We start from the raw sequence: 57671 nt of genomic DNA on the forward strand, positions 1-57671 counted from the left end.
CTGGTGTGTCATGCGCCTGGCGTGCTGCGTCATGTGAAAGATGCACAAGGTAATCCGCTGGTACAGGGCAAAAAAGTCACCGGTTTCACCAACAGCGAAGAAGCAGCGGTTGAGCTGACCGACGTAGTGCCTTTCCTGGTGGAAGATGAACTGAAAGCACTGGGTGGTGTGTATTCGAAAGGCGCTGACTGGGGTTCTTACGTAGTGCAGGATGGTCTGCTGATCACCGGGCAGAATCCGGGTTCTTCCGCAGAAGCGGCAGAATTGTTAGTTCAGCAACTGAGCAAATAATCGAAACAAGTAAACATGGCCGGAAGGGCAATCTTCCGGCCTTTTTTATTGTGCAAAATCAGGATCAGGCAATCGTCACTTTCGTATCCAGGTACACATCCTGAACGGCATTAATCAAGCCCACGCCTTCTTTCATTGATTTCTTGAAGGCTTTACGCCCCAGAATCAGTCCCATCCCGCCAGCGCGTTTATTGATGACCGCTGTACGCACGGATTCCTGAATATCATTTTCACCTGCGGCACCGCCGGAATTAATCAATCCGGCCCGCCCCATGTAACAGTTCGCCAGCTGATAACGCACCAGATCAATCGGGTGATCGGTCGTCAGTTTGGAATAGACGCGTTCATCGGTATAACCGAATTTAACCGCTTTGTAGCCACCATTATTTTCTGCCATTTTCTGTTTCACAATGTCTGCGCCGATGGTCGCTGCAAGGTGGTTTGCCTGGCCGGTTAAGTCGGCGCTGGAATGGTAATCTTTGCCGTCTTTCACAAACGCCGGATTACGCAAATATGCCCACAACACGGTCACCATGCCCAGTTCATGCGCCCGCTCGAAAGCGGCTGAAATTTCTTCTATCTGGCGACGTGACTCTTCTGAGCCAAAATAAATGGTCGCGCCCACAGCCTGCGCACCGAGATTAAACGCCTGTTCCACACTGGCATACAGTGTCTGGTCATATTGTGTCGGATAACTCAGGGTTTCGTTGTGATTGAGTTTGACCAGGAACGGAATTTTATGGGCGTAGCGGCGTGAAACGGAAGCCAGTACGCCGTAAGTTGACGCTACGCAGTTACAGCCTGCCTCGATCGCCAGTTCAACAATATTTTTAGGATCGAAATACAACGGGTTCGCGGCAAACGAGGCGCCCGCAGAGTGTTCAACACCCTGATCGACCGGCAGAATCGACAGATAACCGGTACCGGCTAACCGTCCGGTGTTATACAAATTTTGCATCGCAGCCAGTACGCGCGGCGAACGGTTATTGTCGATCATCACACGGTCAACAAAATCGGCTCCCGGCAGGTATAGCTGGTCTGAGGTGATGGTGGAACATTGATGCTGAAGAAGTGAATCGGCTTCTTTGCCTAACAACTTAGTGATATCAGTCATAATGGACTCCGTTTCTGCTCTGTGCGGGGCACAAAGCGGTGAATGATATTTTCTTACCCCACTAGGTATAGACGGATTACGCCGGGTTTGTGTGACTCATGCTGCGGTTATGTCTCTGTTTGACGTCAGCCACGCGCAGACACTCACTGTAAAAAAAAACCGGAACAGCATTGTGCGGTTCCGGTTTTTGATATTAGTTGTTGGCTTTCAGTGTATTGAGTAATCGCTCCAGACTTTCCCGCCGCTGCGCAGGGATTTCCCCGCCCGCCGCGTAACCGGCGTTGCGCATGATGCTTTCCTGCAAACCGACCAGCCAGTCGTAAATGTAAAACGCCGTGGAATTGGTCGGCGTGGCAGAAAGTTTTGTCAGGCGGCGGGATGACTTCCAGCTTGCAACGCTTTTCTTCGGCTTGGCAAAAATCTTATTGCCCTTATTGATACGGCTTTCCGGGCGTCCGGCTTCTGCTTGCTTCTCAAAGCCCAGCCAGGCAACAAAATCACCGAGCACCGTCAGGGCACGTGAAACCTGACGATCCGCATGATGCTCATGTTCACGCGTCCCCGCAGATAACGTACCACTGAGTGAACGTACCAGCGCATCGCCCATGTTCAGACGGAAACTGGCGGTGATCAACTCTTCCATCAGCAACTCGACTGTTGGCTTAGCCACGCCAAGCAGGGCGATCAGCGGTTCGTTTTCCGGCAGGCTGCGCAGATGGTTAATCCAGTAACGCTGTACCTGGCGCGCAAACGCCGTGCCGTCGTCCGGTTTTTCCTGCCAGACCTGCACGTCCTGCTGCTCAGCGAATAAATCGATATCAATACCAATACCAAAACTTTCCACGCCAGATTCATCCTGCTCGCCCGTTTCGGCCTGCTTACCGGCATGTTCGTGATAAATACGGTGCAGTTCGTCGCGGCCGGGCAGCAGTTTTTCCAGCAGCTCGCCGTGAACACCCGTGCGGGTTTGCAGCGCTTTAATGACGGTCTGCACCGTACGTTGCTTTTGTGCCGGATCGGCTTTGTCGCCCGCCTGATACCAGCGTCCGAGCAGGTTATCCGCCAGTTCACGACGCAGCTCGTCACGTATTTCGCTCAGACGGTTCAGCCTGATTTCCGGACGAATTTCAGCCGCCAGATAATCTGCCATACGTTGCAGACCGCGATCATCCATCGCCAGCAGCGCGCCCCAGGCATCACCCGGATTGCCCACATGACGCTGAACGGCCTCGTCGAAATGTGCCGATCCGCTCATGCGGCGATCGAACGGCGTGAATACCCACACCAGTCCCGGTTTGCGGCGGTCACGCACCTGCGTGTTTTCGCCGTGCATTTCTTTGACCCAGTATTCCAGCGTGCGGCCCACGGCAACCACGTCATCACGCACGTCAGCCGCCGTGCAAACCATCAGCATGTTCATTTCATGCCGGTCGGTATAGCGCTCCGGCAGATAAGAAATTTTTGCGCGGAACAGATCGGAATGTTCATCCTCACCGCTTTCATCAGTCAGCGCGCCATAACCCGGCAGATCCAGTAAATCGATCTGTTCGAACAGGACTTCGCGTGGTGGGGAAAGCAGGGGTATTTGCACTTCAGAGGCAAGCATGGTCAGCTCAGCCAGTGACAACGTCACAGATGGCGCGCTTTCATCTCCCCATTGCGGGCAAACCGGGATCTGAATATCCCAGCCGGGCGACTGACTGAAAATACCGTCTGCCGGTTGCATGGCGTCATCAACCAGAATGCTCAACGGTGCCAGCAGGCTTTCTGCACCGCTGAGGTGTTGCAGCGTGTGGGCATAGTGGCGATACGCTGCAGTCAGCGCAGGGTCGTTGCCCCATAACAGAGAGAACAGACGTGCGCGATCGTCGATGTTCAGATAAGGCGCGAGCTTCACCGCCACTGGCCAGTAATGTGCATTCAGATGACGGAAACGGCGGGGATCGAGGCGAATCATGGAATCCCATAATCCCATAATCTGTTCGCTGGTAAAGCCGTCTACCGGCTCCGGCTGACGGTGCATCATCAGTTTACTGAGGTGCTCGGTGATTTGCTGTGTGTCCGCCACGGGGTAATGACTGTCCGGCTGGAAAGCGCGGATAACGATGCGGGCAAGATCGGCTTCATTGAGCAGCAGCACACGAACCGGAAATGCGCGATCCCTGACGTCTGCCTGACGGGTAAAACGGGTGGCGAAACGCGCCACACGGTTACCGGGGTTAATCTGGGTCAGATAATCGAGCGTGATACCCCCGAGACGAGTCTCCAGTCGCCCGTAGTTACCGGCCGCCAGCGAACAAATCAGGTACGATTTCCCGGCCTGAGAATGCCCGTAAAAACCCAGTGCTGGCGGCAGTTCACAGGCCTGTGCCAGGCGCTGTGCTTTCTCGCGACAGCGTGTTAACTGCAAATTCAGCCGGTCGGCTTCCAGATCAAGACGCGGAGCTTCAGCGCGTGTGGCGTCGACCCAGCCCAGCGCCTCGCCGATGGTGTCAGATACCGCCGCAAACTGACGCTGCAAAACATTGGTGGTCAGACCGGCGTTTGTTTCTGTCGTGCTTGTTGTCATGAGACGAATACGCTCCCACTGTCGATCCAGTAATGGCTCTCGCCCAGTGTATTTAGCCGCAGGCGCAGGTGATGAGGAGGCACTTTGGTGCCGTTATCCAGCACCGCGCTGGCAATATCAAAAAATTCCGGCGTCGGATGATCTTCCCCTTTTTTCACCGCCAGTTTCACCCGCAGCACACTGTCACCCGCCACTTTACGCGCCAGTTCAGGTTCCGCGATGGACAGGGTATACAGCGGCGAGGCTGGCCAGCGGTCATTTTCCAGCTGGCGGAAGCCCAGACAAATGGCACCGCGAATGCGGAAACTGGCCGCACTATCGAGTTTGTAATCATGGGCATCAAGATCGATATCACCGTAACAAACGTTATCTTCAGTCAGCACCTGATTGCCGTCGAGCATACCGAGATAGCGCACGGTCGAATACGGCTGGAAATCACCGGCTTTGAAATAGAAGCCCGGCAGACGTAAATCCAGCGCCAGCAGACACAGCATTGCGCCGACGGCTGCTGTGGATTTCGGGTTGTCGATGCGCCCGAGTTTGTTAAACGGATACCAGCCGCTGGTGTGATAACCATCGAGTGACAGCATACGGTTGATCGGCAGCGGTTGCAGATGGCGGAACAACGCCTGAATGCCGGGGAAACGCGAAGGGCGACCGGTCAGCAGCAACACATCGCAGTCATGCAACGACACCACTTCACACAGCGAACGCAGGTTCTGCGTAATGCTCATTCGGTTGGATAAAAACTCACTGTGCAGTTTGCTGAGTTTCAGTACCAGCGGTACCTGAAGAAGATCAAATACCGCCGAACCGGCAGGCAGAACGCGCTGGATTTCGGTATGCAGATAATCCAGCACTTTCAGCGTCGGTGTCTGTTCCAGCAATTCACCGAATGGCGCATCAATTTCTGCGTGGGTATCCAGCGGATCAAAGCGTTCGTAAACTTCCAGCACTGACCGCGCCAGCGGGATAAAAATTTGCAGCGTACTTTGCTGACGCAAGGTGGCATGCCCGTCCATGCGTCCCTCGCTACCAAACAGGCGCGTCATCAGGCTGTCCGGGTTAGCCAGTCCGGCTTTCTTCAGCGCCGCATGTAACGCAGGCAAAATATAGAGCTGAATGACATCCAGCAGAATATCGTCGCCCGCCACTTTAAAGCCTTCGCGGAACAGTAAACGCGGGGTGATTTTGACATTATTCCCCATCCCGTCATCGAGCCAGTATTGCGTGATGGCCAGATCGGTCGTCCCGCCGCCGATGTCAATCGAGGCGATACGGAGGGTTTTGCCCACCGGTTCATCGCCGGCCAGTTCGCGGTCAGGACGCGCCATGCTGGCAAAAAACTCGCCGGTATGACCGCCAAAATTCACCTGCGTTTCGTTGTAGAGATACACCATTTGGCCGCAGGTTGCTTCGTCCCATTCCATCTGCACATCCGGCACCGGCACGCTGCTTTTGGCTTTGTCGTTCTGGTTTTTAAACGCGTCGTCAGAGGGATGCCAGCCCATGGATTTCCACACCAGCCCGATGGCTTCCTGCATACGGCGGCGGAAAATTTCACGCTCCGGTTTCGGCATCGCCGAGGGCAGGGTCAGAATAATATTGCGTAACTGGCGCGGTGCGGAAGATCGCAGCATACGGGTGCGCTGCGCCGGGCTGTTAATTTGCATCAGCGCCTGCGCCAGCAGTTCCGACAGCATCAGCGTCATCACCGAGCTGCGGCTGTAATGGGCGGAGAACACCGGCAGGCGATCTTCCGCAGGCAGATCAGACAGCGGCTGACCGTCGTCATTGATCAGAAATGTCAGCGGCATGGCTGCAGCGACCGGCTCGGTAATCGCACCGTGACCGCCCTGGCTGAAACGCCAGCCCGGCGTATAACTGTCTTCATCCCATAAATAACGGCGCGGGCTGGAAATCCCGGTCGATCCTTCCGTTCCTTCGCGCAACAGTGCCAGACGACTGGCTTCCCGACCGGCGCGTAAAATTGACGGCCAGATAAAGGCGTCATCACGGCCGCTTTCGACGGAGAAGTTCGGTTTACCAAAGCGAGCCTGGGCGAACTCCACCCGGCTCTCGAACAGTTCGTTATAGAGAAAATGCGGCTGAGAGAGGTCGCGCAGTTGCAGTTCGCAGGTTTGCTTCAGGCCATCGGTTTCGCCTGCATGGTCTTCCACCAGAATGCCGCAGGTGTGCGAGTTACCCACATCCAGAATCAGATCGACGTTAATCGCCGGTTCCTGCAACGTCGCGCCATTAATTTTCAGTTCAGGGATACCAAGCTGGCTGCCGAGCATTTCCAGCAGATTCAGATAATGTGCCTGATATTCGAATTCACGCAGGGCGACTTTAATATTGCGCGCTTCACGTTCCTCGCGGATAGCGGACTGCTCGGTGAACACTTCACGTAACCAGCCGTCCACCCAGGTCTGATCGAGGAAATCGGGCAGTTCTTCGTTATGCCATGCCAGCGCAAAGCTGATGCCGTTTTTGACGTCATCCGGTGTCGGTGCGAGCTGGGTTTGTTCGTCATCGCCTTCCACTACGCGGGTATCAAAGGCAATCACGACGCGGTGCGTGCTGCCATCCGCTTCCGGGGTATCCAGTTCACGGATTTGCACCCGCGCCCAGTTGTCGGGACCGGCCATAAAGGTGCGCGGCGGATTAAAGCGCAGGAACGGCAACGGCAGCCAGATCTGATCGAGCAGTTTCAGCGATTGTTCCAGCGGGAAACTGAATTCAGGACGCACCACTTCCGGCGCACCGCCATCCACTCCCGGTAAAAAGTGACGACCATTTTGCGGGTTATAGTCGAGGCGCAATAACGGGCCGTTGGCGCTCTTGCGCACAAATTTGGCAGGCAGTCCGTCATCCCACACCGGCTTCAGCGCGAAGTCGAGGAACTGGATGCCGCTGTCGCGGATCAGGGTAATCTTTTGTTTAAAATCTGTAAGGGTTGCCAGCATGCTGTTATTTACCTTCACGCTTAATGGTCATTGGGTAAACCGTGTCGCCGGTATAACGCCCCTGACACACGGCAGCGCCAGTCGCGCCCTGAGTACAACTGATTTCCGGCATCTGATAACGGGAGCCGTCGCTGCATTTCGCCCGGTAACGGCTGTTAATCACCAGATTTCCTGATTGCATCAGACCGGCATTTGCCACCGTGCGGCAGGTCACGCCCGCGCCGTAGGTAATTTTTACCGTACCCTGACCCTGTTTAAACTGATAACGCAACACCGGCGGTTTACCGGTAACCGGATCTTTGATATCCACCACCACATTCCAGTTACCGTTGAGAAATTTGGTCGAGCCGATTTTTACCGCATCAGGTGGCATCACTAAGGCATTTTTGCTGACAGGCACAGCCGGTACAGCAGCGACCGGTGTTTTTTCCACTTCCGCGACGGGCTCCGGAGAAGGCACCACCACGGCGGCCGGTGCGACCGGTAACGGTGTCGGTTCCGGCGTCTTCACTTCGGGGGATTTCACTTCTTCAGCCACCAGTGGCGGGGCAATCACCGCCGGTTCCGTTGTCGCAGCAGGTTTCGGCGCTTCGGTCTTCGCGGTTTCAACTTTTGGCGCAGGCGTACGGGAATATAACCAGCTTGCGGCAGAACCGGCGACGACCAGCGCCGCGACCGGCAGTGCCAAGATCAGCGGAGATTTTTTACGGCGCGGGGTCGCAACCGCTTCCGGTGCCGTAATTTCCTGTTCAGCCGCGCGGGCTTCAATGGTTTTAATTACCCGCACAGGTTCCGGCTTTTCAATGACCGGTTCCGGCGCTTTGATTTTTTCTGCTACCAGCGACAGCGCTGGCAGGGGTTCATCGGCGGTCAGCGTATTGCGCAGCGCCGCAAAAGGATCAGGATTACTGACGCTGTCGAGGCTCAGGAAGCCCCAGAAGGTCAGTACAGGCTGCCCTCCGACCAGATACACATGGTTTTGATCCGGAAAACGGAAGGCTTTTTCCAGTAACGAGCCAAAAAACTGAGTGGCGGGTTTCTCAGAAGATTTTGCCGCTTTGCTGATTTGCGACACGGTGTCGAGACAGTTCTCGAGCTGGCGCAAAGCCGATGCGCGCGCGGCATCTGTGGCAGCGGCCCAGGAAACGACTTTACCTTCACGGGGGGAATACCAGTCGAGGCGGTCACCGGCCTCATTAAGCTGCGGGATCGCCAGACAGTCGGCAATCACCGGTTGTTTACGCAGACGTAAGGTTTCGCGTAATTGCAGGGCTGATGCGTAAACCGGTAGCCCGTTTTCGCCCAGTGCAAGGATGTCATTGAGACTGCCACTGCGTAAAAATGATTTTGCCACGCCTGAATAGCCTTTATGTGTTTTGCTCCGCGCCAGCGCGCAGGCAGAAAAGGTTCATGATGCTGCCACTTTAGGCGATTTAAGCGAAATCAAACGGGTGAATAAGCGATAAAAAGGGTGGCTGTTTGTGGCGTGGAGCGCGAGGCAAAAGAGGGGAAACCCGTACGGGGGCAAAACGCACTGTCAGCCCCCATGTGGTCGTCAGAAAATTACAGGTGGAAGTTATCGTACAGATGGCGTTCTATCGCCATCAGTTTGTTACGGTCATAATGACCAAAAAACAGCGGCCCGCCAATGGCGTTGATCGCAGCGCCACTGGCTGTGATCGCCGCCGATTTAAAATCACCGGCTTTTATCGCCCCCGCAGTATCACGTGCAAATACCCGCGCTTCTGAAAGTGAAGCCGATGTTTCGTAAAGGCGTCCGTTTGTCACCGCAGTAATATTGCGTGAGATGCTTTGGTACGCCTGCTCCGAAATACCGACATTGGCCTCGCGCAGCATTCTGTTAACGCAATACACCGCCTGCGCGTAAATCGAGAACTTGGTGGTTCTGATTATTTGTTGCTCAAGCTGCCCTCTGCGAAAGAGTCCCTGACCATTATCACCGTATGGCATTATCATTCCTTTTGACTTTCAGTTAAAAACAAACCTCTCCGCGCGGCGGAAAATAGCCTTTCAGCCGCGACGCATAATAATAGAAAGCGATTTATTCCGACCCCTTAAAATCAGAAAAAAGTGATATGACGCAAGGATAAAACGGCAGGGTAACACGCTGTAAGATAATGACATTCACACTGTGAATGTCATTAGATTTAGAAAGGAACTTAATTAATAATCCACCCTGTTTCAGGCAGTTTTTCAGTGCTGAAATAAGGTATCAAGCACGGAAGTAAGATGCTGACGGGCATCGGCCGACAACGACTGAAGCGGTAACGGCAGACAAGGGACCGATACCAGGCCAAGAATTTCCGCTGCGGCGGCCACAACACGCAGGCTGCCGTGCTGGCGGAACAGTTCCCATAACGGTTCAAGCTGTGCCGATAAAGCCTGCGCAGTTTGAGTATCCCCGTTTTGGGCCGCACGCGTAATGGCTACCGGAATTTCCGGGAACAATCCGGCAATGACGGAGTACCAGACATCGCCGCCTTGCGTCAGCACCGTGGCGGCCGCCAGATCGCCCGCCGCGCCAAGTGTCACATGAGAAGGGACAAGTCGACGGAGTTGGTCAAGCCGTTTACGCGTGACGAGCGGATCCGCTGAAAGTCCGGGAATTTTGATACTGCCCACATGCGGCAATTGCGCGATACGTCCGTAAAGCTCATCGGTGAAATCGAAATGCGTGGTGGCCGGATTGTCGTAAACACACAACGGCACGGAAAGATGTCGGCTGACGGTTTCATACAGCGTAAACACTTCATCTTGCGTCAGTTTCTGATACGACACCGGTGCCAGCAACACGGCGCTGACGCCTGCCCGCTGGGCATCTTCTGCAAGATGCAATACATCGGAAGTCCGCACCGAGCCGATACTGACCATCACCGGAATACCATTGGCGTGTTCTACTGCCAGCCGCGCAACGCGGTCGCGTTCACTGTGCTTCAGATAGGCATAACTGCCCGTCGAGCCGAGCGCACCAATGGAGTCCACACCCGCACTGACCAGCCGTTCCATCAGCCTGACAAAAGATTTCTCATCAATACCTTTTTCAGTCAGCGGCGTAAGAGGAAAAGCACTTAATCCTGTGAACATCGGGTTCTCCCGTAAGGGTTAATTAACACGACTCATCATAGAGCAGCGATTCACTTTTTGCCCGAAACGGAGGAACCGGCATCCGGTTTCAGGCGCAACATATCCAGCCAGCCGATCAACGTCAGCACAGCAATAACCACGAAGGAGATTTTGAAACTCATGCCGGGCACAGACGCCCAGTCCAGCGCATCAACCAGTTGTTCACCAAGACGGGTACCGAGCGCGCCGACGGTAATCCCAAGCCCGACAGACAGTTGCAACACCGTGCTGAACAGAGTATTGGCATCGGCCATTTGTTTCGCAGGCACGTCGGAAAACGCCAGCGTGCTGATGCCGGTGAACTGCATCGAACGGCTCAGGCCGCCGAGAAAAAGCAATACCATCACCAGCCAGTCAGGCGAGTCAGGCGTCAGAAACGCGCAGAACAACAGCGAGAAAACGCTCAGCAGACCGTTAACCACCAGCACCGGGCGAAAACCGAAACGACGGATCAGCGGCGTAGTGGCCGGTTTCATCGCCAGATTACCGGCAAATACCGCCAGCACCAGCAAGCCGGCATGGAAGGGATCCATGCCAAATCCGACCTGCAACATCAGCGGCAGCAGGAACGGCACGGCGCTGATGGTCACGCGAAACAGAGAACCGCCTCCCATACTGATACGAAACGTCGGAATGACTATCGCCCCGAGATGAACCATCGGTTCGGGGTCGCGGTAAAGATGCCGGATAGCCAGCACCGAAAGCACCACTCCCGTCACCAGCAACAGTATGGCGGCGGTCCATAAAATGTGGTCCTGACTGATCAGCTCCAGACCGGTCACCAGCGAAAGCATCGCCAGACCGGTCAGTACAAACCCCGGTTTGTCGAAATGCTTCGGCTCCGCGGAAGGTTCCTGCGGAAACAGACGCCATGCCAGCATCATCGCGATAATCCCGAGCGGCACATTGATATAGAAAATCCAGTGCCACGAGGCGTAATGGGTGATAAACCCGCCGAGCGGTGGCCCGAGGATTGGCGCGACCAGCGCAGGCCAGGTCAGGGTGGCAATAGCTTTAATCAGCTGCGGCTTCGGCGTCGTTTTCAACACCGTCAGACGCCCGACCGGCACCATCAACGCGCCGCCGATCCCCTGAATAATACGCAGAATGATAAATTCACTGACGCTGGAGGCCATTGCACAAAACAGTGAGGCCAGCGTGAAAACGCCGAGCGCAAACGTGAACACGTTGCGGGCACCAAAACGCTCCGCCGCCCAGCCGCTGGCGGGGATCAATACCGCCAGCGTGAGCATATAGGCGCTCATCCCGGCATTCAGATCAACAGCAGATACCCCGAAAGAAATCGCCATTTGCGGCAGTGCGGTGGCTATCACCGTACCGTCGATAAACTCCATGAAGAAAGCAGCGGCAACCAATAAAGCAATAACGGAGATCCCGGTATTAACTGCGGAATCTCCCTGCGGATGTTCTGACGCATCCGGTTTACTGTGGCTCATTGTGTTCTGTCCCGGAAAAACCCACTCGCTACACGCTGCAGCAAAAGATAGATGATAAGTATTAAACCTATCACACACCTTTATACGGGTTATAGATCAAATGAAGATCAAAAAGAGCGATTTTTACGCTTAGTCGGCCGACGTGAAAAAATCATCCTGCAACTGACAAGCGAAATCACTGACATCTTCCTGCAGACACAGCGCAACATCAGCAGCAAAACCGCGTCGGGTGAGTTCGCGTGCTGAGCCGCAATCTGCAAGTTCTGCAAGCGTCAGGTTTTGATAAACCGCCTGCGCCGCGCGGGCTTCTGCTGACAACTGACGATTGCGCAGCCGTGAAATCAATCCCCCCGCAGCGACCAGATCTTCAAGCCCCGGGCGAAGACTATTGTCCGGCCATTTTTCACCGGCGGGGATCACCAGAATGCGTGGATACTTTTCACAGGCACGCGCCGTGGCGGTGAGATTGCGCAAGCAGGCGGTGAAAATCGCCGCATTGTGTGTTTTGGCTTGAAAGGTCAGCGCCGATCCGTTCGGCGAAGGCAATACCAGCCGCGTTCCGCTAACCATTTCCTGCAGAGAGCAGGGCGAAAGGGTGAACCCCGGCCCCTGAAAACGCCGGTCAAATTGCGCGCACTGCGCATTCCGCTCAGCGGCATATTGCTGCGCGCTGGCATCCTTCCACGGATACGGAAACACCGTTCCACCGCGCGCGGTGGCGATACTCACGCAGGTAGAAAACGACATGACATCAATAATCACGATGCAATCGGCATCTGCCGCCAGATGCTCCACCGCCTGCGCGCCCCATTCCAGACGCACGTCAAAATCAGCTTGTGAGAAATCAGTCATTACAGCGCCTTCATCAGAATTACAAAGCAAGAAAAAGAGGGTTTTTCGGGCGGAACATTCACTACACTGATTAACACGTTTTAGTTATTCGCCTGCATCAATAAAACAAGACATCAGACAATGTTCAATAGGGGATGTGAATGAAAAGTGGGGATTATTGCCGATTGCTACTGCTGGCGGCGATCTGGGGTGGCAGTTTTCTGTTTATGCGCGTGGCGGCTCCGGCGTTCGGTGCCATCAATACGGCGTTTCTTCGCGTACTGTTCGGATTTGTCGGACTGGTCGTGATCCTTGCGGTACTGAGAACGCCGCGTGATTATCAGCATAAATTTGGCCGCTCGCTGCTGCTCGGGGTGATCAACTCCGGTTTGCCTTTTCTGATGTATTGTCTGGCAGCACGTTGGTTACCCGCCGGTTATTCCGCCATTCTCAACGCCACCACGCCGCTGATGGGTGTCGTGCTCGGCGGTTTATTCTTTCATGAAACCGTGACGCTGAAAAAAGCGCTCGGTGTACTCACCGGCCTGTTCGGCATTACCTTGCTCACCACCACCGGCAGTGCGGAATCGGTGCCGCAATTACTGGCGGGCGTCATCGCCTGCCTGGTGGCGACAGGCTGTTATGCAGTGGCCGGTTTCCTGACACGACGCTGGATCAGCGAACGTGGCGGGTTGGATCCCAAACTGGTGGCGACCGGTAGCCAGCTCGGCGCGACACTGTTCCTGTTGCCCTTTTTCCTTTATACCTCGGCTACCGAAGCGCCGGTGACCTGGGCGCAACCGCTGGTCTGGCTCTGTGTGCTGGCAGTCGGTTTCATCTGCACCGCGTGGGCGTACATTTTGTATTTCCGGCTGATTGCCGATATCGGCCCGCTGCGCAGCATGACCGTGACGTTTCTGATCCCGCCGTTCGGTATTCTGTGGGGTTATCTGCTGCTGAATGAAACGCTGTCAGAAGGTTTTTTTGCGGGCGGCATTCTGATTTGCGTGGCGGTGTGGCTGGTCCTCAGTCCGGGCAAGTCAGTGGCAGGAAAAACAAAAACGCCCGCACCCGGAACCCGATAAGTTCAGAGGCGGGCAAGGGATCAGCCGAGATATTCGATAATGGATAATCCGCCGTTATAGTCGGTGCTGTAGATAATTCCCTGCGCATCGACAAACACGTCGCAGGACTGAATCACCTGCGGCCTGCCAGGACGTTTATCCATCATGGTAACGGGCGCAGCGGGCACCAGCGCACCGGTTTCTTTCGGCTGGTACGGATTGCTGATGTCGTACGCACGTACACCCGCATTCTGGTAGGTCGCGAAAATCAGCGTTGAACTGATAAAGCTGCCCGGCCGGTTTTCATGCAAATTGTGCGGCCCGAAATGCGCCCCTTTGCTGACGTAATCCCGTTCCTCCGGCTGCGGAAAGGTCGAAATACTCACCGGATTCGACGGCTCGCGCACGTCAAACAGCCAGATCAGCTTTTCGCCATCTTCCTGATTATCCAGCACTGCCTCGTCGAGCACGACCAGCAAATCCCGGTCCGGCAACGGCAGCGCGGTATGCGTGCCGCCGCCAAATGGCGGACTCCAGTTGCGGTGAGAAATCAGTTGTGGCGCGCTGCGGTCTTTGATATCCAGCAACGTCAGGCCGCCGTCACGCCAGCTGGCATATGCCGTATCCCCGCTGATAATGGCATGGTGCAGCGCATAACGTTTACCTTCCGGCCAGTCCGGCGTTTCACCGCCTGCGGTATGCATCCCCGGCAGCCACCAGCGTCCGGCGACCTGCGGATTGCGCGGGTCGGCCAGATCAATCGTCAGGAAAATATAATCGCTGTAGCCATCAATCAGGGCTGAAACGTACGCCCAGCGCCCGCCGACATACCAGATGCGATGTACGCCGATACCTTCCAGCGCGAGAAAGCTGATTTCTTTTGGTTGATCGGGCACCGAAATATCAAAGATACGCACACCGGCGCTCCAGCCACGCTGCTGCGTACCCTGAACCGTCTCGCTGACGGAGCGGGTGTAATAGACTTTTTCATCGGCGAAGCGGACATCTGCGAACAAATCACGGGCGTTGACCACCAGCAGTAAATCGTCGTGCGCCTGCAGATGCACATTCCAGGTGCCCGGCGGTGCCGCCACAAAACCGGCAGGGCGCGGATTTTTGGCATCACGCACATCCACAATGGAGAAACCCTGCGACACCATGTGGCCGATATACGCGTATCCACGATGGACCATTACCTGTACGCCGTCAGGTTTTCCGCCCTGATCGCTGTGGCCGATCAGTCGCATATTACGACTGTATTCCGGGGTCGGGAGAGATTGCGTTGTCATAGTCCGGCCTTATTTTTTGTGCTGTGCTTCAAGGGTGGCGAACCACGGCGCGATGAAATCATCAGATTTGCCCCAGCCCGGAATCACTTTCGCCAGCGATGCGACGTTCACGGCATCAGGGTTGCTTGTCAGCAACGCCTGTGGGATAGCCGAGGCTTTGAATTCATAAGTCTCTGGCGTTTTTTCACCGGCAATTTTGTTAGCGACCAGACGCAGGTTGATCGCGCCGATCAGTTTCGGATCCACCGCCACGCTGAGTTTCCACGGGCTGTTGGCCGCACGCATCAGACCGATATCCTGATTGGAAATATCGATGCTGTAGAGTTTGATTTCGGTGCGGCCATTCTCCTGCAAGGCTTTATACGCCCCCTGACTGAAGGCATCCCAGGTTCCCCAGATCGCGTCGATTTTGCCTTTCGGGTATTTCGCCAGCAGCGCGCCGATTTTATTGGCGGTATCGCCCTGAACATCCGACGACACGGCGCCGACCGATTCCAGCTCATGAATGCCAGGATGGGTGGCTAATACTTTTTTATAGGCATCCTGACGACGTTCCATCGGCGGGAAACCGGCCACCCACAGTTTGACGATATTGGCTTTACCGTTGAAATCTTTCACCAGTTGCCCGACGGAAAGATCGGTGAGCGAGGCGTCATCCTGTTGCGTGACCGTCACGCCGGGAATATCGCCGTTCACGGCGGTATCAAACACGGATACCGGAATGCCGCTGGCGGTAATACGTTTCAGCAAATCGGTGGAATACGGGTCACGCCCCTGCGACAAAATAATACCGTCGTATTTCTGGCTGATGGCCTGATTGACGAAATCCTGGAATTTCGCGTCATCGCCGTTACTGAGGAAAGTATTCACCTGAAAGCCCAGTTTGCGGCCTTCCTGAATGGCGCCGGACACAAACTGCGTGGTGTTGTCATCTGAGCCCAGATTGCGGATCACCGCTATGCGCACCGGCCCTTTATGATCGGCAATGGCTTTCGGCACCGGTGCAGTATCTGCGGCGAAAGATGGAAAAACGGAGAGCAAACTTAACGCCAGTAACGACGCGGAGAACAGTTTCATGTTTATTACCCTGTGTGGTTAATCATCATTTAACGGGAGGACAATTCACGCGAGCCCTTTGTGCAGGCTTTTATAGTGGGTTAATGAATTGATTGTCCGAGTTTTCATGACCGGGTAACACTTGGCAACGAACGAAAAGGCATAAGTTAATGCCAAAGAGTATTAGCCATCCGGATGTCCGGGCGTAGGATGTTAACAGCTTCTGAATTAAGGATTTCCCCATGAGTGATACAGATATCCGTGTGGTTACCGGCCCTGCCAACTACTTTTCTTCCCCCGGTGCCATCGACCGGCTGGCGCAGTTTTATACGCCGCAACAACTGGATAACGCGCTGTGGATTTACGGCGAGCGTGCACTAGTGGCTGCGCAAGATTTCCTGCCGCAAGCGTTTACTGCCCCGCAGGCGAAGCGTGTGTTGTTCGCGGCACATTGCAGCGAAACTGAAGTACAGCGCATTGCGCATATCGGCGGCAATGACCGGCAGGTGGTGATCGGCATCGGCGGCGGTGCGGTGCTGGATACCGCCAAAGTGGTGGCGCGTCGTCTGGGATTGCCGGTAGTGGCCATTCCGACCATTGCCGCGACCTGTGCGGCCTGGACGCCATTGTCTGTGTGGTATAACGACGAAGGGCAGGCGCTGCGTTACGAAATATTCAACGACGCCAACCATCTGGTGCTGGTCGAACCGCGCATTATTCTGCGCGCACCGAAGGAATATCTGCTGGCCGGGATCGGCGATACGCTGGCGAAATGGTACGAAGCGGTGGTACTCAGCCCGCAGCCGGAAAAACTGCCCTTAACCGTGCAGCTCGGCCTGAATACCGCGCTGACCATTCGGGATGTGTTGCTCAACGAAAGCGAAGCGGCATTACAGGCGCAGGACGATAATCAACTGACGCAGCCATTCCTCAATGTGCTCGACGCCATTATTGCGGGCGGCGGATTAGTGGGCGGGCTGGGCGACCGGTATACGCGTATCGCAGCGGCGCATTCGGTGCATAACGGCCTGACCGCGCTGCCCCAAACTGACGCCTTCCTGCACGGCACCAAAGTCGCTTACGGCATTCTGGTGCAAAGCGCGCTGCTCAATCAACCGGAAGTGGTGCAGCAGTTAACCGCGCTGTACAAAGTGCTGGATCTGCCGGTCAGTCTGGCGCAGTTGCAGGTGGATATTCATGATGAGAAACAGCTTTCCCGACTGATTGAGCGCACGCTCCAGCCCGGAGAATCCATTCATCTGTTGCCGGGAAACCCCAACGCCGAACAACTGCGTCTGGCGTTTGAGTTTGTTGAGAATAAATAAGGTATCGGGGTCTTTAATTCCCTGAACAGAAAAACCCGGCATCAGCCGGGTTTACTTTATATTTTTACGTTTAACGACCTTAATGCCTGCCTTCACAATTGCCTCAATCATAACCATTATCAACAAGGTTGGAATTAATCCTGTGACGGAGAGCAACACGACAAAAATATCATCCTGCAATCCAGGCCATGGGGGGGCTCCGTAATCTGGTTTCATCAGTTGATCAAAATAATCCGCGATGGCTATCGATTTGATGTATTCATAATCAATCAGCCAGCCGGGGAAGGGCGACAGCAGGTAGTAATCTATAAAAATAAAAAGCGCCAGCCGCACCGCTATCTTACAGAATAAGGCATGGCGCATTCATATCCCCCGTAACTTCGATTTCTCCATATGCCTTCAGATGTATGATTGGGATGTCTCTAGTGTGCGAATTCAACAACGCGCTTCTGAGCTTGTCAAAATCGGCATGATACATGAATGTTAAACACCCATCTGATACGCCGGTACCATCCGGTCGCAATGGATGCAAACGGAAACTTCTGCGCAAGGTCTCACCGATATAAGTTGAATCATCAATCAAGCCATCTTGTCGATACAGGGCAAACCAAGATGAGTAATCATTACCCGTGCGAATATGCTTTTCGTACTCCTTTAATCTCGACCTCACTCCCCCTCTGGGGCGGTCAACAATCCAGTATTTACCCGTCGGAATTGGCCCATTCTCATTACCTCCACAACCTATTCTGTTTGTGTGCGGGAATAAGCCTGAAAATACAGGAAAGATCCCAACCCCAGCACAATAAAGTTTTGCAATTTTTCCACTCTCATAAAGGCGATTAAAATCCACTCTGCATGAAATCATCCCTGTCTCCGTTTATGCGTAAATGCTGGAGTTCCACTGATCGGTAAAACTGATATGTCCGTCGAGGTACAACCATGTAATTTTCTGATACCCAAGGCCAATGGACTCCGTGGGCATACTGGCCTGTCCGTCAGCTTGTTTGAAATTGTGCATATGTGGATTGATGTTAAGTATACGCACGCCTTCCATTGTCATATTCAAAAACTCTTCCTCCATACCAGCCGCATTAATGCGATACCATTTAATCACCGCCTTTTGCAGCTTTTCGCTGGTGGCGACGGCACGGTAGAGGTAGGGAGTAGATTTATCGAACTCTTTTACAAGTCCCATGGTTTGATGAACACGGGTAGATGTCAGCCGACCGGTATTGCCATCGAAGGGTACGGAAAGACCATGCGTGAAGCTTTGAATCTCGATCGCGCCTTCACGGCTTAAAACCTCAGAACCGCCATAAAGTAGTGCGCCATTTGCATCGTATAGCCAGAGATATGCGGGGCTAGCCATAATGAAACTCCTTTTTAAAATGAGGAATGACGTTATGCCTGCGAAGGGGAGTTAACAATTAGTGACCGTTGCAAAAAAGCAATTTTCAGAAATTTAGTATCAATGAGAGATGTGGCATTACAGACTCCCCGGCTTTTACGAAGATCAGGCCGGGGAGGCCAGCAATATTTACGGATGCTGCTTCGCAAACTCTTCTTTGGCTTTTTGCAACTGTTGCTGGAAAGCAGAGTTGGTATGCAGGGTTGCCACTACTGCGGAACCGACGATGCGCGCGGCATCGACATCACTTTGCCAGTGGTAGCCGCAAATTACCCGGCTCTGACCTAAATCGAAACCGCGTTGCAGGATTTGGTCCTGGCGCTGCGGGTTAATTTCGGTCAGCACCAGCGCGGTGGCCCAGCCAATTGAGGTGTGGCCGGAAGGATACGAACCGTTTTTCGACAGTTTATCCTGCTCGGTGGTGTTACAGGTCGGCACGCCGTAGAAGGCAAACGGACGAATGCGCATGTACTTTTCTTTGGCGGAACGCGTCGCCAGATCACCTGCATCTTCAATCATATTGGTCAGCAGTTTGTGCAGTTCCGGGGTGTCTTTGGCGGTGATTGGCGAACCAAAGGCACCGGAGAAGGCGTTCGCGACACCACCCGCACTCAGGTTGGCATCTTCTGCCGCCAGTTTGCCACGTTCAGTTGAGCGCAGCAGACGACCCTGTTCATACATGGCCTGATCGTTCAAAAAAGCAATACTGCCCACTGCGGGTGGTGGCGGAAGCAGCGCCAGACTGTTAATCGCCTGATCGTTTTTTAAGTAGTAGAGGTCTGGTTTGGTGGTCGCATCGTTGCCGGTCAGGGCAAACGCATTGACAGTGAAAAGACTGGCGAGGCAAAAAGTAGTAATAATTTTCATCAAAGTTTCCTTACAACTGCTGAATGATCATCACGAATTCATTTTCGTAACATTTCCCAACATTTCTAAGTTAACCAAATTCTGTGCAATAGCGTTTGTATGATGTCCGAAAACGAGAAACTCATCACGCATATCAATAGATATCAGGCAGTGAGACTGCTTTCAGTCACCCCGGATAAACGGCAGCTAAACGGCCCGCACTTATTCCGACAACCTCGCTTCTCTTTAAAACCACGTTGTAAAGAGGTTTAAAAATTGGGTGATACCGTGATTATTTCAGGCATCGGAAATAGATCATGGAACACATCCCTCTCAATGAAACCGAATCACTCAGCGAAGCGTATCCCGTTGAACACACCATTAAAAAAACCAGCGGATTCAGCCTGTTTGTCGATCTTCTGAGCGGAACGTGCGTGCCGGACACCCTGTGGCGCGACCGGATGTTCCGGGTCAAATACGCCGTGCGCACCTTACTGCATCCGCTCGATACCCTGAAGGTGCTGAATAAGATGGCTGCTGAGCCGGTCTGGCAGGAAGCTTTCACCGTACAGACCAAATTGCCGAGTAAAATTCATAAGCCGTATCTGCACCTCGGTTTACATTCTGCCGGACGTGCTGATGCACTGGTTGATCACTATACATTCGTCAAAAACCTGGAAAACGTCCGCCTGCGCAATACCTTTCTGAGCGCAACCGGCAACACCATCACCCGGTTCACCGGCAAAGACGGTGAAGCTTTCCAGGTGGTGCTGGGTTCCATCGGCAAATCTGAGCGCGAAGGCGAGGCCAACATGTTCCTTTATATGGGGGACACGCTGCTTGCGGCGCTGACGTTTAGCATTGTGAAACGTCCGCAAGGGAGGACGCTGATTATCGGCGGCTTCCAGGGGGCACACCGCTCAACGCCACATGAAGTGATTAAGCAGGCGACCAAATCCTGTTACGGGTTGTTCCCGAAACGCCTGCTGCTGGAAAGCCTGCAACGTGTCGCGGCCGAAACCGGCGTACAGCGCATTCTTGCGGTCAGCGATACCGGCCATGTGTTCCGCAGCCTGCGCTACCGTCACCGCAAGAAAAACGTATTTGTCGCCAGTTATAACGAATTCTGGGATTCCATCAGCGCCACGCCCGCGTCTTCAGCCTTATATCACGTACCACTGGAACTGCCGCGCAAACCGATGGAAGAGATTGCCAGCAAGAAACGTTCCGAATACCGCAAGCGTTATACCTTGCTTGATGAATTGCATGAGAGCACAGCGTCTTTACTGAACGCCTGACCTCAGATTTACCCGTAAATCACCCGCTGTATCAGGGGCCAGGGAACGGCCTTTTGTTCAGTCCCCCCAACGCTTATGCCTGACCTTCAACGAAAATTCTGATACGGATGTAAAATTCCCGCATGGGTTAAGTGGCGGTTTTGTAGAGCAATAGTCAGTTAATCATTCGATTTAAAACTAATACGATCTGAACCATCTCGTGAATTGTGTATTTTTGATGGTGAGGAATGTTACACGTATCGCAAAATCTTATCGCCAGCCGCCCCCTGCTGTTTTAAATGTGATGTTATTCACATCTATTCATTCATCCCGCCTATATAAAACGTCATCTCTATAAAAACAAAACACCGGTTCATTTTATAAATATCTCTCTGGGCGGATAACCTATGAACGCAGAAAAACCTATTTTATTTAAACATCAGCTGGCGTATGGCGGCGGAAATCTGTTGGGCAGCGGTGCACTGGCGATCGCCGGGATCTGGCTGCTGTACTTCTACACCACATTTTGTGGCCTGACGCTGCTACAGGCATCGGCGATCTTCTCCGTCGCCAGCATCATCGATGCCATCAGTAACCCGCTGATGGGTTATCTCTCGGATAACTTTGGTAAAACACGCCTCGGCAAACGTTTTGGCCGCCGCCGTTTCTTCATTTTACTCGGCGTGCCACTGATGATGTTCTATCCGTTGCTGTGGGTTGAAGGCTTCGGATTCTGGTATTACCTCTCGACTTACGTGATGTTCGAGCTGATTTACACCTCGGTGATGGTGCCGTATGAAACCCTCGCGACCGAAATGACTACCGATTTCTCCGCCCGTTCAAAACTGACCGGCTATAAAGCGATTTTCGGCAAAGTAGCGAACTTCCTCGCCGCGTTCATTCCGGGCCAGTTCATTCTGATCTACGGCAAAGACTCCGCGCAGCCGTTTTTCTACACCGCACTGACGTATGGCGTGATCTTGTTTATCGCCCTGGGCATGTTGTATCTCTCTTCCTGGGAACGCCCGGTAGAAGAAACCACGCCGGTCGATGAGAAGAAAATGACCCTCGGCAAAACCATGCTGACGCTGGTTCGCGACATGAAATCGACATTCCACCTGCGTGTGTTCCGTAAGCATCTGGGCATGTATCTGTGTGGCTTCGGGGCAGAATGGCTGTTTGCTTCCGTTTTCACCTACTTCATTATTTTCGTGCTGCAATATGATCCGACGATGGTTGCCGGTCTGAGCAGCCTGAACTCGATGCTGCAACTGTTCTCTACCGCGATATTTATCGGCATCTGCGTCAGGCACGGGTTCAGCAAGCCTTACATTCTGGCGCTGGGCATCGTGATTTTCTCGGTCATTTGCTACAGCCTGCTGCACGTCCTGCATCTGCCGCAGCAATATGCCACAGCGGCCATGCTGACTATCACGGTCATCTTCGGTATCGGTACCGGCGGCGTGTATTACATTCCGTGGACGGTTTATACCTTCCTGGCGGACATTGACGAAGCCTTCACCGGTCGTCGCCGCGAGGGGATTTACGCCGGTGCGATGACCTTCTCCGGCAAACTGATGCGCTCGGTGATTGTTTTCGTGATGGGTGCCATTTTGAGCTTCTACGGCTTCCAGTCCAAATCTCATACCCAGCCTGAAAGTGCGGTGATGGCGATTGCGCTGGTGTTCTGTATCGGTGTTATTGCGCTGGCGCTGATGGCTATCGTGTTCAGTAATCAGATGAAACTGAACCGCAAAACTCACCTTGTGGTGCTGGGCGAAGTAGCACGTATCAAAGCGGGCGGGCAGATTAGCCAGGTTCAGCCGGAAGTACGGGCGGTGATGGAAGAACTGATTGGTTATCCGTATGAACAGTGCTGGGGTAACAGCGTCGTCTGCCGCAAAATTTTCGATACGCCTGCCGTTGAGGTCACCGAACCCAAACCGATGGTGAGTACCACACAACAACCTTAACAGCTGATTTAACTCTATTTTTCCACTTTTCCGACTGGCCGGGTCACCGGCCAGTGACCCCTCACGTTTTTAGGATAAGAACGATTATGTGGGCATCAAAATTTGTCATTGTCGCGCTGTCCCTCGGAATGAGCGCACAAAGCCTGGCCGCTGCATTGCCGGATACCGGCAAACTGGTCTGGCACAGCATCACATTTGGTCAGTCAACCGACGTCAATTTCGCCACCAACGTTCTGCCGGAGAAAATCGGCATGAACGAAACCTTACTGGCAGATGGCAAAGCAGTTCCGGCGGCGGGCACCGTGCTCAGCACGCCGTTCACACTCGAAAGCCGTGGCGGCAAAGTCGGTAACAGTCACGACGGCTTAACTTATTTCTATACACGCTTACCGGCGGAGGTGAATTTCCAGCTTGAAGCGGAGATCACACTCAACCAGTTCGGGCCGGAAAATGGTGCGAAACCCGCCGGGCAGGAAGGGGCCGGATTACTGGTACGCGATATTCTGGGCAATCCGCGTGAGCCGGTGACCAAACCGGGGATTGAGGAGTTACCGGCAGCATCAAATATGGTGATGAACAGCGTCATGGCCATCGGCGATAAACCGCCGGTGCTGGCGATGATTGCCCGTCAGGGCGTACAGCAACCCTGGGGAAATACCGGCATCAGCATGGTACGTGAAAGCTATCATCCGCTGAGTACGCCAGCCCGTTTTTCGCTGCGACTGACCCGCACGGACAACGGTTTTACCGTCGCCTATGCGCCACAAGGCAGCGATCAGTGGGTAAGCAAATCCGTGCAGCGCGCGGACAGCGTGACACAACTGGATAAAACCGGGTATTACGTCGGTTTCTTCGCCTCACGCAATGCCAAAATGACGGTAGATCACGCAAAGCTGACACTCAGCGAAGCGCATACTCAGCCCTCTGCGCCGTATGTGACACCGTCACTTAATGCGCGTATTGAGGTGATGTCATCGCCGGTCATTACCCGCCGCGACAGCGTGTTCCAGTTACGTACTAACGGTGACGGACAGGTGCAGGTTGTTCAGAATGGCAAACCGCTGTTGCCGCAAAAAGCGGTACGCGGTGGTGAAGTGGTCGCGGTTGCGTTTCATGCTGAACAACCGGTGACAGCGCTGAAAATAACCTACACCCCGGCAGACGGCAAACCGGTGACGCAGGAATTTGCGGTGAGTATGGCGCTGGTCAGCAATCCTGACCAGTTGTATGTTTCACCGGCTGGCGCGGCAGGTAATGACGGCTCGGCTGAACATCCGCTTGATTTTAACAGTGCCGTTAATCTTTTAGCACCGGGCGGCACGCTGTGGCTGAAAGAGGGTGATTATCCGGAAAGCGTGATCCCGGCAACCGCCAGCGGCACCGAAAAAAACCGGAAAACCCTGCGTGCACAGGGCGACAACGTAGTGTTTAACGGCCTGACACTCAATGCCAGCTACTGGAATATTCAGGGCATTACCGTTACGCAAAAAAGCTTTCATATTGCCGGAAGCTATAACCATATCGACCGCGTTAAGGCGCATCACGCCGATGATACCGGCATCTGGGTGGCATCGCCGGACGGCATCGGGCGGGCATTATGGGCCAGCCATAATCTCATCAGCAATGCTGAGTCCTGGGGAAATCAGGATCCGGGGCGCAAGAACGCCGACGGATTTGCCGTCAAAATGCGCGTGGGCGAGGGTAACCGGCTGGTGAACTGTTATTCCCACGACAACATTGACGATGGTTTCGACCTGTTCAACAAAATCGAAGACGGCCCGAACGGCAGTGTGACCATTGAGCACAGCCTGTCAGTGAACAACGGCAGCAATGGCTTCAAACTGGGTGGCGAAGGATTACCGGTCAGCCATGTGGTGCGTCACAACGTCGCGGTCAGCAACGGCATGGACGGCTTTACCGACAACTTCAATCCGGGTGCGCTGGTTATCGAAGACAACCGCGCAGTCGATAACAAACGCTTCAACTTCCTGTTCCGGCCTTCGCCATACACCACGGCTGACAAGCAGGGCACTTTTAAGGACAACATTTCGCTGCGCACCACCGCAGGAAAGTATGACGATGCCGTGACCGGTAATGTGGATAACAGTAATTATTTTTACGCTGACCACAAAACGGTGAATACAAAGCATCAGGAAATTAAACCGGGAGATTATATTTCTCTGCGGTTGCCGGATCCGATTACCCGTCTTTCAGACGGCGGATTTAATTACGCTGACTTTTTGAAAAACAAATAAAGCGGCGTTATTAATAGTCAATACTTTATATAAAACAATACTACTCAATATCTCTGGGATTTATAAAAATGAAAAATAGCAGACTGATGATCTGCGGTTTACTGCTGGCCAGCGCCAGCAGTCAGGCCGTCACAATTGACCTTCGCCACGAATGGCTCGATGACAGTAAACAACATAAAGACAGGGCGCTGGTCTCCCACCGCTTCGCCAACGGGTTCGGTTTCTCGCTGGAGGCTAAATGGAAATCCGGCGGCGACAATGAGAATAAACCCTTTAATAATCTGGTAGATAATGGTACAGAAAGTACCATCAGCTATCAGGTTAAAGTGACGCCAGAAGTGTTCGTCCAGCCGGGATTCACGCTGGAGTCCAGCTCTGACAGCAGTATCTACAAACCATTTTTAACTGCGGGATATACCTTTGACAGCGGCATTTATTTCAATGCCCGTTATCGTTATGAATATACCCGTTATACCAAAGAAAATACCGAAGACCGTAAAACCAATCGCGGCGAAATATGGCTGGGTTACCGTCTGGCAGACTGGCGATTTGAATATAACTATATTTATAAACACAGCGATCAGATCCTGTATGACAACGACAAATGGGATTATGAGCAGGATTTAAAGGTCGCGTATAATATTAACAAGCAATGGACGCCTTATGCCGAGATCGGTGATGTTTCGGTCAGGAAAACCACCGACGAAAGGCAAACCCGTTTACGCCTGGGGATCCAATATAATTTCTGACGTTATCACATTACGGTGTGACGTCTGTCAGCCGGTCAGCGCATGCTGTCCGGCTATTTCCTCACTGAAATATAAACGAAACATATTAAGCAGTTTTTGCGGGTTGACAATAATAGGGCGCATGGGTAAATTGCACGAGCCGGAAGTAGCGGCCTTTATTAACTTTACATAAGAGACTAATGGACACTGTAACCAGTAACTTGCCGGATGACGCTGAAATAGCGCACCGGAACAGTAAACATAAAATCGATTGTGATCATTTCACCGTTTGGGTGCGCCTCACCAGAGCCTGATGCTCTGGTGTAATCTCACCTCAACCTGAATGTCACGGTCCCGAGGTGTGTTATGAAGTTCAAATCTACCCTTTTTTCTGATGTCAAAACCCTGACATCCACTTTGCGTGTACGCCCGTCCCGCGACCGGACGCTGGCTGCGCATAAGAAAGACTCTCCATCCATTTTTTCTTCTAAAATCAGCAGGATGAACGCACGCATCACCACATGGCGTGTCAGCCCTGTCACCGGTCAACTGGAGCAACGTTGCATCGTTTCTGACAGCGAAGAACCACAAAGTCGGTTATCCCTCATCTTATTCAGTCCCGGCATTACGCTGCGCTGAACATCGTCCTGACTGATGCCTGACGGCTCTGTCTTTTTATTATCCGCGAAATAGAAATTCTTCGCGTAATAAAAAACACAGAAAAGTTACGTGTCAATAAAAGACACACTATCGGTTTCACTCTGTTTAGGCCCTTTTTAATTAAAGGATAATAAACGGCGGGGAATTCTGCGCGATATGAATTTAATACCGATCACTGAAATAACGTGAAGGGTTTTTACTGCCTGAAATAACAGGCGACATTATTCCCCTGCACGTTATCCGGTGACAGGAGTACCACCATGACTGTACAAAACAACAATACACTCGAAAGAAAAACAGCAGAAAGAAAGAAACAGGCGCTCTCCATGCGCGCCGCTCAGGAAGCCAAAAACGGCATTGACGTGACGCTGATTAATGTTAATGCCAGCCGCGCGGGCCTCACGCATGGGGAAGCGGCGAAACGGCTGGAGAAAGAAGGCTACAACGAAGTGGCACACGACAGGCCACCTCACGCGCTGGTTCAGTTAATCAAAGCATTCAACAACCCGTTTATTTATGTGCTCGCCGTGCTGGCGATAATCAGCTTCTTTACCGATTACTGGCTGCCGCTGCGCGCCGGAGAAGAAACGGATCTGGTGTCGGTTTACATCATTTGCGCGATGGTCGGCCTCAGCGGGCTGGTGCGTTTCTGGCAGGAATACCGTTCGGCAAAATCCGCCGAAGCGCTGAAAGCCATGGTTCGCACCACTGCCACCGTATTGCGCCGCGACATGCCGGGCAGGCAGGGCAAACTGTGTGAAATCCCGATGCGTCAGTTGGTGGTCGGTGACATCGTGCAGCTTTACGCCGGGGATATGATCCCGGCCGATGTGCGGCTGATCGAATCCCGTGACTTATTTATCAGTCAGGCAGTGCTGACCGGTGAAGCGTTGCCGGTCGAAAAGTACGACACGATGGGCGATGTCGCCCCTAAATCGGCCAGCGCCCTCAATGAGGAAAACGAAAACCTGCTGGATATTCCCAACATCTGTTTCATGGGCACCAACGTGGTCAGTGGCACCGCGCAGGCGGTGGTCGTGGCGACCGGCGCACGGACGTATTTCGGATCGCTTGCCAAAGCCATTGTCGGTACCCGCGCTCAAACGGCCTTTGATCGCGGCGTGAACAGCGTCAGCGGGTTGCTGATCCGTTTCATGCTGGTAATGGTGCCGGTGGTGTTCCTGCTCAACGGCATTACTAAAGGTGAATGGTGGGACGCGCTGCTGTTCGCGGTGGCGGTAGCCGTGGGTCTGACGCCGGAAATGCTGCCAATGATCGTCAGCGCCAATCTGGCGAAAGGCGCAGTGGCAATGGCGAAGCGTAAAGTGGTCGTAAAACGCCTGAACGCTATCCAGAACCTTGGCGCCATGGACGTGCTGTGTACGGACAAAACCGGCACGCTGACGCAAGATAAAATCATTCTTGAGCACCACATCGATACGCACGGTCAGAACAATGATTCCGTGCTGCAACTGGCGTGGCTGAACAGTTTTCATCAGAGCGGCATCAAAAACCTGATGGATCAGGCGGTGATTTACTTCTCCGAAAACACACCGGGCTTCGTCAGGCCACAGGGCTACCGCAAGGTCGATGAAATGCCGTTCGATTTTATCCGTCGTCGCCTGTCGATCGTGGTGAAGGATCCGCTGGAGAATCACCTGCTGGTGTGCAAAGGCGCGGTGGAAGAAATGCTCAGTATTTCCACCCATATGCATGAAAACGGCAAAGTGGTGGCACTGAATCCTTCACGTCGTGACGCGTTACTGGCGATGGCCAACGACTACAACCAGGATGGCTTCCGTGTGCTGGTGGTGGCGACCCGGACGATCCCGAAAGCCGACGTCAAAAAACAGTATGGCACTGACGATGAGCATGATCTGATCATCAGCGGATTCCTGACCTTCCTTGATCCGCCGAAAGAATCTGCGGGTCCGGCGATTGCCGCACTGCGTGATATCGGTGTGACGGTGAAAGTGCTGACCGGCGATAACGCCATCGTGACCAGCCGTATCTGCCGTCAGGTCGGTCTGGAGCCGGGTGAACCGTTACTCGGCTCGCAGGTTGAACGCCTCGATGATGCCTCACTGCGCCAGCTGGTGGAAGAACGCACGGTGTTTGCCAAGCTGACGCCGCTGCAAAAATCCCGCGTGCTGAAAGCGTTGCAGGCCAACGGCCACACTGTCGGATTTTTGGGCGACGGGATCAACGACGCGCCTGCGCTGCGGGATGCTGATGTCGGCATTTCCGTCGACAGCGGCACCGATATCGCCAAAGAGTCAGCCGATATTATCCTGCTGGAAAAAAGCCTGATGGTGCTGGAAGAGGGCGTGCTGAAAGGGCGCGAGACTTTCGGCAATATCATGAAATACCTCAATATGACGGCCAGTTCTAACTTCGGCAACGTGTTCTCTGTGCTGGTCGCCAGTGCGTTTATTCCGTTCCTGCCGATGCTGGCGATTCATTTGCTGCTGCAAAACCTGATGTATGACATCTCCCAGCTGGCACTGCCGTGGGACAAAATCGACAAGGAGTTCCTGAAAAAACCGCGTAAGTGGGACGCAAAAAACATCGGCCGCTTTATGGTATGGATTGGCCCGACCTCATCGATTTTCGATATGACCACCTTTGCGCTGATGTGGTTTGTGTTCAGCGCCAACAGTGAATCGATGCAGACGCTGTTCCAGTCTGGCTGGTTTGTGGAAGGGCTGCTGTCACAAACACTGGTGGTGCATATGCTGCGCACCCGGAAGATCCCGTTCATTCAGAGCACTGCCGCCTGGCCGGTGATGCTGATGACCGGTCTGGTCATGGCGGTCGGTATCTACGTGCCGTTCTCTCCGCTCGGACCGATTGTCGGATTGCAGGCGCTGCCGTGGGAATACTTCCCGTGGCTGGCCGGTACGCTGCTGGCTTACTGCTGCGTGGCACAAGGTATGAAAACGATTTATATCCGCCGTTTCAAACAGTGGTTCTGATCTGCTGAACTGTTATACGCAGAAACCGGGTGCCGTCGCGATGACGGCACCTGCACCCGCTGTGATGCGCGTTAACCGCTGTAACGAATAACAATGACAACCCTGAAAAAGGGGAGCCGCTATGTCTATGACCCACACTGTAACAACCATGACCCCCCAATCCGGCACTACGCTGCTGGTCAATCTGGCAGGCGCTATTGCGCTGCTGCTGTGGGGATCTCACATGATTTCGACCGCGCTGCAACGTGGCTTCGGCACACCGTTACGCCACTGGATGGGCCATCATCTGTCCAGCCGCTGGATGGCGTTGCTCGCCGGGATCGGTATTACCGGTTTGCTGCAAAGCAGCACCGCAGTCAGCCTGATGGCCACCTCTTTTACCGCCGCGGGCACGCTCAGCCTGGCGCCCGCGCTGGCGGTCATGCTCGGCGCAAATGTCGGTTCCACCCTGGTGGTGCAACTGATGAGTTTCAACACCGCGATCGCCATACCGTTGCTGATACTGAGCGGTTTTGTCGTGTTCAAAATGCGCGACCATTCCGGGTTTGAAAGTGCAGGCTGCGCGCTGATCGGCCTCGGGCTGATGTTGCTGGCACTCAGCCTGCTGAGTGCCACACTCGGACACATCGAAAACACGGAAGTATTCAGCGCCGTGATGCAGGGATTAGAAGGCGATACGCTGATTGCCCTGATGGTGGCCATCATTCTCACGCTGGTGTGTCATTCCAGCGTGGCAGTGATTTTGCTGATTGCCTCACTCGCCGCCACGGGCGTGATGACGCCGGTGACCGCCATGGTGCTGGTGCTGGGTGCCAATATCGGTGGCGCACTGCCGCCGGTGCTGAACGCCGGTTCGGCGGTGGCGCGCCGTCTGCCGCTGGGTAATCTGCTGGTGCGCGGCGCGGGCTGTGTTTTCGCGCTGGCCCTGATGCCGCTGCTCAGCCATGTTGCCGCGGGTCTTGCGCTGACCACGCCGCAACTTGTTGTGTGGTTTCACACCGCGTTCAGCGCCGTGCTGGCCGGGGTATTTATCGGGCTGACCGGCCCGCTGGCCCGTGTGCTGGAAAGGATTTTCCCGGAGGAACAACCTGCCGCTGATGCAGAAATGCCGGTGTATCTCGACGAAACCGGGCTTGATGTGGCTTATATCGGGCTTTCCAATTCAGTGCGTGAATCCCTGCGGCTGGCCGACATGCTTAACCTGATGCTCGAACGGCTGCGGACGTTATTCAAGACTGCAGATAATCAGTCTGCGGCTGAAATCCGCCGGTTAGATCATTCGCTTGACGGTCTGAGTGCGGCAATCCGCGCCTATCTGGCGGATTTAGGACAGGAAGGGCTGAGTGACAGCGATGCCGACCGCGCGCAGGAAATCCTGATGTTTGTGATTAACATTGAGCACGCCGGAGACATTCTTTCCACCAGCCTCACCGAGCTGGCGACACGCCGTGCCCGCCGCAATACACCTTTCAGCGACGTTGAACTGCACAACATTGGCCTGCTGCACACGGAGATCCTGAACAGCCAGCGCCTGGCGGTCACCGCATTCCTGGGTGAAGATCTCTCAGCCGCGCATCAGCTGGTTTCGCGCAAAGAGGTGATCCGCCAGATTGAAGCCAGGGCAAGCCGCGAGCATTTCAAAAATCTGCGTGATGATAAAAATGCCTGGGCGGAATCCGGCGATATTTTCCAGCGTGTGCTGCGTGATTACAGGCGCGTTCATCATCATATCGCTGCGGTGGCGTATCCGGTGATTGATCGCCTGAGCGATGACGTCACGGACACGCGGAAGTAAAAACAAAATGATAAAAACAGAAGGATAGAACATGAGGGTACTGATTTGCGCGGGGCGCTTTTATGCAGATATCAACAGGGTACAACGGGCACTGGATGCGTTTTCGCAATCACACCCGATAAGCGTGCTGATCCACGGCGGACATCAGTCGCTGGGCGCGATGATCGAACGCTGGGCACGCACCGCCGATGTGCACATTGTCCGTTATCCCGCTAACTGGTCACTGCACGGTAAATACGCCGAAATACGCCGCAATCTCTTTATGATGAAAGACAGCCAGCCGGATGTGGTGCTGGCTTTTTCCGGCGGAGAGGACACGCAGGATTGCATAAAACTGGCGCAGCATTCCGGCATCAGTGTGATAGTCAATGCGGCAGAAACCGGCCCCGGTTCTTAACCCCCGGACGGGCAGCCGGCAGGGATTTTTTGCCGGAAATGCCCGCCTGACGCGGTCTGGATTAATCTGATAATCGCTGCAACTCTCCTGTTCAGAGCTATATTTACCTATTGATAATTCATTTCAGAGGTTTTCAACGCAATGACGCGTTGAGCTGTAACTCATTAAAAGGAGAGTCACTTTGACTGCAGAAATTCAGGAAAATACAACCGAAACACCGCTTCTCCCTGTATTGGACAGTCGCCAATACGCCTTCTTTTTCGATGTCGATGGCACACTTGCTGAAATCCGCGCTGAACCGGATGCCGTCACCATCCCCGCTGAAGTTCGTGATCATCTGCAAACGCTGTTTGCGGCCTCTTCCGGCGCGCTGGCGCTGGTGTCGGGGCGTCCGGTGGAACAGCTTGATCAGTTGGTCAGCCCGCTGGTTCTCCCTGCTGCGGGCGTTCATGGGGCTGAAATGCGCGACGGCAACGGCACTCTGCACCGTGTCACCTTACCCGATGATGTGGCGCAGGAGGTGCAACAGACCCTCGAAGCGGGCATGGCCGCACTGCCGGGTACCTTGCTCGAAACCAAAGGCATGGCTTTTGCTTTGCATTATCGTCAGGCGATGCTGTATCAGCAGCAGGTATTAGCACTGGCTGAATCCGTGGTGGCAAAATTCCCTGAGCTTGTTCTTCAGCCGGGTAAATGCGTTCTCGAGATTAAACCCCGCGGTAAAGATAAAGGCGCAGCGATTTATACGTTTATGCAACAGACGCCATTTTCCGGGCGTATTCCGGTATTCGTCGGCGATGACCTGACCGATGAAAAAGGGTTCGAAGTGGTTAACGCCATGCAGGGGATCACGGTGAAAGTCGGCGAAGGTTCAAGTCTGGCGCATTATCGCGTCAAAACCGTTCGCGATGTTTACCGTTGGATCGAGGCGTTACAACGTCACACATTAACATTTAACAAGGAGTCTGAATTATGAGTCGCCTGGTGGTTGTCTCTAACCGAATTGCCATTCCTGACGGTTCCAAATCCGCCGGTGGACTGGCCGTGGGCATTCTGGATGCGCTGAAAAATACATCAGGCCTCTGGTTTGGCTGGAATGGTGAGATAAGTGAAATATCGGGCGAAGAAGAGGATGACCTGAATCTGATGGAAGATGACGGCATTACTTACGCTTCGGTTCCGCTTAATCAAAACGATTACGATCTGTATTACTGCCAGTTTTCCAATGCCGTACTTTGGCCAGCACTTCATTATCGTATTGATCTGGTGGATTTCCAGCGTGAAGCCTGGGACGGTTACTGCCGGGTCAATGACATGCTGGCGAAAAGATTGCAGCCGCTGATCAAAGCAGACGATATCTTGTGGATCCACGATTATCATTTACTGCCGTTTGCCGCTGCGCTGCGCAAACTCGGCGTAAAAAACCGCATAGGTTTCTTCCTGCATATTCCGTTCCCGACCCCGGAAATTTTTAATGCGGTGCCGACGCACGATGAATTGCTCAAGATGATGTGTGAGTATGATTTACTGGGCTTCCAGACCGAAGGGGACCGCCTGGCATTTCTGGATAATCTCAAGGCACTGACCGATATTGAAGATTGCGACGCGCATCAGCATCAGGCATTTGGCAAAACCTTTGCCACTGGCGTATACCCGATCAGCATTGCGCCGGAAAGCATTAAGGAAATGGCCGAAGGCCCGCTGCCACCGAAAATGGCGGCGATGGAACGTGAACTTCGCGAAGCGAAAAACATCATTTCCTGCGAGCGTCTCGATTACACCAAGGGGCTGCCGGAACGTTTTCTGGCCTTTGAGGCATTGCTGGAAAAATTCCCGCAGCATCGCGGTAAAGTGCGCTATTCGCAAATCGCTCCGACATCACGCGGCGACGTGCAGGCTTATCAGGAACTTCGTCATCAGCTGGAAACCGAGGTGGGGCGCATCAACGGTAAATACGGTGGCATCAACCAGACGCCGCTGTTTTACCTCAACCAGCATTTCCAGCGCAGCCTGCTGATGAAATTATTCCGTCTGACGGATGTCGGGCTGGTAACGCCGCTGCGTGATGGCATGAATCTGGTGGCGAAAGAATATGTCGCCGCGCAGGATCCGACAGATCCCGGCGTTCTTGTTTTGTCACAATTTGCCGGTGCGGCGAATGAACTAACGTCGGCGCTGATCGTCAACCCTTATGACCGTGATGACGTGGCGGCGGCGCTGGATAAAGCGCTGACCATGCCGCTGGAAGAACGGCTTGAGCGTTATAACGACATGATGGCGGTGCTGCGCAAAAATGATATTGCGAACTGGGGCGAAACCTATTTGCGCGATTTATACGCCATTTCGCCACAGGGAGAAAAAAACAACGCTGTCGCATAAACTTTCTAAGCAAGAGGCTTGCTGCATATGCAAAATGCGAATTACCAGACGAATGAAAACGCGCTGTTTGACAGCGAAAACGCTGATAGCGAAGAGACGCGTCTGAGCGAGCTCGAGCCCATTGAACTGATCCTTGACCGGATGATGGATGCGGAACCGGAGCCGGGGATGATCGAAGGTTTGCCGCCTTCTGATGCCTTAACGCCTGCCGACCGTTATCTGGAATTGTTTACCAGTGTGCAATCTTCAGGGCTTTTCGAGGACAGCAAAACCTTTCCCGACTGCCCGCCGAAAATGGATCCGCTGGACATATTGCTGCGTTATCGGCGGATAAAAAACCATCCGGGCTTCAACCTGAAACGATTTGTGGACGCGCATTTCTGGCTGCCGGAACATCGTGATGATGAATACGTCTCCGACCCCGGCGATTCGCTGAAAGAGCACATCGACAAACTGTGGCCGGTGCTCACGCGCCAGCCGGAAGACCACGTGCCCTGGTCGTCACTGATGCCGTTGCCCCAGGCCTATGTGGTGCCGGGCGGGCGTTTCAGTGAAACCTATTACTGGGATTCTTACTTTTCGATGTTAGGGCTGGCGGAAAGTGGCCGTAATGATCTGTTGCGCACCATGGCGGATAATTTCGCCTGGATTATCGAGATGTACGGCCATATTCCTAACGGCAACCGCACGTATTATCTCAGCCGTTCCCAGCCACCGGTGTTTGCGCTGATGGTCGAACTGTTCGAGGAAGACGGCGTGCGCGGTGCGCGGCGTTACCTTGACCATCTGAAAATGGAATATGAGTTCTGGATGGACGGCGCGGATTCTCTGGCGCCGAATCAGGCTTACCGGCATGTGGTTTGCCTGCCGGATGGCACGCTGCTCAACCGTTACTGGGATGACAGGGACACACCGCGCGATGAATCGTGGCGCGAAGATGTCGAAACCGCGAAACTTTCGAGCCGCCCGGCAAATGAGGTTTACCGCGATTTGCGCGCTGGCGCGGAATCCGGCTGGGATTATTCGTCGCGCTGGTTGCGTGACGGGCATCGTCTCGCCAGCATCCGCACCACGCAATTTATCCCGGTGGATCTGAATGCGTTTCTGCACAAGCTGGAAAGTACCATTGCCAATATTTCCGGACTGAAAGGGGATAAAGTCACCGAAACGTTATTCCGCCGGAAAGCCGAAACACGCCGCGAGGCCATCAACTGTTATCTGTGGGATGACAACGAAGGTTGTTTCCGTGATTACGACTGGCACCGTCAGCAAATGGCGCTGTTTTCTGCCGCCAGCGTGGTGCCTTTGTATGTCGGACTTGCCAGCCATTATCAGGCCGAACGTCTGTCAGACGCCGTGCGTACCCGCTTACTCACTCCCGGCGGCATCATGGCGACAGAGTATGAAACCGGTCAACAGTGGGATAAACCCAACGGCTGGGCACCGCTGCAATGGATGGCGATTCAGGGCTTTAAGCAATACGGCAATGATGTACTGGGCGATGAAATTGCCCGTAACTGGCTGAAAACCGTGAATCAGTATTATCAGCAACACCATAAACTGATTGAGAAATACCACATTTCAGGCGACACATCCCGCGAAGGCGGCGGCGGGGAATATCCGCTGCAGGACGGTTTCGGCTGGACCAACGGCGTCGTGCGGCGGTTGATTGGTTTATATGGTGAGAATTACGACTGATTGCCGCATTCACCCTGGGCCACCAGCCAGCGTTCAAACGCCTGGTGGAGCAGGGTTTTCTGCACGCCCACTGGCGTCAGGGCGTGGTAATGGCAGGGCGCGACGGTAATCTGCGGGAACATCGGTATCAGATTCCCGCGACGGATTTCCGCCGACAACGTACTGACCGGCCCCAGCCCGACGCCAATTCCTTCCAGCATCGCATGCAACGAAACGTGAAAATGATCGTAACGGCGAAAGCCGCTGACCGGCGGTTTCTCCAGCCCTGCCGCCGCCAGCCATAAATTCCAGTGTCCGGGACGGGTGAGGGTTTCAATGCGCGGACATTTCAGCACGTCCTCCGGCGTCTCCAGCGAAAAGCGTTTGAGCAGCGCCGGGGCGGCCATCAGGCAATGGGTATCAGCCAGAAAAGGGATCGCGGAATATTCCGTGGCACCGGTTTCACGACGGATCAGCAAATCGTAATGCCCCACAATGTGTAACTGCTCGGTATTGGCCGTAGAGATTTGCAGGTTTGCCTCAGGAAATTGCGTATAAAAATCATCAAGGCGAGGCAGCAGCCATTTCAGGCTCATGGTGGTTGGCACGCTGACATTGAACACGTTATTCCGCCCGCCATTACCGTAGCGCAGGGCGATATCCGACAGGGTATCGAACGCACTGCCCAGCTCGCGTGCCAGCGTCAGCGCATAAGGTGTCGGCACCCGCCGCTGGCCTTCTTTACGAAATAAATTCACCCCAAACCACTTTTCCACCCCCTGAATATGGCGGCTTACCGCGCCGTGCGTAATGCATAACTCCTGCGCTGCGGCGGTAAAACTCCCGGCATGACAGGCGACAAGAAAGGCGCGGAGGGCCGTTATCGGGGGAAGTGCATGCATGGTCGTTCCTTTTTAATCACGATTATGTGACTTTTTATCACGGGTTACGCCATTTCCTAAACGCTATCATCGCCCGCATTCCCCCTGAGAAAAGGAAATGTGACGTGATGTATGTGGTGATTGCTCTGACGGGCATACTGGCGGGTGTGATCAGCGGTGTTGTCGGCACCGGCGGTTCCATCATGCTGTTGCCGGCGCTGACGTATACTTTCGGCCCGAAAACTGCGATTCCGGTGATGGCGATTGCCGCTATTGTCGGCAACATCTCCCGCGTGCTTCTCTGGCGCAAAGACATCAACATTCGGGCATTTTTGCTGTACGCCATGCCCGGCATTCCCGCCGCCGTTCTCGGCGCAAATACCCTGTGGGAAATGCCCGCCACGCTGTCGAATATATGTATCGGCGCGTTCTTCTTGTTGCTGATCCCTTTGCGTCATTACGCCCGTTGCCGGGCGTTTACCCTCAGCAGTGCGCAACTGGCGATGGCAGGCGCGCTGACAGGGTTTCTGACCGGTGTGGTATTTTCAACCGGCCCGCTGACCATTCCGGTTTTCGCCGGTTACGGGCTGGTGAAAGGCGCGCTGCTTTCCACCGAGGCTGCCGCCTCGTTCGCGATTTATTTCGCCAAAGCCTCAGCGTTCAGCGTGATTGGTGCAATGCCGTGGCCGGTGTTTTTGAGCGGCTTGCTGGTGGGTGGCGCACTGACGACAGGGATGCTTATTGGAAAAAAATTTGTTATTAAGATGTCAGAGACATCCTTCAACCGCCTGATCGACATCATGTTATTTCTGGCGGGTATCTCTTTACTCTGGAACTCAGCAAAAGGACATTAACGGATGAATACACACCCGATCCGCCAGGTTATCGAAGCCTGTGACAAAGCCATATCTGTCAGGGATTTTGACGCACTGATGGCGCATTATGCCGAAGAGGCGGCGCTGGTAATTAAACCGGGCATGATTGCCCGCGGCAAAACCGACATCCGCAAAGCCTTTATCGCCATCTCGGATTATTTTCAGGATCAGCTGGTGGTAGAACAGGGCGAAATGCAGGTGATTGAAGGGGCAGAGGATGCGCTGGTGATCATGGAAACGGTGCTGCATTTTCCCGACGGGCAGGGCGGAAAGGTGACCACTACCCGCCGTGCCACCTATGTTTTCCGCCATGAACCGGACGGTCGCTGGCTGTGTACCATCGATAATTCATATGGCACATCGCTGTTGGATCAGGAATAAGGCTCCGCAAGGAGCCTTTTTCGCTTCATCAATCCACGGTGATTTAGCGTTTTGGGATCCCCGGTAATTCCTCAGAAAAACGTGCCGTCATTGCATCCCGCTCATAGCCCTGATATTCAGTCAGAATATGATACAAATCGGGTCTGCGGCCTGCCATCCAGCGCCTGCCGGTACTCATCGGGATCAGCGATAAATCCAGATCCGCGCTGACCATCGCATCCGCAGCAACCCAGGTTTCATCGACGATCCGGCCATAAGGATCGAGGATCATCGCGTTACCGGTGCGTACTTCATCATCATCCGCACCGACGCCGTTACTGAACAAAATAAACATGCCGTTATCGTGAGCGCGTGAGGGCAACCAGCGCATCAGCCATTCCCGGCCGCTGGGACCTTTAAACGCTGCGGTAATCTCTTCTTTGCGTTCAGCACGCTGCTGCCACAATGCCAGCGGTATCGGTTTCATGCCGTGCGGGCTGCGTGAATGTGTGCCGCCTGTCTGATGCGGTGCCAGTAAAATATCTGCTCCCAGCAGGGCGGTGGCACGGGCATTTTCCACCAGATTGTTGTCCCAGCAGATGAGGATCCCGACCTTCACGCCCCAGGGGGTCCCGAACACGGTATAACTGTCGCCGCAACTGAAAGCCTCATGTTCAAAGGCGTGCATTTTGCGGTGGATGTGTACCGAACCGTCAGGCATGCAGGCGGCGTAGGCATTATACAGACGCCCGTCAGCGGCACGTTCGATAAATCCGGCGCCAATCAGCATCTGATGTTTCACGGCCAGCGAGCGGATCAGCGCAACAGAGGGGCCGGTCTCGGCTGGCTCCGCCAGTGCCTGAACGCCAGCAGCATCGAGTTTGGGCACGTGCCAGTAACCGGTGATACACATTTCCGGAAAGGCCAAAATATTGACGCCTTCAATAGCCGCTTTTTCGATAAAACGCTCCATAATTAACAGGTTATATTTTTTGTTACCCGCCTGATGCTGAAATTGAATGACCGCTGCTTTGAGTGTTTTGGGGTCCGACATGATCTTCTCCATACGTCTTCAGGGATTTCGGTTGACGCTGGTATTAGAGCAATGCGACTGATAACTTTATAATGAAATGATTTCCAAATCTGATAACCCAATGGAATATATAAAGTGAACACACGTTTGCTCAGGGCTTTTGTCACACTGGCTGAAAAAGGGAATTATGCGCAGGCAGCGCAGGCGCTTTCCGTTTCACAACCGGCACTCACCAAACAGATCAATCTGCTGGAATCGACGCTGAACGTGGCGCTTTTTGCCCGCGGACGACACGGCAGTGCGCTGACAGCCGCAGGCCAGCGGCTTTTGCCGGAAGCGGAGAAAGTATTGCGACAAATGGCCGCGTTTATGCAACATGCCAGCCAGGTTGAAAAGGGGGGAGAAGGGCTGCTGGCGGCAGGATTCGGCCTGTCGAGTTTCATCCTGGCGCCACAATGTATTGCGAAATTCCGCGCAGCATATCCCGGCGTGGATATCACGCTGGAAGATCTGCCTTCCGCGCAGCAATACGACATGCTGCAACGCGGGGAACTGCACATTGGTTTTGTGCGTGTCCCGCCGCCTGCACCGCTCAGTTACCACGCGCTGTTTGAGGATAAACTGGTGCTGGTGGTGTCTGAAGATAACGGCGAGGATATGAGTGAAAGGCTCAGGAACCGTCCGTTACTGCGTTTGTATACTGAGCGGGCGGGGGGGCTGAATGCGCAGACAGACCGTTTTTTACAGGAGAATCTGTTTCATGTTTCATCGGTTCAACTGGCGGAGGATATCCAGACTATTGTCGCACTGGTAGCGGCCGGGATCGGCGTGGCGTTGCTACCCGAAAGCGTCGTGCATATTGCGCCGCCGGAGCTGAAAATACTTCCGCTCACCGGCCCTGCGACGCGCTGGCAGGTGGGGATTGCATGGGACGCCCGGAATGAAGATGTCATTCGCGATAACTTTGTGCGGATGGTGACTGAAAATCTCAAAGCCGCTGCCTGTATATAGAACGGTCCGGAATGTGGCCCGCGCCATCAGGCCGACGGCGATGAGTTCACCAATGCGAAAGACCCTGACCAGAATTCAGTTTCTGTTTCCAGCCGTGCGTTCAGGAAAGCCTGAACTACCCGTCTTTGTTCAGGTAAATTCCTGGCCGGGTGATGACCCAGGTGTAGTCAGGTTCGTTAACCGGTGTGTAACCAAACTTTTGATACAACCACGGCGCGGTAGAAGTAAAGAGTGCCATCCGGCGAAGTTTTGCTGTGACCGGATGCGACTGCACACATTCGATCAGCCATGCGCCCAGATTTTTTCCCTGATAATCTTCCAGCACATAGACATCACACAGGTAAGCAAAGGTGGCGTAGTCCGTGATAAAGCGGGCGTAACCGATCTGTTTTCCGTCGTCGAACAACCCGAAGTTCAGGCTGTTTTCTGCGCCAGCGCGAACTGTCTGTTCGTCAATGCCCGGCGCCCAGCTTGACCGGGTCGGGTAGGCGTGAATTGCCGGAATATCCAGTTTTTGAAAATCGGTAGTGATCAGATAAGTGTCTTTGGTCCAGTTGCATACAGCTTTCAGGTTTGTCACGGGAACCTCACAAGTTCGTTGAAAACAGGTCCTTTTCTACCTTACCGGCTAACGCTGAGAAATTCACCCGCGTTATAGTTGCCAGGGTATGTGCCCGGCCTTTGACGCGCCGCACTATAAAAATCAGGCCGGATGATGTATCCTGCACTGATTATTGGTATGCTGTATATAATTACAGTATAAGGAGCGAATCATGGCTGTTGAAACAAAATTTGTTGTGGTCAGAAAAGGTGAAGAGAAAATGACTTTTGCCAATAAGAAAGAAGCAGACGCTTACGACAAGATGCTGGACATGGCGGATGCTTTTACTGAATGGCTGTTACAGAGCAATATCGGGATGGATGAAGCACTGGCGGAAAACATTGCACTTCACCTCGCCGAGCAGAAAGACACCGTCCAGCATATTCTGCGCACCAGCAAATTGCCGGAAGCAGAAATCGCACACCAGCCCGCCGCTGAAACGCCAGCAGAAGCAGAAGCAGAAGAAGTGGTCGCAGAAAACGTGGCTGCTGAAGAAAATGCTGCCGAAGAAAATGTTGCCGAAAAACCTGCCACGGCCAAAAAAGTCCGTGCGGTAAAAGCCGCGTAACTGAGAGAACAGCGTGCGTAACGGCACGCTTTCTTCCCCCCTGATACCACGCTCAGTATTTCAGTGGCAAACGGATCACTTCTTTCAGAATACCGTTGTGCAGCCTCACATATCCCCCCTGTTTCAATTGTGAAAGCACTTTCATGATCGTGCTGCGTGAAAGGTGCGTCTTAAGCTGAATGTAATGGGCAGCAGGAATATTTTCGCGTATTTCCGGCGGTTCTTTCATGAGTTCCATGAGCTGGTGGCGCAGAATTTCATAGGATGTCGGTGCCGTCAGCATTGTGCTTTTGACATAGAGATTGTTGGTCATCCTGAAAAAGTGCTTTGCCATTGGCTCCCACAACTCCAGACGATCAATCAGGGCATGCATCTCCGCCACGGTGGAGACGGCAATCTCAGATTCATCCTGCGCCTGAATAAACATTCTGGCCTCTGAGGGCACCGCACCGCCAATACCAATGATGCCCGGCACTGACAACGTACCTATCAGCACAGGTTCGTCGTTATGAAAGGTTTTAAACCAGCCTTTGCGAATGAAATAACAATAAAATTCCCCCCTCTCATACAGATGGAAGCGCGAGCCCGCGGGGACAGTACGGAACTGGAGATAGGGAATAAGTTCGGCAAATAGCTCAGCGGTAGCCTGACTGAGGTCTTTGCCCTTATCACTCTCGGTAACCATCGTTATTAACCTCGTCAGGCAGCAACAGCAGGGAATTACCTTAAATTTAGCAGAGTTCCCTGTCCGGTGAATGCGGCCTTAAGAGGCCGTTTGGGGCATAATCCTCTTTCCCCCCGCCATGCAAAAGGACAGGCAATGAAAGCTGAACATGAGTATTCACTGAAAACCCTCCCGGCTCCCGCGACTTACCCTCACATTTCCACCCCGGTGTTATCCGATGAAACCATGGCGTCACGCCTGCGTCATATCCTTCACGCGATGCAACAGCATCAGCTCGACAGCCTGGTGATTTATGCCGACAAAGAACACGGCGGCAATTTCGAATATCTTGCGGGTTTTATCCCGCGCTTTGAAGAAGCCTTGCTGGTGGTGCGCGCGACCGGTGAGCTGACTTATGTTATGGGGAATGAAAATCTGAAACTGGTTCCCCATGCGCGCAACGCGGGTCGCTGCCTGCATGCGCCGGTGTTTTCCCTGCCCAACCAGCCGATGAAACATCATCAGCCGCTGCACGATTTGCTTAAATCTGCCGGTATTACTGACGTGCAGCACGTTGGCATCGCAGGCTGGAAACTGTTCAGATGTGACCCTGTCACGGATAAAACCACCTTTGATGTGCCCGCGTTTGTCCTCGACGCAGTCCGAAAGGCCGCGGGCGTGGCTGGAGATGTGGTAAACGCCACCGGTCTGTTTACCTCGCCAGAAAATGGTGCGCGGCGGATTAATACCGCTAATGAAGTGGCGTTTTATGAATACGGCGCCAACCTGGCCTCCACTCAGGTGCTTGCGGCGCTGGATACGATTGCACCCGGCAAATCAGAAAAAGAAATCGGTCAGTTACTGGCAGGAGAAGGCCAGCACGGGAACGTGATTATGATTGCCGCGACGGGCGAGCGTTTCGCCCATGCGAATCTGTATCCTTCCGACAAAACTATCCGGCGTGGCGATAAGTTTTCGCTCACCACCGGATACAAAGGAGGCCTCACCAGCCGTGCGGCGTATGTGGTGGCGGCGGAAAATGAATTACCGGAAGAGGTTTCGGACTGGTTGCAGCGGCTCGCGATACCCTATTACCACACGGTAGTAACCTGGCTTGAAGCACTGCGTATCGGGCTGACCGGCGGCGAGCTTTATCAGCTTGTTGAGCAAACGCTGCCACAGAGCATCTATCACTGGCATCTCAATCCCGGTCATCTGGTTGCAGATGAGGAGTGGCTGTGTTCTCCGGTATACGGTGGCTCAGTGATCCCGTTTGAAAGTGGCATGTTGTTTCAGATTGATATTATTCCGTCATTACCCGGCTATGGTGGCAGCAGCATCGAAGATACGGTAGGGCTGGCAGATGAATCACTGCGAAAAGAGCTGGAAACGCAGTTCCCGGAGGTCTGGCAGCGTATGGTCACCCGTAAAAAATACCTGACGGACGTGCTGAGTATTCGCCTTTCCGAGGACGTGATTCTGCTTTCCAATACTGTCGGTTACCTGCGGCCTTTCCTGCTGGATAAGTCGCGGGCTTTGGTGCGGACGTAAAGCAATTTGCCTCATCATTAAACCCGGTGAAGTTCTTCGCCGGGTTCTTATTTTCCTCTGAATTTTTTTGCATTCATAATTTGTTACTTATTAAGATGAATCCTCTGCGCGACAGGGTTAATGTTAATAATTACTATTCACATTCTCATTTCGAGCTGTTCTGGTTAAAACAATAAATAGAAACAGACTCGCCCTTAAAAAAATTGCTATGGGAATGTGTTATGTCTTTGAATGGCAGGGTATATGACGTGCAGCAGGGTGCGTTAAAGGTAAGAAAAACATTTACGGTTTCCACACTGGCGCTGGCGATTTTTGTTCTGGTGAATCCGGCGCAGGCCGCTGAAACCGGCAGTGGGACGACAGGCACCGCGAATACCGCCGCATCCGGCTCGCAGCAGGATATGGTGATTGAAGGTTCGGCGACCGCCGCTGCCAGCGACGGGCAGGATTACGCGGTCAAAACCACCACTGCGGGCACCAAAATGAACCTGACGCCGCGCGATATTCCGCAGTCGGTCAGTGTGATCACCAAACAGCGCATGCAGGATCAGAACCTCCAGTCGGTGGGCGACGTGCTGAATAACACCACCGGCATCTCGACGGAAGTCATCGACAGCGAACGCGTATCCTATTTCTCCCGCGGTTTTTACATCAATAATTACACTTACGACGACATTCCAACGTCCGTCAGCGACACCTGGAATTTTGGTGATGCCGCCGAAGACACCGCGATTTATGACCGCATCGAAGTGGTGCGTGGCGCCACAGGCCTGATGACCGGGGCGGGCAATCCGGCCGCCTCTGTCAACATGGTGCGTAAACACGCCGACAGCAAAGAATTCACCGGCGATATCAGCGCCAGTTACGGAAGCTGGAACAAACAGCGTTACGTGCTCGATGCTTCCGGCCCGCTGAATCAGGAAGGTTCGGTGCGCGGGCGCGTGGTAGCCGGTTATCAGGATCAGGACAGCTGGCTGGATCGCTATCACAAGCGTAAAAAATTCTTCTACGGCGTGGTGGATGCCGATGTGACCGATAACACCACCGTGTCGCTCGGTTACGATTATCAGGAAAATAACACCGGCAACCCGACCTGGGGTGGCCTGCCAACCTGGTACACAGACGGCTCGCGCACGCATTATGACCGCAGTACCAACACTTCCGCCGACTGGACGAATTATGCTATTCAGTCGCGTAAAGTGTTCGCCAACGTTAAACATGACTTTGATAACGGCTGGACATTCCGTGTAAACGGCACACATGGCGAGCAAACGTTTAATGATAAATTGCTGTATCTGATGGATTTCCCGGATCACACGACGGGCACTGGTCTCAGCGGTTTTGGCAGTAAAGACCGTGGCACGCGCAAAGTGGATTCCCTCGACACTTACGCCACCGGGCCGTTTGAACTGTTTGGCCGTCAGCACCAGATGGTGGCTGGCGTCAGTTACAGCCGCCAGCACAACCAGACTTACAGCGCAGACGGTTCCCTCGACAGCGACACAATTGGCAGTTTTGGCAACAGCTGGAACGGCAATGTCAGCGAGCCGGAGTGGGGAGACTGGTATCTGAATGCGGACGATGTCATCCGCCAGAAAGCCGGTTATTTCGCCACCCGCTTCTCACTGGCGGATCCGCTTTCGCTGATCGTTGGCGCACGTTATACCCAATGGAGCACCAATGGCAGCAGCGGCAGCATGAGCAAGAACAACATCACGCCATACGGCGGTCTGGTGTATGACATCAACGACACCTGGTCGGCATACGCCAGTTATACGTCCATCTTCCAGCCGCAGACTGACCGCGATATCAACGGCCATTATCTGTCCCCAACCACCGGGAAAAATTACGAAACCGGGCTTAAATCCGCGTGGATGGACGGTCGTCTGACCGCCACAATGGCAGTATTCCGTATCGAACAGGATAACGTGGCACAGGAAGATGGCAGCAATTACGTTAACGGCTCCAGCGAGCAGGCGTATGTCTCGGTCAGCGGCACCGTCAGCAAAGGCGCTGAGTTTGAGATCAACGGCGCGGTGACCGACAACCTGCAAATGACCTTTGGTGCGACGCGTTATGTCGCGAAAGACGAAACCGGCAGCCGTCTCAACAGCAATATGCCGCAGACCCAGCTGAAATTGTTCAGCCGCTACCAGCTACCGATGATGCCGGATCTGACCGTCGGCGGCGGTGTAAACTGGCAGAACCGCACCTTCCAGGATGCCACCGGGCCGGACGGCGAAACGCATCGTGTATCGCAGGGCAGCACCGCGCTGGTGGACCTGTTCACGCGTTATCAGGTGACAAAACAGCTGTCCGTGCAGGCCAACATCAACAACCTGTTTGACCGCACGTACTACTCGTGGCTCAGTGATTACGCCGTTTACGGTGAACCGCGCAATGTCTCGGTCAGCGCAAATTACACGTTCTGATATGAAGGTTTAACGCGCAATAAAAAAGGCACCGCCTGCGTGTTCAGGCGGTGCCTTACTGTCTTATTTCAGCTTCCCCAGCGGCTTTTCAGGTAACGGACCGCGTCCAGCGTCTGCGGCTGGTTGAGGTAGTTTTCGCGGAACAAAATCGTGCCGTTAATTTGCGGTACGGATTCATTCATATCGAGCTGTTTCTTCAGCTCCGGCACGCCGCCGCTGACCATCCAGTCCGGTTCATTTTTGGACGGTTCACCCACTTTATACAACGCCACACCAATGTAGAGCCGCGTATGTGTGGGCTTGACCACATTTGCCCACCAGTTTGCCAGCACGTCATAACGCGCCGCCTTGCGGGAGAATGGCCAGTACAGTTGCGGCGCAATATAATCGAGCAAACCTTGTTGCACCCACAGGCGGGTATCCGCATAGGCTTCATCGTAAGCCGCTGCGCCGGAAGTTTGTGAACCTGCCGGATCATGCGACACGTTACGCCAGACACCCGCCGGACTGACGCCAAATTCCACGCCTGGTTTCAGCTGTTTTATGGTGCGTGAAACCTGCTCAATCAGCATCTGGGTATTGTGACGCCGCCAGTCGGCTTTAGAAGCGTAACCCTGACCGTACTTCCGGAACGTCAGGCTGTCATCCAGCGAGGAACCCGGTGATTCGGAATAAAAATAGTCATCAAACTGCACACCATCGACAGGATAACGCGCCACCACTTCCGCCACGATGCTGGTGATCCAGTCGCGCGCCTCAGGAATACCAGGGTCCACCACGAAACGATCCCCGGAGGTTCGGATCCAGTCGCGGTGCAGCACAAACACGCTGGCAGGGTGCAGTGGCAATGTCTGATTCAGTTCCGCCACAGTCGAAGGTTTGGTGTTCACCGACACACGGTAAGGGTTAAACCACGCATGGACTTTCATCCCGCGCTTGTGCGCTTCATCGAGCATAAACTGCAACGGGTCATAACCCGGATCCTGACCAATTTTACCCGTCAGCATATCTGACCACGGCAAAATTTTTGAAGGCCAGAACGCAGTACCGTCAGGTTTTACCTGGAAGAAAACCGTATTGATGCCCAGACTTTTGAGCTTATCCAGCTTGGCAGTCAGCGCTTGCTGCTGCTGGCTGATGCGCGAAGACGCACTGCCGGCATTCACCGAATTAACCGGTGGCCAGTCGAGGCGGGAAACGGTCGCCAGCCAGACGCCGCGCACGGGTTCATGACTCTGCACAGGTTGACCAGGAAGAGGGTGCTTCGCCACCGGCGGCAGCGGCGTCACCAGTGATTTTGGCGGTGTCGAGGCACAGCCAGCCACCAGTAACAGCGCAAAAGCCACAACGGCACCAGGGTGTTTGACGGCGGTGACGCAAGGAAAATGACGGGAAAAAGCGATGATAAACTCCGGTGATGTCTGGTCGTCGCGCGAAAAGAAACATTTTCTTATTATTGAAATTAAAGTCAATCACTCATGCATTTAGCGCTGACGTCAGCGCAATCTGCAAACCTGCCAGGATTCCGATTTCTGGAATCTGATATTGTATTTAACATAATCATGATTATGCGCACCGAAAGCAGGCGCCATATTTCCCTGAGTTCATTTCTGAAATCTGTGCTTTGAAAGCCATCATATATGGATTAGCATATGTTTTATTAATCCACAACGGGACTCAATATGTTACAGCCTGCGCAGCTTTTTAAACTGCTTGCCGACGAAACGCGCTCGACTATTGTGATGCTTCTCAGGGAATCAGGAGAGCTTTGCGTTTGCGATATCTGTGCCGCAACGGCGGAATCACAACCCAAGATCTCCCGTCACATCGCGCTGTTACGTGAAGCCGGACTGGTCACAGACCGCCGGGAAGGAAAATGGGTACATTACCGCCTCTCACCACAAATGCCTGCATGGTCAGCGGCGATTATCGATTCTGCATGGAACTGTGACCGCGAAAATATACGCCGCAAGCTGAATAATAAGTCACCGATTTCATGTTAAAACCATAAACACATTCACTATAACAAATATGTACGGAGTCGATCATGTTGCTGGCAGGTACTATTTTTTTACTCACCCTGATTCTGGTTATCTGGCAGCCCCGCGGGCTGGGCATTGGCTGGAGCGCCATGCTGGGCGCGGGTCTGGCATTACTGACGGGTGTCGTTCATCCGGGTGATATTCCGGTTGTCTGGCAAATAGTCTGGAACGCAACGGCCACTTTTATTGCCGTTATCATTATCAGCCTGCTGCTGGATGAATCGGGTTTCTTCGAGTGGGCGGCACTGCATGTTGCACGCTGGGGAAACGGACGCGGGCGTCTGTTATTTACCTGGATTATTTTACTGGGCGCGATGGTCGCTGCCCTGTTCGCCAATGATGGTGCCGCACTGATTCTGACGCCGATTGTCATGGCGATGCTGCTGGCTCTGGGTTTCAGTCGCGGCGCGACATTAGCCTTTGTCATGGCAGCCGGGTTTATCGCGGATGTTGCCAGCCTGCCGCTGATCGTCTCAAATCTGGTGAATATTGTCTCAGCTGATTTCTTCAACCTGGGATTCACGGAATATGCGTCCGTCATGGGCCCGGTTAATCTGGCAGCCATTGCGACAACACTGGTCATGCTGCACCTGTTTTTCCGCAAAGACATCCCGCCGGTTTACGATATTTCTCTGCTGAAACAGCCCGCTGAGGCTGTCCGCGATGCCAGCACCTTCAAAGCAGGCTGGCTGGTTCTGATCCTTCTGCTGGCGGGTTTCTTTGGTCTTGAACCCCTCGGCGTACCGGTCAGCCTGGTCGCCGCTGTCGGCGCACTGATCCTTTATATTATCGCCAGGAAAGGTCACATCATTAATACCGGCAAAGTGCTGCGCGGCGCGCCGTGGCAAATCGTCATTTTCTCGCTGGGTATGTATCTGGTGGTTTATGGTTTACGTAATGCCGGGCTGACGCACGCCCTGTCTGCAGTGCTGAATCAGCTGGCAGAACAGGGTTTATGGGCCTCTACGCTGGGAACCGGCTTTATCACCGCCTTCCTCTCTTCCATCATGAACAATATGCCGACCGTGCTGATCGGGGCGCTGTCGATTGATGGCAGCACAGCCACGGGAGTCATTAAAGAGGCGATGATTTATGCCAACGTGATCGGCAGCGATCTGGGGCCAAAAATCACCCCGATTGGCAGCCTGGCAACACTGTTATGGTTGCATGTGTTGTCACAGAAGAATATGACGATTACCTGGGGATATTACTTCCGGGTGGGTATTGTCATGACTCTGCCTGTGCTGTTTGTCACGCTGGCAGCTTTAGCGCTGCGGTTGTCTGTGGCGCTGTAACGGATGTTTAACGCCTGACCTCACACTAAGATTGAAAAAGAGAACCTCCTGATGAGCAATATCACTATTTATCACAACCCGGCCTGTGGTACATCGCGCAATACCCTTGAGCTGATCCGCAACAGCGGCGCTGAGCCAACCGTGATTTTTTATCTTGAAACCCCACCGGCCCGTGAAGAACTGGTAAAACTGATTGCGGATATGGGTATTCCCGTGCGGGCCTTGTTACGCAAAAATGTCGAGCCGTATGAGCAATTAAAACTGGCAGACAATCATTTCAGCGACGATCAACTGATCGACTTCATGTTGCAGTACCCGATTCTGATCAACCGGCCGGTGGTTGTCACGCCGCTGGGCACCCGGTTATGCCGCCCTTCTGAGGAGGTATTAGCGATCTTGCCTGATGCGCAACGTGGCGCGTTCACCAAGGAAGACGGTGAAGCAGTTATTGATGAAAACGGCAAACGTATAACGAAAATCTAAAAAAAATAAGGCCGGTCATCAGACCGGCCTTATTGATTCTTAGCGGTATTCGACAAACACCTTACCCGCCATCAGGCATGTGACACCGGTTTTTGTTCTGTCTTAGACTGAGCGTTTTCCAGCATTCTGCGAACCGGAATGATCAGGACGAACAGCACCGCAGCGCAGATCAGCAACGCAATGGAGCAACGGGCGAACAGGTCAGGCAGCATATCCAGTTGATCGGCTTTTACGTGTCCGCCAATCAAACCGGCCGCCAGATTCCCCAGCGCACTGGCACAGAACCACAGGCCCATCATCTGACCGCGCATTCTTTCCGGCGCCAGCAGCGTCATGGTCGCCAGACCAATCGGACTCAGGCACAGCTCACCGAGCGTCAGCATCAGAATGCTGCCCACCAGCCATAATGGCGATACGCCTGCCCCGCCGCTGTTCAGCACGTTCTGGGCAGCCATCATCATGATCCCGAAGCCCGCCGCCGCACATAAAATGCCAATGATGAACTTGGTGATGCTGCTCGGGCGCACGTTTTTACGCGCCAGCAACGGCCATGCCCAGCTGAATACCGGTGCCAGCAGGATGATAAACAACGCATTGATGGACTGGAACCAGACGGCAGGAATTTCAAAATCACCGATCATGCGGTTGGTGTAGTCGTTGGCGAACAGGTTGAACGAGGTCGGTTTCTGCTCAAACGCAGACCAGAAGAAAGCAGCCGAGACCAGCAAAATAAAGCACACCAGCAGTCGGGCGCGCTCTTTCCGGTTCAGTCCGGCAAACAGGAACAGATAGATAAAATAGAGCGCAACGGACGCCGCAATCACATACACCAGCACGCTGGCGACGGCAACCGGGTTAATGACGATCACGCCCTGCGAGATCAGCGCAACGATGATTGCCACACCGGCGGCCAGCGCCAGCAGCCAGACACCTACACCGTTTTTCTTAGCAACCGGACTGTTCCAGGTGGAATCCAGTCCCACTTCGCTGTCGTAACGTTTCATGGCCGGCACGGCGTACAGACGGAAGATAATCAGCGCCACCAGCATACCGATCCCCCCGATACCAAAGCCCCAATGCCAGCCATGCGTTTTTATCAGCCAGCCGGAAATCAGCGGCGCGATAAACGACCCCATGTTAATGCCCATATAAAACAGTGAGAAACCGCCGTCACGACGCGCATCACCTTTTTTATACAGCGTGCCCACCATGACCGAGATGCACGTTTTGAACAGGCCGGAGCCGAGAACAATAAACATCAGGCCGATAAAGAACAGGCTGTCGCCCATGAAAGCGGAAAGCGCAATCGACAGGTGGCCGAGCGCAATCAGAATCGATCCGTACCAGACCGCCCTCTGCTGCCCGAGCCAGTTATCTGCCAGCCAGCCGCCCGGCAGCGCCGCCAGGTACATACAGCCAGCAAATATACCGACGATAGCTGATGCGTTTTCACGCGCAAGCCCCATACCGCCGTCGTAAACCGTCGCCGCCATAAACAGGATCAGTAAAGGACGGATGCCATAAAACGAGAACCGCTCCCACATTTCAGTGAAGAACAATGAGCCGAGCGGATAAGGATGGCCGAAGAAGGTCCGGCTTTCGTTTTTATTAACAGAGGAATGCATAAATTCTCCAGAGAAAGTCTGTCGTAATCGTTGTGAATACCCTTGCCCGGCGGCTGTCTTGCAGCCGCTCTTAAGCATTCAGCGCTTATTATTTGATTGCCGAATACCGGTATTGTCTGGCATTAACCGCAGAAGTTTTAGAGGAAAAGTCGACTAATGTCCACTTTTACAGATTTTATAGCGGCAAAAAACCGGACATGGCAGGTGAATTTACGAAGAAAAAAGCCCCTCAGGATAAAATATGCATTCAGAACAACTCACCTTCACCGGCTGCCGTTGGCAAAATATGTGCCGGTATAGGGGATTGGCAGATAGTCATGAAAGATCTGTTTTAATGTCTGCTCAGGTTCGATATCCGCAAACACATCGGGATAAAGGGTTTTTGCCATGAACTCGGTCGCGGCAACATGCCACGGGCTGAGGTAGAAATTGTGCCATATCATCCCGGTGCGGCCGTTATGCAACGCTTTAAGTTCACGCAATCCATTCTGCCTGGCAGTCAGTTCCCGCAGACTTTGTTGTGCCATTTCCGGTGATATGGCGGGCCCCAGTTTCAAATCATTCTGATCATCAGGAGAACCTGCACCCGTGGCGAAATAAACCTCAGGTTGCGCCATGATAACCGTTTCTTCATTCAGCTGGCCAAAGACGCCCTGCACCGTTTTGCTGGCGATATTATCCCCTCCGGCAAAATTCAGCAGTTCACCAAGACTGCCTTTCACGGCAGTCACGCAACATTCATTGCGACGTCCAAGATGTAACTGAAGCAGCACCGTCGGTTTGTGGCCGGAATAAGCGGCCAGACGATCATGGATAACCTGCATATGAGTATCGTAAAAGTGATTAAATGCCTGGGCGCGTGCAGTCTGGTTAAGCACCTCGCCCAGAATACTCACACTGCGCGTAGTATTTTTCAGCAGATGGACACGAAGATCGATTTTCACTATCGGGATATGCGCAGCGTTGAGCATTTCTTTAAGACGCAAATCGGCATCGTCATAGCGCGCAAGGCTGGGCAGGATCACCAGATCTGGTTTCAGCGCCAGCACCTTTTCAGGGTTCATATCATTTGTTCCCCCCAACCCCAGCGACGGAATCGTCAATATATGCGGAAAACGCTGCGCAAAAATGTCCCAGGTCTGGCTGTCATACTTCTTCAGATCGAGTGGCCAGCCGACAATCCGTCTGACAGGATCACCCGTTTCCAGAAGGGCCAGCGTATAAAGCATCCGGCTTTCGCCCAGCACGATACGTTGCGGATTATCGGGAATGTCCACATGATTACCGTCGATATCGATGACAGTGCGGGCCTGTACGCCAAAGCCCGTCAGCAACAACATAAACAGCACAGTCATAACAGAATATCTACGCGCTCGCGGAGTCAACCGCAGATCAGAATTCAACACTTGCCTGCACCATAAGATTACGGGTTTCACCTTCGCGCACGCGCAGGTTACCGCCGCTGGACGTGTAATAATGTTTGTTGAACAGGTTATTCAGGTTGAGTTTCAGCTGCGTCTTCTCCCCGAACAGACGGTTGTTCCACGCAACAAAACTGTCAGCCACAACATAATCAGGTAACGTGAAACTGTTCTCCGGGTCTCCCGCACGGGTGCCGACATAACGCGCCCCGCCGCCGACACGGAAATCACCCGGCAGGCCGTTAATCACCAGATTATGGCTCAGATAGAGCGCGCCCGAATGGCGCGGCGCATTCTGCAAACGGTTGCCGTTATTCGCAGAGTTTTCACCGTCATCCACAATTTCGGCTTTGTCATAGCTGTAATTGGCACTGACTTCCCAGTCAGGAAGGATCTCGCCATTAAGCTCAAATTCCGCCCCGCTGGAACGTGCTTTATCAATGGCGCGTGTTTCGCCGTTAATGCTCAGTGACATGTCCCGCTCATCGATACGGTACAGCGCCACGCTGGCAAACATGCGTGGCGTAATCTGCCATTTACTGCCCACTTCCCAGGTCGTGCCCTGTTCAGGTTTTCCTACGTTGCCGTCATCGTCTACATCCGTTGAGGGCGTAAAGGATTTGCTGACGCTGCTGTAAAGAGACACCTCTGGCGTGACTTTATAAATCAGACCGGCCTGAGGTAAAAACTTATTCCCTTCAGAATCAAGCGTCTGAACGACGGGATCAAAACCTTTTGAGGCTCGTTGCTCATAATGTTGATAACGGCCGCCAAGCACCGCAATCCAGTCCGGTGTCAGTGAAATGCTGTCTTTGGCATACACCGAACGACTGTGTATCCGGTTCAGGTTATTGCCGTTAGCCGTATTCTCAGTCGTGCTGTCGGCGACCGGGGAGAGAATGTCGTATTGCGGATCCATAAAGTTGAAGCTGCTGTTGGCTTTGCCCTGGTATTGATGCGCACGATAAGTCTGGTTCATCTCATAATCAGTGCCCAGCACAAGATCATGATTCATACCCAGAATGTCCTGTGAACCCAGCAGATCCCAGGAAACATATTTGGTCTTGTGATTAAAACCGCGATTGGCATCCGCCCTGCGCGTCACGGCGCCGGTTGTCGCGTTAACCGCTGTCACCCTGACTTCGTCATTATTGTAGCGGCGCTGGTTCCATCCCAGCGTCAGGCGGGTGCTCCAGTCATCGCTGAACTGCCAGTCATAATGGGCGTTCAGCGTTTTATTATGACCCCAGGCGCGGTTTGACTTGTCATCCAGCCGGTCCTTATAGCCGATATCGATCGGTTTGCCGTTAATAAAAGCGGTTCCGCGATCGTATGGAATGTCGTAGCGGTAATCAGAATAGCTGATCAGGAAACTGGCCTTTTCGCCGTACCACTGCAGCGAAGGCGAAATCAGGGTGTGTTTATCACTGCCAAAATTACGCCAGTAATCCTGATCCTGTTTTTCCGCAATCATGCGAAAAGCAAAACCATTACCCAGCGGGCCGGTGACATCCACTGTCCCTGCTCCGCCACCTTCACTGGCGTAACGTCCGCTGACTTTGGTGTGCCAGTCATACTGCGGTTTTTTACTGACCAGGTTGATGACACCCCCGGGGTTTTGGATCCCGTAGAGTAATGACGCGGAACCTTTCAGCACTTCAACCCGCTCGGTGGTGGCATCAAAATTGAGACCCTGACTGCTGCGGACGCCGTCGCGATAAATGGACCCATCAGAGTTGGAACCAAAACCACGCCGGACAAATCCATCTTCCGTGCCCGCGAGCGTATTCCCCTCACTGACACCGCTGACAAAACGCATCGCATCAGAAAGACTTGTGGCCTGATAATCGTCAAGTTGTTGTCGCGTCACGACGCTGACCGATTGTGCCTCGTTAAGGCGCGGTGTCGGCGTTTTACTGGCGACAGAACTGGTGCCTGCGCTGTATCCCTGATCATTCGCCTCATTTCCGGTGATGGTCAGCGTGTCGCTGTCTGTGGCTGAATACCCTGTAACAGGCGCCAGCATCGCAACGCCATAAATAGCAGCAAGAATCGCCGGATGGCCTTTTCTTTTAAAATCAAACAGTTTTTTATTATTCATTTCAATCAACCCGGTGTTAAATATAACGCACTTCCCCGTAATGCAATTGATAATCATTCCAACATGCAGATATGTAGTAGTAAATGATATGTTTCAGAATTTTGCTACAGGAAGAAATCATGACTTTACGGCAGGCATCTTGCTATCAGCATAACTTAACAAACTGTTTTTAAATAACTTTTATTAGAACCCGACGTTTCAGCCGCGCAGGGTTCCGGTTCAGCACAGAAGAATTTGAATATTTTTGCTGCTAAAAACGCTACATTGTTAAAATAAACCCACAGCGTGAATGCTTTGCATTCACCGGTAAGCCTTTCAAAACTAACAGGATCGGTAAAATTACATGGCTGCCATTCCGGTAAAAAGACGTATTGATGTTTTCGGTGAACGCTACCGCGCACGGGCGCCCTCACTGTCTCCCGGCTTGCAGGCGGTAGTGTCTTATATCCACAACAACCGTGAATCGGCTCTGGAAGCCACAGCAATGGATATTGCAGCCGCGACAGAAGTTTCGGATGCCACTGTAGTACGCGCCGTTCAGGCACTCGGTTTCGCCGGATTACGCGACATGAAAAAGACGCTGGAAGCCTGGTTTGGTACGGCGGTGAACTCGGAAGAGAAGATGAGCACGACGGTCAGCGAACTGGCCAGCGATATCAATTCGGGTATCAACTTCGTTCTCGACGGGCATAAACGTGCCTGCGATACGCTGGCGGAGCCCGCTAACCGGCAGGCCATTTCTGAAGCTATCGCGCTGCTGATTAATGCGCGTCAGGTGGCGGTGTTTGGTCTGAACGCTTCAGGCATTTTAGCGGACTACAGCACACGGCTTTTTAGCCGGATTGGCATTCCGGCAGTATCACTTAACCGCTCAGGCATTGCGCTGGCGGAACAGCTCATAAACCTGCAACGCGGCGATGTCCTGATCATGATGGCGCAGAAAAGTGCTCATCGTGAGGGCAGAACGGCAATACAGGAAGCAAAGCGTCTGAATATCCCTCTCATTTTACTGACCAACGCCAGTGATTCTTTTTTTGCAAAGCAAGCTGATATTGTCATCAACGTTCCGCGCGGTGGTGAAAATGGCCGCATGCCGCTCCATGGCACGGTACTGGTCTGTCTGGAAATGCTGATTTTATCCCTTGCCTCGGCTACCGCATCGCGGACCCTGAAAACCATGAAGCGCATTCAGGATCTCAATCAGTCTCTGAAATCCGCGAATAAAATCAGAAAGTTGCAGGACGGCGTGTAGGCCAGACGACCTGTGATACTGAACTGGCACTAAAAATGGTAACGGGGAAACACCGGACACCAGTCCTGCTGTTTATCTCGTCGTTATTTGCAGGAGCAGGCATGGGCCGGGGACAACTGGGCGGGCTGGCATTAATCATGGTGATATCTTTGTCTGTTTGCGCTTCAATGTTTATTGCCAGTAAGGCAAAACGGACGCTGAATATTCAGAGAATAAAATTATGCAATTTGCCAGGTTCGGTCAGGAAAGTGTCATAGGAACCACTGATATACATACCGTCCCTGAAGATAACAACTTCTTCCACCCGCACCGGGTGTTGGCAAACGGCACAAATCAGAGAATGTACGGTCTCTGCCAGGGGCGAGTTCACTGCGGCGATGAAACGATCTGCCCCGCATTGCTCGCAAACAATTTTGATATCCGGCATGTGATGCACTCTGCACAAAAAAGAAAATGATTCCTTCAAATATAGCATAATTGGAATAATCTGATTGCTTATTATGAAATCGATATCTATCAAAGCATTTTAAGGCAAAAAAAGCCCGCATGCAAAGCGCGGGCAATCACACAGACACGAAGAATAAAAGCAGTGGTTATCTGGTACCTGTAAAAGATGAGTAAAGATGACGGGTTATGCCGAATTAATTAGCAACGTAATTATTTATGACGTACCAATGCGCGGGAAAATGTCTGAATAAAAAAGCCCGTCAATGACAGGCTTTGGCGGTGCTGAAGGCGGCTTATACCGTGCCGGTTCCCCCATCAGAACACCAGATTTGTCCTGAGGAATAGCTGTTGTCGTTTGAGGCCAGCGTCACGTATATCGCGGCGATTTCCGCAGGTTGCCCCGGACGTTTCAGGGGAGCCTGCTCACCAAATGATTCGATTTTTTCCTGCGGCTGACCGCCTGAAATCTGCAACGGCGTCCAGTATGGCCCCGGTGCAACGCCGTTCACGCGGATGCCATCCTCCGCGAGCTGTTTAGCCAGCCCTTTGGTGAAGGCCATGATCGAGGCTTTGGTTGATGAATAATCGAGCAAGTTATCGCTCGGTAAAAACGCCTGCACGGAGGTGGTATTAATGATCGAACCGCCGCGAGGAATGAATTCCAGCGCCGCTTTGGTTATCCAGAACATCGCATACACGTTAGTTTTGAACGTGGCGTCAAACGCTTCAGTGGTCAGATCCTTAATCGAATCACAGAACTGCTGACGACCGGCGTTATTGACCAGCAGATCCAGCCCGCCGAGTTTCTCTTCGGCTTCTTTCACCAGTTGCTGGCAGAATTTCTCGTCACGGATATCGCCCGGAATGGCGATCACTTTCCGCCCTTCGGCCCATAACAGATCGACCACTTCTTTGGCATCGGGCTCTTCGTCCGGCAGATAATTAATGGCGACCTGCGCACCTTCGCGGGCGAAGGCAATCGCCACCGCACGACCAATGCCGGAGTCACCGCCAGTGATCAGCGCTTTACGCCCTTCCAGCCGGGCACTGCCTTTGTAGGTTTTTTCGCCATGATCGGGGACAGGGTGCATTATGCTGGCCAGCCCCGGAAACGGCTGCTTCTGATGCTCAAACGGCGGCGTCGGATACGCATCAACGTGAGGTTCATTCAGGGAGATCGGGATTGTTTTGTTGTTCATAAACACTCCTTATTTTTAAAATGAATCTACAAAACGCATGTAGAAAATGAATGAACCTTAACCATAGAACATACAGACAGGCTGGTTGAAATCATCGGACGGTTCTGAAGTCATATCAGCAACGGCACAGCCTTAAATGTCATCATGTCCGGGGTGGCTGTTGCGCCATTTGCATTTCGACACAAAAAAACCTCCCAGCCTGCGCTCACTTTCTCGTTATTATCCTGCCCTACAGAAAAAGCACAGGCTTCGGCTTTACTGCTCATACAACGGACTGGCGGCATATCACCGAGGCAGGCATTAAGTTGATGGTTTTAACGGGATAATCTATGCGTCATTCTAAAATTGTTA

49 protein-coding genes (2 of these 49 cut by a window edge) are annotated in these 57671 nt (G+C 53.4%); 25 read left to right on the forward strand and 24 right to left on the reverse strand.

Annotated features, from left to right (window positions below):
• Positions 1–291 carry the 3' portion of a type 1 glutamine amidotransferase domain-containing protein gene (locus HGO41_RS03690; RefSeq protein ID WP_013577745.1) on the forward strand. The gene continues 390 nt to the left of window position 1, outside the view, so only the last 291 of its 681 coding nucleotides appear in the window; the start codon falls outside the window, past its left edge; it ends in the stop codon at positions 289–291.
• Positions 292–355: 64 nt separating this feature from the next.
• On the opposite strand, the gene fbaB is transcribed toward HGO41_RS03690, so the two are convergent.
• From fbaB to HGO41_RS03730, 8 genes are all read right to left on the reverse strand, one after another.
• On the reverse strand, positions 356–1405 hold the full coding sequence (gene fbaB, locus HGO41_RS03695; RefSeq protein WP_013577744.1) for a class I fructose-bisphosphate aldolase: 1050 nt from the start codon (positions 1403–1405) through the stop codon (positions 356–358).
• Between the two features lie 193 nt (positions 1406–1598).
• Complete coding sequence (locus HGO41_RS03700) at positions 1599–3974, reverse strand: virulence factor SrfC family protein (RefSeq protein ID WP_223509584.1); 2376 nt, start codon at positions 3972–3974, stop codon at positions 1599–1601.
• Positions 3971–6943, reverse strand: a complete 2973-nt coding sequence (locus tag HGO41_RS03705) for a virulence factor SrfB (RefSeq protein ID WP_250980786.1) — start codon at positions 6941–6943, stop codon at positions 3971–3973. Before HGO41_RS03705 ends, HGO41_RS03700 begins: the two co-directional genes overlap by 4 nt.
• 4 nt (positions 6944–6947) lie before the next feature.
• Positions 6948–8297: an SrfA family protein gene (locus HGO41_RS03710; RefSeq protein WP_241917368.1), complete on the reverse strand. Its 1350-nt coding sequence runs from the start codon at positions 8295–8297 to the stop codon at positions 6948–6950.
• 209 nt (positions 8298–8506) lie between these two features.
• Positions 8507–8914, reverse strand: coding sequence for a hypothetical protein (locus tag HGO41_RS03715; RefSeq protein ID WP_013577740.1), 408 nt, complete (start codon positions 8912–8914; stop codon positions 8507–8509).
• 243 nt (positions 8915–9157) lie between these two features.
• Entirely contained in the window at positions 9158–10048 is an 891-nt protein-coding gene (locus HGO41_RS03720; protein ID WP_250980787.1) for a dihydrodipicolinate synthase family protein, read from the reverse strand.
• Between the two features lie 50 nt (positions 10049–10098).
• Positions 10099–11544: a DHA2 family efflux MFS transporter permease subunit gene (locus tag HGO41_RS03725; RefSeq protein ID WP_223509580.1), complete on the reverse strand. Its 1446-nt coding sequence runs from the start codon at positions 11542–11544 to the stop codon at positions 10099–10101.
• 129 nt (positions 11545–11673) lie between these two features.
• Positions 11674–12396: a 2-phosphosulfolactate phosphatase gene (locus HGO41_RS03730; RefSeq protein ID WP_013577737.1), complete on the reverse strand. Its 723-nt coding sequence runs from the start codon at positions 12394–12396 to the stop codon at positions 11674–11676.
• A 140-nt stretch (positions 12397–12536) separates the two neighbouring features.
• Between HGO41_RS03730 and HGO41_RS03735 the strand changes: the two genes are divergently transcribed.
• Entirely contained in the window at positions 12537–13460 is a 924-nt protein-coding gene (locus HGO41_RS03735) for a DMT family transporter (protein ID WP_013577736.1), read from the forward strand.
• Positions 13461–13480: 20 nt separating this feature from the next.
• Here the strand turns inward: HGO41_RS03735 and HGO41_RS03740 are convergent, their stop codons facing one another.
• Positions 13481–14728 (reverse strand): LVIVD repeat-containing protein, encoded by a 1248-nt coding sequence (locus tag HGO41_RS03740; RefSeq protein WP_250980788.1) that lies wholly within the window; start codon positions 14726–14728, stop codon positions 13481–13483.
• Between the two features lie 9 nt (positions 14729–14737).
• Positions 14738–15805: a sugar ABC transporter substrate-binding protein gene (locus HGO41_RS03745; protein WP_250980789.1), complete on the reverse strand. Its 1068-nt coding sequence runs from the start codon at positions 15803–15805 to the stop codon at positions 14738–14740.
• A gap of 221 nt (positions 15806–16026) precedes the next feature.
• On the opposite strand from HGO41_RS03745, the gene HGO41_RS03750 reads away from it, so the two are divergent.
• The gene (locus tag HGO41_RS03750; RefSeq protein WP_013577733.1) at positions 16027–17109 is read left to right on the forward strand and encodes an oxidoreductase; all 1083 of its coding nucleotides are present in this window, start codon (positions 16027–16029) and stop codon (positions 17107–17109) included.
• A 51-nt stretch (positions 17110–17160) separates the two neighbouring features.
• On the opposite strand, the gene HGO41_RS03755 is transcribed toward HGO41_RS03750, so the two are convergent.
• The 4 genes from HGO41_RS03755 to phoC all read right to left on the reverse strand — a co-directional run bounded on the left by HGO41_RS03755 (position 17161) and on the right by phoC (position 19384).
• Positions 17161–17472 (reverse strand): hypothetical protein, encoded by a 312-nt coding sequence (locus HGO41_RS03755; protein WP_013577732.1) that lies wholly within the window; start codon positions 17470–17472, stop codon positions 17161–17163.
• Complete coding sequence (locus tag HGO41_RS03760) at positions 17450–17974, reverse strand: DUF2778 domain-containing protein (RefSeq protein WP_013577731.1); 525 nt, start codon at positions 17972–17974, stop codon at positions 17450–17452. The genes HGO41_RS03755 and HGO41_RS03760 overlap by 23 nt, the downstream gene beginning before the upstream one ends.
• A 12-nt stretch (positions 17975–17986) precedes the next feature.
• The gene (locus tag HGO41_RS03765; RefSeq protein ID WP_013577730.1) at positions 17987–18478 is read right to left on the reverse strand and encodes an Hcp family type VI secretion system effector; all 492 of its coding nucleotides are present in this window, start codon (positions 18476–18478) and stop codon (positions 17987–17989) included.
• Between the two features lie 168 nt (positions 18479–18646).
• Positions 18647–19384: an acid phosphatase PhoC gene (gene phoC / locus HGO41_RS03770; RefSeq protein WP_013577729.1), complete on the reverse strand. Its 738-nt coding sequence runs from the start codon at positions 19382–19384 to the stop codon at positions 18647–18649.
• Between the two features lie 296 nt (positions 19385–19680).
• Between phoC and HGO41_RS03775 the strand changes: the two genes are divergently transcribed.
• The 11 genes from HGO41_RS03775 to HGO41_RS03825 all read left to right on the forward strand — a co-directional run bounded on the left by HGO41_RS03775 (position 19681) and on the right by HGO41_RS03825 (position 35500).
• Positions 19681–20661, forward strand: coding sequence for a VirK/YbjX family protein (locus tag HGO41_RS03775; RefSeq protein ID WP_250980790.1), 981 nt, complete (start codon positions 19681–19683; stop codon positions 20659–20661).
• Between the two features lie 386 nt (positions 20662–21047).
• Positions 21048–22613, forward strand: coding sequence for an MFS transporter (locus tag HGO41_RS03780; protein WP_014416485.1), 1566 nt, complete (start codon positions 21048–21050; stop codon positions 22611–22613).
• Between the two features lie 86 nt (positions 22614–22699).
• Entirely contained in the window at positions 22700–24868 is a 2169-nt protein-coding gene (locus HGO41_RS03785; protein WP_250980791.1) for a right-handed parallel beta-helix repeat-containing protein, read from the forward strand.
• Positions 24869–24936: 68 nt separating this feature from the next.
• Positions 24937–25617, forward strand: coding sequence for an oligogalacturonate-specific porin KdgM family protein (locus tag HGO41_RS03790; RefSeq protein WP_013577725.1), 681 nt, complete (start codon positions 24937–24939; stop codon positions 25615–25617).
• Between the two features lie 345 nt (positions 25618–25962).
• Positions 25963–26235 (forward strand): hypothetical protein, encoded by a 273-nt coding sequence (locus HGO41_RS03795; protein WP_250980792.1) that lies wholly within the window; start codon positions 25963–25965, stop codon positions 26233–26235.
• Positions 26236–26516: 281 nt separating this feature from the next.
• On the forward strand, positions 26517–29231 hold the full coding sequence (gene mgtA / locus HGO41_RS03800; protein ID WP_250980793.1) for a magnesium-translocating P-type ATPase: 2715 nt from the start codon (positions 26517–26519) through the stop codon (positions 29229–29231).
• Positions 29232–29352: 121 nt separating this feature from the next.
• The gene (locus tag HGO41_RS03805; RefSeq protein ID WP_250980794.1) at positions 29353–31026 is read left to right on the forward strand and encodes a Na/Pi cotransporter family protein; all 1674 of its coding nucleotides are present in this window, start codon (positions 29353–29355) and stop codon (positions 31024–31026) included.
• Positions 31027–31057: 31 nt separating this feature from the next.
• Positions 31058–31423, forward strand: coding sequence for a DUF2493 domain-containing protein (locus HGO41_RS03810; RefSeq protein WP_013577721.1), 366 nt, complete (start codon positions 31058–31060; stop codon positions 31421–31423).
• Between the two features lie 181 nt (positions 31424–31604).
• Positions 31605–32399, forward strand: coding sequence for a trehalose-phosphatase (gene otsB, locus HGO41_RS03815; RefSeq protein WP_285427133.1), 795 nt, complete (start codon positions 31605–31607; stop codon positions 32397–32399).
• Positions 32396–33802 carry an alpha,alpha-trehalose-phosphate synthase gene (gene otsA, locus HGO41_RS03820; RefSeq protein ID WP_037032955.1) on the forward strand — a complete coding sequence of 469 codons (1407 nt, stop codon included), beginning with the start codon at positions 32396–32398 and terminating at the stop codon, positions 33800–33802. The genes otsB and otsA overlap by 4 nt, the downstream gene beginning before the upstream one ends.
• Positions 33803–33829: 27 nt before the next feature.
• On the forward strand, positions 33830–35500 hold the full coding sequence (locus tag HGO41_RS03825; RefSeq protein WP_013577718.1) for an alpha,alpha-trehalase: 1671 nt from the start codon (positions 33830–33832) through the stop codon (positions 35498–35500).
• On the opposite strand, the gene HGO41_RS03830 is transcribed toward HGO41_RS03825, so the two are convergent.
• Positions 35491–36381, reverse strand: coding sequence for a LysR substrate-binding domain-containing protein (locus tag HGO41_RS03830; protein ID WP_250980795.1), 891 nt, complete (start codon positions 36379–36381; stop codon positions 35491–35493). The two genes, HGO41_RS03825 and HGO41_RS03830, sit on opposite strands and share 10 nt — an antisense overlap.
• A gap of 107 nt (positions 36382–36488) precedes the next feature.
• On the opposite strand from HGO41_RS03830, the gene HGO41_RS03835 reads away from it, so the two are divergent.
• Both HGO41_RS03835 and HGO41_RS03840 read left to right on the forward strand, forming a co-directional pair.
• On the forward strand, positions 36489–37214 hold the full coding sequence (locus tag HGO41_RS03835; protein WP_131637581.1) for a sulfite exporter TauE/SafE family protein: 726 nt from the start codon (positions 36489–36491) through the stop codon (positions 37212–37214).
• A gap of 3 nt (positions 37215–37217) precedes the next feature.
• The gene (locus HGO41_RS03840; protein ID WP_131637543.1) at positions 37218–37616 is read left to right on the forward strand and encodes a YybH family protein; all 399 of its coding nucleotides are present in this window, start codon (positions 37218–37220) and stop codon (positions 37614–37616) included.
• A gap of 43 nt (positions 37617–37659) precedes the next feature.
• Here HGO41_RS03840 and HGO41_RS03845 read toward each other — a convergent pair whose 3' ends face one another.
• Positions 37660–38649 carry a nitrilase family protein gene (locus HGO41_RS03845; protein ID WP_250980796.1) on the reverse strand — a complete coding sequence of 330 codons (990 nt, stop codon included), beginning with the start codon at positions 38647–38649 and terminating at the stop codon, positions 37660–37662.
• Positions 38650–38763: 114 nt separating this feature from the next.
• Between HGO41_RS03845 and HGO41_RS03850 the strand changes: the two genes are divergently transcribed.
• Positions 38764–39639 carry a LysR family transcriptional regulator gene (locus tag HGO41_RS03850; RefSeq protein WP_013577713.1) on the forward strand — a complete coding sequence of 292 codons (876 nt, stop codon included), beginning with the start codon at positions 38764–38766 and terminating at the stop codon, positions 39637–39639.
• Between the two features lie 115 nt (positions 39640–39754).
• Here the strand turns inward: HGO41_RS03850 and HGO41_RS03855 are convergent, their stop codons facing one another.
• The gene (locus HGO41_RS03855; protein WP_250980797.1) at positions 39755–40219 is read right to left on the reverse strand and encodes a GNAT family N-acetyltransferase; all 465 of its coding nucleotides are present in this window, start codon (positions 40217–40219) and stop codon (positions 39755–39757) included.
• 193 nt (positions 40220–40412) lie between these two features.
• Between HGO41_RS03855 and HGO41_RS03860 the strand changes: the two genes are divergently transcribed.
• Positions 40413–40808 carry a YebG family protein gene (locus HGO41_RS03860; protein WP_013577711.1) on the forward strand — a complete coding sequence of 132 codons (396 nt, stop codon included), beginning with the start codon at positions 40413–40415 and terminating at the stop codon, positions 40806–40808.
• 52 nt (positions 40809–40860) lie between these two features.
• On the opposite strand, the gene HGO41_RS03865 is transcribed toward HGO41_RS03860, so the two are convergent.
• Positions 40861–41493 (reverse strand): helix-turn-helix domain-containing protein, encoded by a 633-nt coding sequence (locus HGO41_RS03865; protein ID WP_013577710.1) that lies wholly within the window; start codon positions 41491–41493, stop codon positions 40861–40863.
• 135 nt (positions 41494–41628) lie between these two features.
• Between HGO41_RS03865 and HGO41_RS03870 the strand changes: the two genes are divergently transcribed.
• Both HGO41_RS03870 and fhuE read left to right on the forward strand, forming a co-directional pair.
• On the forward strand, positions 41629–43023 hold the full coding sequence (locus HGO41_RS03870) for a M24 family metallopeptidase (protein ID WP_121019912.1): 1395 nt from the start codon (positions 41629–41631) through the stop codon (positions 43021–43023).
• A gap of 221 nt (positions 43024–43244) precedes the next feature.
• Positions 43245–45455, forward strand: coding sequence for a ferric-rhodotorulic acid/ferric-coprogen receptor FhuE (fhuE, locus tag HGO41_RS03875; RefSeq protein WP_013577708.1), 2211 nt, complete (start codon positions 43245–43247; stop codon positions 45453–45455).
• 68 nt (positions 45456–45523) lie between these two features.
• Here the strand turns inward: fhuE and HGO41_RS03880 are convergent, their stop codons facing one another.
• Positions 45524–46858, reverse strand: a complete 1335-nt coding sequence (locus tag HGO41_RS03880; protein WP_370633766.1) for a glycoside hydrolase family 10-like protein — start codon at positions 46856–46858, stop codon at positions 45524–45526.
• A 279-nt stretch (positions 46859–47137) separates the two neighbouring features.
• Between HGO41_RS03880 and HGO41_RS03885 the strand changes: the two genes are divergently transcribed.
• The 3 genes from HGO41_RS03885 to arsC are packed head-to-tail and all read left to right on the forward strand — an operon-like array spanning position 47138 to position 49275.
• Positions 47138–47458 carry a metalloregulator ArsR/SmtB family transcription factor gene (locus tag HGO41_RS03885; RefSeq protein WP_168444366.1) on the forward strand — a complete coding sequence of 107 codons (321 nt, stop codon included), beginning with the start codon at positions 47138–47140 and terminating at the stop codon, positions 47456–47458.
• 44 nt (positions 47459–47502) lie between these two features.
• A complete protein-coding gene (locus tag HGO41_RS03890; RefSeq protein ID WP_013578300.1) occupies positions 47503–48792 on the forward strand; it encodes an arsenic transporter in 1290 nt (429 codons plus the stop codon).
• A gap of 51 nt (positions 48793–48843) precedes the next feature.
• Positions 48844–49275, forward strand: a complete 432-nt coding sequence (gene arsC, locus HGO41_RS03895) for a glutaredoxin-dependent arsenate reductase (RefSeq protein WP_037032937.1) — start codon at positions 48844–48846, stop codon at positions 49273–49275.
• Positions 49276–49346: 71 nt separating this feature from the next.
• On the opposite strand, the gene HGO41_RS03900 is transcribed toward arsC, so the two are convergent.
• From HGO41_RS03900 to HGO41_RS03910, 3 genes are all read right to left on the reverse strand, one after another.
• Positions 49347–50900 carry a peptide MFS transporter gene (locus HGO41_RS03900; RefSeq protein WP_013578298.1) on the reverse strand — a complete coding sequence of 518 codons (1554 nt, stop codon included), beginning with the start codon at positions 50898–50900 and terminating at the stop codon, positions 49347–49349.
• A gap of 263 nt (positions 50901–51163) precedes the next feature.
• Positions 51164–52255 (reverse strand): ABC transporter substrate-binding protein, encoded by a 1092-nt coding sequence (locus HGO41_RS03905; protein WP_013578297.1) that lies wholly within the window; start codon positions 52253–52255, stop codon positions 51164–51166.
• Positions 52256–52292: 37 nt separating this feature from the next.
• A complete protein-coding gene (locus HGO41_RS03910; protein ID WP_119262293.1) occupies positions 52293–54422 on the reverse strand; it encodes a TonB-dependent siderophore receptor in 2130 nt (709 codons plus the stop codon).
• 343 nt (positions 54423–54765) lie between these two features.
• Here HGO41_RS03910 and HGO41_RS03915 point away from each other — a divergent pair, with 343 nt between their 5' ends.
• Positions 54766–55674: a MurR/RpiR family transcriptional regulator gene (locus HGO41_RS03915; RefSeq protein ID WP_013578295.1), complete on the forward strand. Its 909-nt coding sequence runs from the start codon at positions 54766–54768 to the stop codon at positions 55672–55674.
• A gap of 205 nt (positions 55675–55879) precedes the next feature.
• Here the strand turns inward: HGO41_RS03915 and HGO41_RS03920 are convergent, their stop codons facing one another.
• Both HGO41_RS03920 and HGO41_RS03925 read right to left on the reverse strand, forming a co-directional pair.
• On the reverse strand, positions 55880–56101 hold the full coding sequence (locus HGO41_RS03920) for a hypothetical protein (RefSeq protein ID WP_013578293.1): 222 nt from the start codon (positions 56099–56101) through the stop codon (positions 55880–55882).
• A gap of 313 nt (positions 56102–56414) precedes the next feature.
• Complete coding sequence (locus tag HGO41_RS03925) at positions 56415–57320, reverse strand: SDR family oxidoreductase (RefSeq protein WP_119262294.1); 906 nt, start codon at positions 57318–57320, stop codon at positions 56415–56417.
• A 329-nt stretch (positions 57321–57649) separates the two neighbouring features.
• On the opposite strand from HGO41_RS03925, the gene HGO41_RS03930 reads away from it, so the two are divergent.
• Positions 57650–57671: the 5' portion of an RcnB family protein gene (locus tag HGO41_RS03930; protein WP_013578291.1), read on the forward strand. It continues 296 nt past the right edge of the window; only the first 22 of its 318 coding nucleotides appear in the window; its start codon is at positions 57650–57652; its stop codon lies off the right edge, out of view.

This window comes from Rahnella sp. CG8 (assembly GCF_023701875.1).
GTDB lineage: Bacteria > Pseudomonadota > Gammaproteobacteria > Enterobacterales > Enterobacteriaceae > Rahnella > Rahnella aceris.

Excerpts from the sequence above, each read along its gene's own strand:
- fbaB (WP_013577744.1), bottom strand. The coding sequence starts at position 1,405 with ATGACTGATATCACTAAGTTGTTAGGCAAAGAAGCCGATTCACTTCTT.
- HGO41_RS03700 (WP_223509584.1), bottom strand. The coding sequence starts at position 3,974 with ATGACAACAAGCACGACAGAAACAAACGCCGGTCTGACCACCAATGTT.
- HGO41_RS03705 (WP_250980786.1), bottom strand. The coding sequence starts at position 6,943 with ATGCTGGCAACCCTTACAGATTTTAAACAAAAGATTACCCTGATCCGC.
- HGO41_RS03715 (WP_013577740.1), bottom strand. The coding sequence starts at position 8,914 with ATGCCATACGGTGATAATGGTCAGGGACTCTTTCGCAGAGGGCAGCTT.
- HGO41_RS03720 (WP_250980787.1), bottom strand. The coding sequence starts at position 10,048 with ATGTTCACAGGATTAAGTGCTTTTCCTCTTACGCCGCTGACTGAAAAA.
- HGO41_RS03725 (WP_223509580.1), bottom strand. The coding sequence starts at position 11,544 with ATGAGCCACAGTAAACCGGATGCGTCAGAACATCCGCAGGGAGATTCC.
- HGO41_RS03730 (WP_013577737.1), bottom strand. The coding sequence starts at position 12,396 with ATGACTGATTTCTCACAAGCTGATTTTGACGTGCGTCTGGAATGGGGC.
- HGO41_RS03735 (WP_013577736.1), top strand. The coding sequence starts at position 12,537 with ATGAAAAGTGGGGATTATTGCCGATTGCTACTGCTGGCGGCGATCTGG.
- HGO41_RS03740 (WP_250980788.1), bottom strand. The coding sequence starts at position 14,728 with ATGACAACGCAATCTCTCCCGACCCCGGAATACAGTCGTAATATGCGA.
- HGO41_RS03745 (WP_250980789.1), bottom strand. The coding sequence starts at position 15,805 with ATGAAACTGTTCTCCGCGTCGTTACTGGCGTTAAGTTTGCTCTCCGTT.
- HGO41_RS03750 (WP_013577733.1), top strand. The coding sequence starts at position 16,027 with ATGAGTGATACAGATATCCGTGTGGTTACCGGCCCTGCCAACTACTTT.
- HGO41_RS03755 (WP_013577732.1), bottom strand. The coding sequence starts at position 17,472 with ATGCGCCATGCCTTATTCTGTAAGATAGCGGTGCGGCTGGCGCTTTTT.
- HGO41_RS03760 (WP_013577731.1), bottom strand. The coding sequence starts at position 17,974 with ATGATTTCATGCAGAGTGGATTTTAATCGCCTTTATGAGAGTGGAAAA.
- HGO41_RS03765 (WP_013577730.1), bottom strand. The coding sequence starts at position 18,478 with ATGGCTAGCCCCGCATATCTCTGGCTATACGATGCAAATGGCGCACTA.
- phoC (WP_013577729.1), bottom strand. The coding sequence starts at position 19,384 with ATGAAAATTATTACTACTTTTTGCCTCGCCAGTCTTTTCACTGTCAAT.
- HGO41_RS03775 (WP_250980790.1), top strand. The coding sequence starts at position 19,681 with ATGGAACACATCCCTCTCAATGAAACCGAATCACTCAGCGAAGCGTAT.
- HGO41_RS03780 (WP_014416485.1), top strand. The coding sequence starts at position 21,048 with ATGAACGCAGAAAAACCTATTTTATTTAAACATCAGCTGGCGTATGGC.
- HGO41_RS03785 (WP_250980791.1), top strand. The coding sequence starts at position 22,700 with ATGTGGGCATCAAAATTTGTCATTGTCGCGCTGTCCCTCGGAATGAGC.
- HGO41_RS03790 (WP_013577725.1), top strand. The coding sequence starts at position 24,937 with ATGAAAAATAGCAGACTGATGATCTGCGGTTTACTGCTGGCCAGCGCC.
- HGO41_RS03795 (WP_250980792.1), top strand. The coding sequence starts at position 25,963 with ATGAAGTTCAAATCTACCCTTTTTTCTGATGTCAAAACCCTGACATCC.
- mgtA (WP_250980793.1), top strand. The coding sequence starts at position 26,517 with ATGACTGTACAAAACAACAATACACTCGAAAGAAAAACAGCAGAAAGA.
- HGO41_RS03805 (WP_250980794.1), top strand. The coding sequence starts at position 29,353 with ATGTCTATGACCCACACTGTAACAACCATGACCCCCCAATCCGGCACT.
- HGO41_RS03810 (WP_013577721.1), top strand. The coding sequence starts at position 31,058 with ATGAGGGTACTGATTTGCGCGGGGCGCTTTTATGCAGATATCAACAGG.
- otsA (WP_037032955.1), top strand. The coding sequence starts at position 32,396 with ATGAGTCGCCTGGTGGTTGTCTCTAACCGAATTGCCATTCCTGACGGT.
- HGO41_RS03825 (WP_013577718.1), top strand. The coding sequence starts at position 33,830 with ATGCAAAATGCGAATTACCAGACGAATGAAAACGCGCTGTTTGACAGC.
- HGO41_RS03830 (WP_250980795.1), bottom strand. The coding sequence starts at position 36,381 with ATGCATGCACTTCCCCCGATAACGGCCCTCCGCGCCTTTCTTGTCGCC.
- HGO41_RS03835 (WP_131637581.1), top strand. The coding sequence starts at position 36,489 with ATGTATGTGGTGATTGCTCTGACGGGCATACTGGCGGGTGTGATCAGC.
- HGO41_RS03840 (WP_131637543.1), top strand. The coding sequence starts at position 37,218 with ATGAATACACACCCGATCCGCCAGGTTATCGAAGCCTGTGACAAAGCC.
- HGO41_RS03845 (WP_250980796.1), bottom strand. The coding sequence starts at position 38,649 with ATGTCGGACCCCAAAACACTCAAAGCAGCGGTCATTCAATTTCAGCAT.
- HGO41_RS03860 (WP_013577711.1), top strand. The coding sequence starts at position 40,413 with ATGGCTGTTGAAACAAAATTTGTTGTGGTCAGAAAAGGTGAAGAGAAA.
- HGO41_RS03865 (WP_013577710.1), bottom strand. The coding sequence starts at position 41,493 with ATGGTTACCGAGAGTGATAAGGGCAAAGACCTCAGTCAGGCTACCGCT.
- HGO41_RS03870 (WP_121019912.1), top strand. The coding sequence starts at position 41,629 with ATGAAAGCTGAACATGAGTATTCACTGAAAACCCTCCCGGCTCCCGCG.
- fhuE (WP_013577708.1), top strand. The coding sequence starts at position 43,245 with ATGTCTTTGAATGGCAGGGTATATGACGTGCAGCAGGGTGCGTTAAAG.
- HGO41_RS03885 (WP_168444366.1), top strand. The coding sequence starts at position 47,138 with ATGTTACAGCCTGCGCAGCTTTTTAAACTGCTTGCCGACGAAACGCGC.
- HGO41_RS03890 (WP_013578300.1), top strand. The coding sequence starts at position 47,503 with ATGTTGCTGGCAGGTACTATTTTTTTACTCACCCTGATTCTGGTTATC.
- arsC (WP_037032937.1), top strand. The coding sequence starts at position 48,844 with ATGAGCAATATCACTATTTATCACAACCCGGCCTGTGGTACATCGCGC.
- HGO41_RS03900 (WP_013578298.1), bottom strand. The coding sequence starts at position 50,900 with ATGCATTCCTCTGTTAATAAAAACGAAAGCCGGACCTTCTTCGGCCAT.
- HGO41_RS03905 (WP_013578297.1), bottom strand. The coding sequence starts at position 52,255 with ATGACTGTGCTGTTTATGTTGTTGCTGACGGGCTTTGGCGTACAGGCC.
- HGO41_RS03910 (WP_119262293.1), bottom strand. The coding sequence starts at position 54,422 with ATGAATAATAAAAAACTGTTTGATTTTAAAAGAAAAGGCCATCCGGCG.
- HGO41_RS03915 (WP_013578295.1), top strand. The coding sequence starts at position 54,766 with ATGGCTGCCATTCCGGTAAAAAGACGTATTGATGTTTTCGGTGAACGC.
- HGO41_RS03920 (WP_013578293.1), bottom strand. The coding sequence starts at position 56,101 with ATGCCGGATATCAAAATTGTTTGCGAGCAATGCGGGGCAGATCGTTTC.
- HGO41_RS03925 (WP_119262294.1), bottom strand. The coding sequence starts at position 57,320 with ATGAACAACAAAACAATCCCGATCTCCCTGAATGAACCTCACGTTGAT.